Origin of the sequence: Synechococcus sp. MU1625 (assembly GCF_020514205.1) — a bacterium.
GTDB lineage: Bacteria > Cyanobacteriota > Cyanobacteriia > PCC-6307 > Cyanobiaceae > Parasynechococcus.
Genome location: NZ_VTLA01000001.1, coordinates 223413 through 278078, shown reverse-complemented (window position 1 = coordinate 278078; position 54666 = coordinate 223413). Strand labels below are relative to the sequence as shown.

Sequence of the window (54666 nt, the reverse complement as noted above, 5' to 3'; positions counted from 1 at the left end):
ATGGACATCGCAAATACGAGGCGGTCGGAGCCCTTGGAATCGCAGGTTTCATCCTGTTCACAGCCATCGAAATCCTCATGCGTTCAGGGGAGCGGCTCCTGGAGGGGCTGCCACCCATTCGTGTCACGGGCCAGGAGCTTGTGCTGCTCACCCTTGTGCTGGGGTTCAATCTCCTGCTTGCGGGGTATGAGCTGCGGGAAGGTCGGCGACTCAACAGCAACCTGCTCAAGGCGGATGCCCAGCATGCGGCGAGTGACGTCTGGACCACCGTGGTGGTGCTGGTTGGCATGGCAGGGGCGGTATGGCTGCAGGTGAGCTGGCTCGACGTTGCTTTGGCGATCCCCATGGCTCTGCTGCTGATCCGTGTCTGCTCGCAGGTGCTGCGCAGCACCTTGCCCTGGCTGGTGGACCACATGGCGATTGCCCCCGAGGCCATCTACGCCGAAGCGATGTCCACCGCCGGGGTGATGAATTGCCACGACATCGCCAGCCGCGGCGTGCTGGGTCAGCAGATCTTCATCGAAATGCATATGGTTGTCGATGCCGACGATCTCACCAAGGCGCACCAGATCACTGAGCAGGTGGAGGAGCGCTTGGAGGAAACCTTCGGCCCGGTGCGGTGCACCATCCATTTGGAACCAAAGGACTACGTGGAGGACTGGATCACCTACACCGGAGCCCATGGCTGAAGCCGACACCGAAGTGACGCCGCTCGCCGGGCTGACTGAGCGTCAGCAGAGGGGCCTGATCGACGTACTCGACGAAGTCGGCCGCGCCGATGGCTGGTCTTGGCAACTGCCAGTTTTGCTGCAGGAACGCTGCTGGCTGAGGCTGTCCAGAACTCCCCTCACGGAGCTGCATCGCCTACTTCCCCCGGATGGGCGTGATGAAGCCCCGGAACTGGTGCATTACAGGCGCCTGCTTCAGCAGGGGATGGATCCACTCTTGGCCCAGCAGAGCTGCTGGCATGACTTCGGCATGGAGGACTGCCAGAGAGCTCTCCGGGAGTATTGGAGCAGCCGGGACACGACCATCCACGGATGGACGGCCCAGCGTTACCGACAACTGGTGAGCAGCTACCGCGAGCGGATCGAACGGGGGATCACGGCTGTTCCGATGCTGGTGCTCGCTCGAAAGAACAGCGTTGAATGCCACCAGCTGCTCTGGATCACCGAAAACACCCCGGTGATGCGTCACACTTGCGCCTGATTCCAGGCCATGGGCCATGAGTGATTCCTACAGCGATCCCCAACATCAGGCGGGACAGGGAGACGGCAGCCGTGACGGCCAGCGCAGTCGTGGCAACCGTGCCGGCGGCCGCGAAGGCGGAGGCTTTCGGATTCGTCTGAGCGACAACGAAATGCGCTCGGCAAGGGCGCTACAAGAGGCCTTCAATCTCCGCTCCACCGTTGCGGTCCTTGGTTTCGCGGTCCGCAGCCTGGGCCAGATGTTGGAGGACGGCCAACTCGACGCTCTGATCGAGCAACAACGCAATCAGCCCGCCCGAAGTGGCCGCCGCGATGGCGGTGCTCGTGATGGAGGTGGTCGTGATGGAGGTGGCCGCGGTCGCCGGTTCGACGACGAGCGCAGCAGCAGGGGTTCCCGTCCGAACCCGTTTGCTCGCCCTGCCAAACCCCAACCCGAAGCACAGATTGAACCCGTAGCGGAATCGGCGGTGGAGCCGGTGGTGGAGTCGGTAGTGGAATCTGAAGCGGCCCCAATCGACGACACCAGTTCGGCCCCCGTTGCGGATGGATCGGCCTTAGAGGTGTCGACGGACGAGACCAAAACCGAAACGACAGAGGACTGATTGATGAGCCGGCCAAGGGTTCTTTCCGGGGTGCAACCGACAGGAGCGCTGCATCTCGGCAATTGGCTTGGTGCCATCCGCAACTGGGTTGACCTGCAGGAGAGCCACGACACCTTTGTCTGTGTGGTGGATCTCCACGCCATCACCGTTCCCCATGACCCCAGCCGTCTGGCTGAGGACACCCGCTCCACGGCTGCGCTGTACCTGGCCTGCGGCATGGACCCCAAGCGCTGCTCGGTGTTTGTGCAGAGCCAGGTGGCAGCCCACAGTGAACTCTGCTGGCTCCTGAATTGCGTCACACCGCTCAATTGGCTGGAACGGATGATCCAGTTCAAGGAAAAGGCGGTGAAGCAAGGGGACAACGTTTCCGTGGGTCTGCTGGACTACCCGGTGCTGATGGCCGCCGACATCCTTCTCTATGACGCTGACCTTGTGCCCGTCGGTGAAGACCAAAAGCAGCACTTAGAACTGGCGCGTGACATCGCTCAGCAGCGCATCAATGCCCGTTTCGGTGACAAGGAAACGCCCGTACTCAAGGTTCCGAAACCGCTGATCCTCAAGGAGGGCGCTCGGGTCATGAGCCTTACTGATGGTCGCAGCAAGATGAGCAAGAGCGATCCGAATGAGGGAAGTCGCATCACGCTGCTGGACCCTCCAGAGCTAATCACCAAAAAGATCAAACGCGCCAAAACCGACCCCCTGCGGGGACTTGAATTCGACAACCCGGATCGACCAGAAACTGACAACCTCTTGGGGCTTTACGCGATCCTCAGCGGCAAGGGAAGGGAGCAGGCCGCCAGCGAATGCGCCGAGATGGGATGGGGGCAGTTCAAACCGATGCTGGCCGAAGCCACAGTGAACGCCCTGGAGCCCATCCAGGTGCGCTATCGCGAGCTGATGAGCGACCCCGCGGAGCTCGACCAGGTGCTGAGCACGGGACGCGAAAAAGCCGAAACCGTGGCCAACGCCACGTTGGAGCGGGTTCGAGAGGCCCTGGGCTTTGCCCGACGAGCCTGATAACGACCAAAGACAACCATCAGCTGCTCTTATCAATACAAGGGACAAGGCCTCGCCCCATACCCCAAGAGATTTGACGGAAACAATCGCAGCGACAGCAATGAGTCCCGGAAGACTCTCAGGACGCTCTCACTTGCGTAGACACAGCGATACCACCATGTCAACCCCTCAGGAGCCGATCTCGCGCAGAGGCGTCGTGGGCCAGCACTGTGACCGTCCACCTGATTGTCCTGCGTGCGTCATCTTTTTGCTGCGTTCAACAAAACCTCTCGTTGGAGCCGACCTCTGGTCGGTGCAGCGCTGAGCGCAGGAATGGTTCTTTGCGCAGGAGCATCACAGCCCCCCCAAAGCCCCCAAGATCTCCTGACAGATATCGGCGACAGCGACAGCAGTCGCGCCTCCCTGTCGTCAGGTAACGAGGGAGGTCGCTACGAGTTGACGCCTGAGCGACGCGCACTGCTTAACACCATCCGCTACGCCGAAGGCACCTGGAAAGACGGTGAAGACAAGGGCTACCAAATCATGTACGGGGGAGGTCAGTTCCAGGACCTCTCCCGTCATCCAGAGCGGGTGATCGTGAAGCGATACACCAGCGCCGCTGCGGGTGCTTATCAGTTCCTGCCCAAGACCTGGAAAGGTGTCGCCCAGGAACTCAGGCTGTCCAGCTTCGAACCCAGGCACCAGGATCAGGCCGCACTGCATCTCGCGGAGCGAAGGGGTGCTCTCGATGAGATTGATCGGCAGGGTCTTACCAAGGACGCCATGGCAAAGCTGGCACCCGAATGGGCATCCTTCCCAACCAAAGCCGGTCACTCCGCCTACGGGCAACCGGTGAAGAGTCATCAGGAGCTGGCAAGTTTTTACAGCAGCAACCTGCGCCAGCTGAGAAGTCAGCTGGGTGCCTGAGGAGAACGGGAGGAACCCAGCTTCGCGGCCAGGGCCCACACCTCCGTGACCAAACCGTGCCACGGGTTCATGACCTCCATGGAAACGGCCATGGGCTGTGTTGAGGCAGCCACGAGGGAACGTGTGGCTGCAATCGCCTTCTTGCCGTCCCGCAGTCGCCGCTCCATGCCCTGACGCTCCTGGAGCGACATCACCTCATCCGGGCAGGCCTGAAGAAGCTCCTCCCCGCGCTGAAACCAGTGCTCGAAGTCATCGAGAAGGGAAGCCAGCAGTTCATCCAGCAGAGCACCAGCGTCCCGATTGGTTGACTCGCCCACGTGATGCCCTCGGGTCTCGCCCATAGGATGGCGGGCCTCGTACCTGAACCGGTGAGCAGCGCTGCAGCAACCACCCCAGCCCCTTCAGCACCAGTGGTTCTGCCCAAGACCAGCGAAAGCGATCAACTGCTCAAAATCCGCCACTCGATGAGCCACGTGATGGCCATGGCTGTGCAGCAGCTGTTTCCCAAGGCACGCGTCACCATCGGACCTTGGACCGAAACCGGGTTTTATTACGACTTCGACAATCCCGATCCCTTCACAGAGGCCGATCTGAAGGCCATCAAGAAAGGGATGATCAAGATCATCAACAAGAAACTGCCCCTTGAACGGGTTGAGGTGAGCCGCGGCGAGGCCGAAGCAAAAATCAAGGCCCAAAACGAGCCCTACAAGCTGGAGATCCTCGAAGGCCTTCAGGAGCCCATCACCCTCTACACCTTGGGTGAGGCCTGGTGGGACCTCTGCGCAGGACCTCACGTGGACCACACGGGGCAGCTCAACGCCAAGGCCTTTGAGCTGGAAAGCGTGGCAGGCGCCTACTGGCGTGGCGATGAAACCAAAGCGCAGCTGCAGCGCATCTACGGCACAGCCTGGGAAACCCCCGAACAACTGGCGGAGCACAAACGTCGCAAGGACGAAGCCCTGCGCCGGGATCACCGACGCATCGGCAAAGACCTCGACCTCTTCTCCATCGAGGATGAAGCCGGTGCAGGCCTGGTGTTCTGGCACCCCCGCGGCGCCCGCATGCGCCTGCTGATCGAGGAGTTCTGGCGTCAAGCCCACTTCGAGGGCGGATACGAGCTCCTCTACACACCCCACGTGGCCGACATCAGCCTCTGGAAGACATCAGGCCACCTCGACTTCTACGCCGAAAGCATGTTCGGTCCGATGGAGGTGGACGAACGGGAATACCAGCTCAAACCGATGAACTGCCCGTTCCACGTGCTCACCTACGCCAGCAAGCTGCGCAGCTATCGGGAACTGCCGATTCGCTGGGCCGAACTCGGGACTGTGTATCGCTACGAGCGACCGGGCGTGATGCACGGCCTGATGCGCGTGCGCGGCTTCACCCAAGACGATGCTCACGTGTTCTGCCTGCCGGAGCAGATCAGCGACGAGATTCTGAAAATCCTCGATCTCACCGAGCGCATCCTCTCCACCTTCGATTTCAGCAACTACGAGATCAACCTCTCCACCCGACCGGAGAAGTCGATCGGAGATGACGACGTCTGGGACCTCGCCACCAAAGGACTGATCGAGGCCCTGGAGCGCAAGGGCTGGGCGTACAAGATCGACGAAGGGGGCGGCGCCTTCTACGGCCCGAAGATCGATCTCAAAATCGAAGACGCCATCGGCCGGATGTGGCAGTGCTCGACCATCCAGCTGGATTTCAACCTGCCGGAACGCTTCAAGCTCGACTACATCGCCGCCGATGGAAGCAAGCAGCGTCCGATCATGATCCACCGCGCCATCTTCGGCTCGCTGGAACGCTTCTTCGGGATCATGACCGAAAACTATGCCGGCGATTACCCGTTCTGGCTGGCCCCTGAACAGGTGCGACTGCTGCCGGTCACCGACGAAGTGCAGCCCTACGCCGATCAGCTGCTGGACCAGCTCACCAAGGCCGGGGTACGCGCCACAGTCGACCGCAGCGGCGATCGCCTCGGGAAGTTGATCCGCACCGGCGAACAGATGAAGATCCCTGTTCTGGCCGTCATCGGTGCGAAAGAAGCGGAGCAGAGCGCTGTGAGCCTGCGCAGTCGCCGGGATGGTGATCTCGGGGTCACAGCAGTGGCCGACCTGCTCAGAGCTGCCCAGACGGCCAACAACCAACGCGCTGCAGGCCTGGAGCTGAACTGATGACGGAGTCACCTGTGAACAACCTGGCCGATCTCGCGCGTTTGCGTGGAGCACCAGAGCTGCTTCCTCAGACCAGAGATCAGCTCCGCCAAGAGCTCAACCAGGCGATGGCCACTGCCCATTGGTTCACCATTGGCGTCATGGCCCCCTCCATGGATCAGGCCCTCTCAGCGCTGCGCAATCTGGAGCAAAGCCAACAGTGGGAGTCCATGGAGCTTGTCGACAGCCCGGAGGGACCGGGTCCTGTTTTTCTGAAAGCCAACCAAAGGGGGGGGACAATCCGGATTCGGATCGAGCACGGCCTCGGCGAAGGAATTCTGATCACTGGGCACGGCGAGGACGAAACCACGCAAAGCACCACCTGGGGACCACTTCCACTGGACTTCTTCTCCTGACCTTCCCACGCTGGTAGGAGATACCGCGGGTTTGTATGGCCACCCCCACACTCCTTGCAGGGGACATGGGAGGCACCAAGACCCTGCTTGCTCTTTACGAGAGTGACGGGAGTCAGCTTCGCCTGCTGCATCAGCAGCGCTTCCGCTCCGGGGAATGGTCTTCTCTCGAGCCGATGCTCGGCAGCTTCCTCAACGATCGTCCAGCCGATCTTGCAGCTCCTGCTCATGCCTGCATCGCCGTCGCCGGTCCGGTACGTCACAGGGAGGCTCGGATTACCAATCTGCCCTGGCGGCTCCGGGAGGCCGACCTGGCTCATGCAGCGGGATTGGAACGTCTCGAGCTAGTCAACGACTTCGGCGTGCTGATTTACGGGCTGCCCCACTTCGATGACAGCCAGCAAGTGATCCTTCAAAACGGTGAACAGGATCATGGCCCCCTGGCGATTCTTGGTGCCGGCACCGGTCTTGGCATGGCACGGGGACTGCGGACCGAACAGGGCTTGGTTGCCTTGGCAAGCGAGGGAGGGCACCGCGAGTTCGCCCCGCGCAATGAAGCGGAATGGAACCTGGCCTGTTGGCTCAAACAGGATCTCGGCGTCAGCAGGCTGTCGATCGAGCGCATCGTGAGTGGCACCGGCCTGGGGCATGTGGCCCACTGGCTGCTTCAAAAACCCGATGCCGGAATGCACCCCCTGCGCAGCGTTGCCGAAGCCTGGCGACGCAACAGCCCCAACGATCTTCCGGCTCAGGTGAGCCTCGCGGCTGAAGAGGGAGACCCTTTGATGCAGCGCGCTTTGCAGTTATGGCTCGAGGCCTATGGATCAGCGGCAGGCGACCTTGCCCTGCAAGAACTCTGCACAGGAGGCCTCTGGGTCGGTGGTGGCACCGCATCAAAACAATTAAAAGGACTGCGATCCGAAAGCTTTCTCAACGCGATGCGCGATAAGGGACGCTTCCGCGAGCTGATTGAAGGGCTGCAGGTCACAGCCGTGATCGATCCCGATGCCGGACTGTTCAGTGCCGCCTGCCGCGCACAGATGCTGGCGGAGTCAGGTGGGACACTGGCCTGAGCAGAGGATCAGCGATGTCGCAGCCGCGCATCGGTCAGAAAGTGGTCGTTGACGTCCCGGCAACTACCGCCAATCTCGGACCAGGCTTTGACTGCCTCGGTGCTGCCCTCGATCTGAACAACCGTTTCGCGATGCGTCGGATCGAAGGCGGTGGTGAACGGTTTGAGCTGATTATTGAAGGTTCGGAGGGCAGCCACCTCCGCGGTGGGCCAGAGAATCTCGTTTACAGAGCGGCGCAACGGGTATGGAAGGCGGCTGGGCTCGAACCCGTTGCGCTGGAAGCACGGGTTCGGCTTGCGGTGCCACCTGCACGGGGACTGGGCAGCAGTGCCACGGCGATTGTGGCCGGATTAATGGGGGCCAATGCCCTCGTTGGTGAACCCCTCTCCAAGGAGAAGCTGCTGGAACTGGCCATTGATATTGAAGGGCACCCCGACAACGTTGTGCCTTCTCTTCTGGGGGGGCTCTGCATGACCGCCAAGGCTGCATCCCAGCGCTGGCGTGTGGTTCGTTGCGAATGGACGCCGAGTGTGAAGGCCGTTATTGCGATTCCATCGATTCGCCTCAGCACCAGCGAAGCCCGCCGCGCCATGCCCAAGGCCATCCCCGTTGGCGATGCGGTGGTGAACTTGGGCGCCCTGACCCTGCTGCTTCAAGGGCTCCGCACCGGCAATGGTGACCTGATCTCCGACGGCATGCATGATCGACTGCACGAGCCTTACCGCTGGCGGCTGATCAAAGGCGGTGACCAGGTCAAACAGGCGGCAATGGACGCTGGAGCCTGGGGTTGCGCGATCAGCGGTGCAGGGCCGAGCGTCCTGGCGCTCTGCTCGGAAGACAAAGGCCCAGGCGTCAGCCGCGCCATGGTCAAAGCGTGGGAAGCGGCGGGAGTCGCCAGCCGTGCACCGGTGCTGAATCTGCAGACCTCAGGCAGCCACTGGCAACCTGCGGAAGATGAGTAGATCCACCTAAATGGAGGGTTCAGCCCTGTTAGCTTTGTTAAAGATTGCAGACAGGGAATGGACGCTGGGTTAGCAGAGCTTGCTGTCTCGAGCAGTCCATTCCCCTGGTTATCCCTGATTGTGTTGCTGCCGGCGGCAGCAGCCCTGGTGCTGCCACTGGTACCAGCCAGCGAGGACAAGCCATCCCCGGCGCCCAGGATCATTACGCTCATCGTCCTTCTGGTCGATCTGCTGCTGATGATGGGGGTGTTTGCCACCCGCTTCGACCCCAGCGCTGAAGGCCTCCAGTTGGTGGAGCGTGTGAGCTGGCTCCCGGCCCTCGGCCTGGAGTGGTCCCTTGGTGTGGATGGTCTTTCCGCGCCTTTGGTCGTTCTCAGCGGCCTGGTGACCTTGCTCTCAGTAGCCGCCAGCTGGTCGGTTGAGCGCAAACCAAGGCTGTACTTCGCCCTGATGCTGGTTCAGGCCTCTGCCCAGGGCCTGGTCTTTCTCTCCCAAGACTTCCTGCTCTTCTTCCTCGCCTGGGAATTGGAGCTGGTTCCCGTTTACCTGTTGATCGCTATTTGGGGCGGACAGAACCGCCAATACGCCGCGACCAAATTCATCCTCTACACAGCGCTGGCCTCATTGCTGATCCTGATCAGTGGTTTAGCGCTGGCCTTTTCGGGCGATTCCTTTACGTTCAACCTCACTGAACTGGCCGCTCGCTCCCCCGGCGGCAGCTTTGGCCTGTTGTGTTACCTGGGCTTCCTGATCGGCTTCGGCGTCAAACTGCCGATGTTCCCTCTGCACACGTGGCTCCCGGATGCCCACGGTGAGGCGAATGCGCCGGTTTCGATGCTTCTGGCAGGTGTGCTCTTGAAAATGGGCGGATACGCGCTGCTCCGCTTCAACGTGCAGATGCTGCCGGATGCGCACTACACCCTCGCTCCTGCACTGGTGATCCTCGGGATCGTGAACATCGTCTACGGCGCCCTCAACGCCTTTGCCCAAGACAACGTGAAGCGCAGGATCGCTTGCAGCTCAGTCAGTCACATGGGATTTGTTCTTGTGGGGATCGGTGCCGTGGATGCACTGGGGATCAGCGGCGCGATGCTGCAAATGGTCAGCCACGGCCTGATCGCCGCCGCGATGTTCTTCGTGACAGGGGTGTTTTACGAGCGAACAAAAACTCTCTCAATTCCAAACATGGGGGGGTTGGCGAAAGCGTTGCCCATCACCTTCGCCTTCTTCCTGGCCAGCTCCCTGGCATCGCTGGCGCTGCCAGGTATGAGCGGCTTTATCAGTGAAATCACCGTGTTCCTTGGCATCACCAGCCAGGAAGCCTTCACCTCACTGTTCCGATCGATCACCGTGCTTCTGGCCGCCATCGGTCTTGTACTCACACCGATCTATCTGCTCTCCATGTGCAGGAGAGTGTTCTTTGGCCCAAGGATTCCTGCACTTGCCAGCGTGAATGACATGAGGCCTAGGGAATTGATCATTGGCCTCAGCCTGCTGGTACCAACCCTGGTGATCGGAATCTGGCCTCGCGTCGCAATGGATCTCTACGAGGCCTCCACCAATGCCCTCGCCCTGCAGTTCATCGCCAGCTGAAATGACAACCTCTATTTCCCCCCTCCTTCGCGGCAAAGGGCTGCCCGAGTTTCAGGCCATTTCGCCAGATCTGGTCAGCCAAGACATTCCTGTTCTCCTCGAACAGCTCGATCGAGCCTTCAGTGAGCTTGAGAAATCTCTGGAATCAGCCTTAGCGGGCCCGTCCCGACTCTCCTGGGACGCGGTCATGCAGCCGCTTCAGGCCATCGGCGAACGGCTGCGGTGGAGCTGGGGTGTGGTGTCTCACCTCAATGGCGTCTGCAATTCTCCCGAGCTACGCGATGCCCATGCCACCCAGCAGCCCGATGTTGTGCGTCTCAGCAACCGCCTGGGGCAAAGCCAGATTCTTCATCGGGCCCTGGAATCACTGCAAAGCAGTCCTGCCGATCCGCTAAACGCAACCCAACAGAGGATTCTGAAATCAGAGTTGCTGTCGATGCAGCAGCGCGGGGTTGGCCTCAGTGGCGATGAGAAAGCAGCTTTCAACCGCACCAGTGAGCGTCTGGCCGCACTCTCCACCCAGTTCGGAAATCACGTCCTCGATGCCACGCAGCAGTGGGCCCTGAAGCTCACCCAACCCAACGAGGTGGACGGCCTGCCGCAAAGGGCTTTGGAAGCACTGGCCGCAGCAGCGCGTGAAGCAGGGGACGCTGAGGCTTCCGCTGAATCAGGCCCCTGGCTGCTCGGGCTGGACATGCCCCGCTACCTGCCGTTCCTGACCCATGCCAAAAACCGTGCCCTGCGAGAACAGGCCTATCGCGCTCACGTGGGTCGAGCAAGCGAGGGAGAACTCGATAACTGTGCGTTGATTGAAGAAATCCTGACCCTAAGGAGAGAACAAGCCGCTCGCCTGGGGTATGCCCACTGGGCTGATCTCAGCCTCAGCGCCAAAATGGCCGATGACGTGCCGGCGGTCGAAGCACTCCTGGAAGAACTCCGCGCTGCGGCCTATCCAGCAGCTGAGCAGGAACTGCGGGATCTCCAAGCCATCGCCCTGGAACACCAAGCCCCGGAAGCCGATGACTTGGCCCCCTGGGATGTCGCGTACTGGTCAGAGCGACTGCGCCAATCCCGTTTCGACTTAGATCAAGAAGCTCTGCGCCCCTGGTTCCCACTGCCGAAGGTTCTAGACGGTCTGTTCAGCCTCTGCTCACGGCTGTTTGACGTGGAGATTGTCGCCGCCGATGGCGAGGCACCGATCTGGAACGACGATGTTCGCTTCTTCCGGGTGAAACGCTCGGATGGCATACCGATCGCTGGCTTCTACCTGGACCCCTACAGCCGGCCGGCGAGCAAACGCGGTGGGGCCTGGATGGATGAATGCCTCGGCCTGAAGAAGCAACCGGATGGATCGGTGGTGCTGCCGGTGGCCTATCTGATCTGCAACCAGACTCCACCTGTCGGAGACACCCCCAGCCTGATGAGCTTCGAGGAGGTGGAGACCCTCTTCCATGAATTCGGCCATGGGCTCCAGCACATGCTCACCACCGTTGAAGAACCGGAAGCCGCCGGCATCAGCAACGTGGAATGGGATGCCGTTGAACTCCCCAGCCAGTTCATGGAGAACTGGTGCCTCGATCACGCCACATTGATGGGCATGGCGCGCCACTGGAAGACCGGTGAACCTCTGCCTGAGGCTGAATTCAACAAGCTACGCAGCAGTCGCACCTTCAATGCGGGACTGGCCACCCTGCGGCAAGTTCACTTCGCCCTCAGTGACCTTCGCCTCCACAGCAAGTGGACTCCGGAGCTCGGCATTACGCCCGACGCGCTGCGCCGTGAGATCGCCGCGACCACCACAGTGATGGCTCCGATCCCGGAGGATCAATTCCTCTGTTCCTTCGGCCATATCTTTGCGGGCGGTTATTCAGCCGGGTACTACTCCTACAAATGGGCTGAAGTGCTGAGTGCGGATGCCTTCTCAGCATTTGAGGAGGTGGGTCTGGATCATGAGCATCGGGTTCGTGAAACCGGAGCTCGCTTCCGCGACACCGTGCTCAGCCTGGGTGGTAGCCGCTCCCCTTCGGAAGTCTTCGAAGCATTCCGCGGCCGCCCTGCAAGCACCGAGGCGCTGATTCGCCATTCCGGCCTGGTTGCCGCGGCCTGAGCTGAGTCAGCTTCAACCCAGGAAATAAGCAGCATTGGCTTGCCACCACTGGGCCACGCTGGTGGGGTTTCGCCCGGTGAGTTGGCGAAAATCAGTGGTAATGCGGCTGGCCTGGCCGGCGCGGAAGGCATCGAGGTGGCACATCACCTCAATGTCCAGCGTGGCCGGGTCATAACCAGCTTCGTTGAGCATCATGTCCACAAAGGCGCCGCGCGGCATGTCCTGGTAGCTGATCGGCCGGCCCAACGCCGCTGAGGCCGCTTCGGCCACGGCCGTGAAACTCACCGCCTGCGGGCCAGTGATGACATAGTCGCGGCCGTGGTGCTGCTCCACCGAAGCGGTGAGCACCGCCGCAAGGGCGGCACTTACATCCTCCAGCGCCACAAATCCCACCTGGGCCTCACCAACACAGGAGAGCAACAGGCTGTTGCCCACGATCAAATCGCGGAAGGGGTAGAAATTCGATTCCATCACCGTTTGCGGCCCCACGGTCGTCCAGGGCAGCTGGGAGTCGCTCATGGCCTGCTCCACAGCCCGGCCGGCATCACCTAGGGCGTCGTTGTGCTCCACCCCACCGGTGAGCAGCACCACCTGGGCCTGGGCACCAGCGCGCACCATCGCCTCAATCACATGGCACTCGCGCTGCTGCTTGCACGCATCCATGGGGGCATTCACCAGAACCCGATCAACCCCCTGCATCAATGGCTGAAGGGACGCCGGATCATCCATATCAGCAGCCATAAGCTCCACCCCGGGCGCCCGCAGCGGCTCAAGGCGAGCCAGTGAGCGTCCGGTGGCACGCACCGGCACCCCCTGCTGCGCCAGGACTTGCACCACCTGGCGGCCAAACATGCCCGTGGCAGACATCACCAGAATCATCGACCCAGCCCTCAGAGGTGCTCTCCAGACTTAGCCAGCAGCTGCGCGAGTGTCCTCTGCTCCTCGCCCACTTGGTCGGGGAAGCACCGCGACAGCACAGCGATGTCCGCTTCTTCCGCGGCCTGAACTCACTCGCGCAACTTGCTGCAAAGCCGTCGAAGGGCGGCGGGATGGCTAATCAACTGCTGATGGGTCCAAACGGGGAGGCCCTCGCGACGACCCATCGGCAGAACGGCCCTCCAGCCTGGACACACCATCAGATCCCAGCGGCAAAAGAAGCTGCAGCACTCGATACCAGCCAGGGCCTTGGGCTGTCCATTCAGTTGCCGTAACAGGCGACTGCCCACTTTCATGTCTGCAGCGCCGGCCAGTAGCGGGCGGGGCATCAGCTGGGCGGCAAGGGTGCCCTGCTGTGGACTGCCCACGCTGAAGAAGCGCCTGGTGCGCTGCACCCCCCCCAGCTCCTGCAACCAGATCCTCCCGATCACTCCCCCCATCGAGAACCCCAGAAGATCAACTTCGGTGTCTGAACCGAAGCGCTCCTGAATGTGCTGATCCAAGCGAGACGCCAACTGTCGTAAGGGGACCCACCCCAGACCATGGGGAAGGTGCGGCGCAAGCAACGGGCGAACCGGCTGGTCAAGCTCCTGAATCAGGCGGTGAAAGAGGCGGGGCGTGTCCCAGAGACCATGCACCAGCACGAGGGGAGTGGTCACAGCGCCGACGTCCCACCGTGACGCGAACGTTCCACGAACACCCGACCGTTGAACCCTGGAACCGGTGCAGCACATTTGGTCAGTCGCAGCCAGACCGGGATGGGCCCGTACAGCGTTTCCAGACGATCCAGAACCTGCTCGCTGAAGTGCTCGATCGTGAGGCAACGAACCTGCTGGGACAGAGCTTGCAGGGCCTGAATCGCCACGCTGTAGTCAAGGCTCCGGTTCAGGTCGTCGGCTCCTGCGGCGGCAGTCAGATCAAGCTGAACACTGAAATCAAGGCTGAACCACTGGCCATCCCGGCGTTCGTGCTCCAACACCCCGACATGGGCCCACAAGCGGAGCTCCCGCACCCCGATGCAATCCATCAGAGGGGCCGGTCGATGTGGGTGAAGGCACGGCTGCCGTTGGCGTAGTCCGCAGCGATGTGGCCCTCGCCGCGCAACCGGTAGCGGTACGTCACCAGCCCCTCCAGACCGACCGGTCCCCGGGGCGGCAGGGTCTGGGTGCTAATTCCCACCTCAGCGCCGAATCCGTAGCGGAAACCATCGGCAAACCGGCTCGAGCAGTTGTGATAAACCCCGGCGCTGTCCACCGCCGCAAGGAAGCGATCAGCAGCCTTGGAATCCTCGGTAAGGATCACTTCGGTGTGACGCGACCCGTAAGAGCGGATGTGGTCGGTGGCTGCCTCCAGATCATCCACCAGCTTCACTGCCAGGATCAAATCCAGATACTCGGTGCTCCAGTCCTCCTCCGTGGCCGCTTCAGCGACACCAAGGGCCATGCTCTCCGCATCGCCCCGCAGCTGAACCCCGGCAGCCGCGAATGCCGGCAGTGCTGCAGCCAGAAAAGGCTTGGCAATGGCCCGGTGCACCAGCAACGTTTCGATGGCATTGCAGGCTGCGGGGTACTGGCTCTTGCTGTCCACCGCCACCCGAACGGCTTTTTCGACGTTGGCCGCAGCATCCACAAAGAGATGGCAGACCCCATCTGCATGGCCGAGCACCGGGATGCGGGTGTTGTCCTGGATGAAGCGAACCAGTTCGTTGCTGCCCCTGGGGATGATCAGATCCACGAGGCCATCCAGACGCAACAACGCCAGGCTCTCCTGACGTGTGGTGAGCAGCGCGAGGGCATCGGCAGACACCGGACTTGCCGCCAGACCTGCCTGCAAGGCTTCCATCACGGCCTCGTTGGTGCAGCGCGCCTCACTGCCCCCCTTCAGCAGGGCACCATTCCCCGAACGAATCGCCAGGGACGCGATCTGCATGACCGCATCAGGCCTGGCTTCAAAGATCACACCCACCACCCCAAGCGGGACGGAGACCCGTTCCAGGACTAATCCATGATCCAGCTCCCTATGCAACTGGCGACAGCCCAGTGGATCGCTCAGGCTGGCCACCTTGCGGACGCCATCAATCGCTGCAGCCAACTTGGTTTCATCCAGCTTCAGCCTGGCCATCAGGGCCGGTGCCAGACCCTCGGTTGCTGAACGTTCAAGATCCTGACGATTGGCAGCAAGGATGCTCTCGGCGCGCTCGGTCAGAGCATCCGCCATCGCCTGGAGCGCCAGCGCCCGTTGGCCGTCATCAGTCTGCCCCAGATCAACAGCAGCACGACGGACAGCCGCTGCACGCTGCAACAGCGCGGCGGAAGGCTCTGGAACGCTGGACATCAACGCAATCAATCTGGAGCCATCATCCCGTTCAGCCGCTGCAGGGCGAGCCGCGCAGCCCCAAGGCGTCCGGCGCCATTACCAAGGCAGGCGGCTTCGATGCGCAACCCCTCCCGCGACACGGCCTGAACCCGCGACTCCACCTCGCGGCGTACTGACGGGAGAAAGTGATGCGCTGCACCCGCCAGCCCACCACCCAGCAACACCAACTGAGGGGTAAACACGTAAACCAAAGAGGCAACGCCACAGCCCAGACACTCGCCGTAACGGTTCCAGACCTCAACGGCAGCCGGATCACCGGCATCGGCCTCTGCACTGAGCTGGCGAGGATCGCGATCGCAGAGCCGCCGCAGGCCCGTGATGCTCGCGAACTGCTCCAGGGAGCCACGGTTGCCGCTGTTGCAGGCCGGACCATCGGGCTGCAACCCGATCAGCCCCGGTTCCGCCGCCGCACCGTTGTGGCCCGTGAACAACTCCCCCTGCAGGAGCACTCCCCCTCCCACACCGGTGCCGAGGGTGAGCAGAACCACATCCTCCACACCCTGGGCAGCACCGAGCCAGGCCTCACCCACCACGGCACAGTTGCCGTCATTGGCGAGGGTGACCCGGCGATTGAGCCGTGACTCCAACCAGTCCGCCAGCGGCACGTCCTCCCAGCCGGGCAAGTTGATGCAAACCCGCGCCACCCGGGCAGCCGCATCCATCGGACCAGGAAGCCCGATGCCAACCGCCTCGGCCTGGTGCTCCGGGTCGATCTTTGCGATGGCCTCACAAAGGGCCATGGTCACGGCGCCAGGAACGGCGGGCTGCGGTGTGGGCCATTGCGCCTCCGCTAGCACCGTGCCATCGGAAGAGATCCGAGCCAGCTTGATCGCCGTGCCCCCGAGATCCACACCGATCACCTGCGCAACAGGCATGACTCAGAACCGGAAGAACACCTGCAACTGGCTCTGCCAGGTGCCGTTGGCATCCACAGCCCCAGACACGGTGGTGTTCGGCGTCAGCCGATAGGAGAGGGTTGCCTGGGGAGGAACATCGGTCGTGTTCGGTGCAGCCAGAACGGAGAGGTCGAACTTGTCGGTCAACGCCACACCAAACTCCGTCACCACTGTGAGTGTTGGCGAAATCTGGCCGGAGGTGCGCTCCTTCTCTGATTTCACATCGGGGTTGACGTAGGTCGGAAAAATCGCCACCTGGAGCCGTTGCCCCATGGCATCGGTCAAGGTGCCCAGCACCGGTGAGAGCAGCGACTGACTCAGCATCGTGGCCAAAGCAGCACCACCGTTTCCGCCCAAAGAGGCCAGGGAATTACCACCGATCAGACCCAACAGCTGCTGCTCGCTCATAGGTGGTGTGCTGCGTAGAACAAGATTTTCTTTGTCAACCAGACGGTTGGCCGGCCCGGTGGCCTGGACCATGACCTTCACCAAGCGGAGCTGACCACCCTCGGCATAAGCGCTGCCCGTGCCATTGGAAGCAAATAGGTTGGCACTGGTGATCTGATCGCTGCTGCCCGCGCTGACGGTGTCGGAGACCCTGGCTTGCATGGCGATATCCACATAGGGCACCAGACCCAGCGAGGGAGTAAACACCGCTGCATTCGCCGCCTGCGGATCCAAACGCAGTGGAGCAAGGGGAGGAATCCAGATCCTGCCGGACTTGAGCCGGATCAAGCCTCGCGCCTCCAAGGAGGGATCCAAGGGGCCGTTCAACGTGACGGCGCCTCCCCCTTTGAAGCTGATCCAAGGGGGCATCAGCACCTCGATATCAGGGCCCAGGGCCAGTCGAAGATTTTCAAAGCGGATAGCCGACAGTTTCGGCATGAACCGTTGCAGCTGATCCGGACCTTGGATGGATCGGTTGGGGCCCATTAGGACCAGAGGTTCCTGGAAGTCCCACTTCTCCGCCAGGAGTTGCATCACCGATTCGGAACCGGGCTGTACCTCCTTTGAGGGGCCCTCAACACCGGTGGGAACGAGGGTTTGAAGTCCGCGCCGCCGCAGCCGTCCGAAGAATCCGGACTGCGGCCGAAGCGTGCCTCGAGACAGGGTCAGATCTCCAGAGATGATGGGTTGCAACAAAGCACCGGAGACCTGCAGTTCACCATCGGCCTGGAACTGCACGATCGGCTGACGAATCTGACCTTGGCTGAGTTGCAAGGTGAGGGGTGGAGCATCGCTCCGGGGAGCAAACAGGCCGAGCGTTCCTGATCCACTCAACTTGCCGCCGCGGCCCACCTCGGCCTCAAGGCGTTGCACCAACACCCGATCGAAATCGAAGAGAACCGAGGCGTTGATCCGGCTCAGCGCCTGTTCACCGATGCTGAGGTCACCGTTGGTGACGACAAGAAAGCCATTGGCTTGGGGTTGCTTCAGGGGCCCGCGCAACAGAAGTCGCAGATCCGTGCCCCCCTGCTTGACCGTCAGCGAATCGCCCGCCAGAAGCGTCAAAACGCCAAGGGCATCCCCATGGCTTTCGATCTTCAGGTTCAGATCGGCATCGGGGTCGAAGGGAACGACCCCCGAAACGATGATGGGTTCCTTACTGTCCCCCCCCCTCAGGGCGAGATCCAGGCGGATCAAATCACGGTCGACGACGACCGATCGCTGCTCCAACTGCAGGGGTTGGCCCGCCAGACTTGCGGACTCCAGCACCAAATCGGAGACCAGCAGGGGCGCATCTCCGCTGAGGTCGTAACGGCCGCGGATGCCAACGCTGCCGCGCAGCTGCGGCGGAACAGGTGCCAGCAACGCCAGCAGCGATAACGGAACCTGCAGCAGCGAGAGGTCACCAGATCCACCGAACAGCGGGCCACGCAATGTGGCGACCATGGGTTCGAGCTGGAGAGCCTTGGCCTGGTCGTCCCCTTCAATCCACAGATGGGCCTTGGCGATGAGATCGGCCTTCAGATGCTTTGGATCAGGACCCTGGATCGTTCCCGAAACATTGACCCGTCCTTCCAAGCGCTCCAGCTCTGGTCCTTTGCTGGGATGGGCCAGGGCATAAGCCTCGAGAGCACGTCGCGATTGCGCCAACGCTTGTAACTGCCCATCGAGGGAACCGCCGAAAGTATTGATGAACAGAGTTCCGAGATCCTCGGCACGCCCAGAGGCCAGACCGGGATGGGTGTCGTTCCCTCTTAATTGACGGGAAATGAGCGTCAGCCAGGTGACATCAAGACCTTCCGCCTCGATCTGGCTATGCATCCGCCCACCTAGATCTCCACGGCCCTTCAGCCGAATGCTGCCAACCAGGGGGATAAGCGTTGCATCTGCCTGAAAACGTCCATCCGTCAGGGATCCCTCCACATTGAGGCTCTCCATAGCGATTCCTGCCAAGGAGGGTTCTGCGATCGCAGCAGAACCACTGACCGCGAACGGGGCCATGGCCAGGCTCCCCTCACCCGTCAGCTGGCCAGCCACCGCTTTGGGCTGGTTGACCGGCGTAACGATGAATCGAAGACCATCGATGTTGAGGTCCGCTGCACTCCATCGGTAGCGGCGTTGCCCACCTCTGGGCGCCACACCATCCAGGCGCAACTGCCCCTCGCCACGGTCCAGACGCACGGCCTGAGGCCAACCATCTGCGGCGAGCTCGGCCACGAGCAAGCCGGGCACTGAGGGCTGCTGGGCCGCCATCTCAAGACGAGCGCCACGGCCGAGCACACCACTGAGGCGCCCTTGCCAACGCTCGGGAACCTGCAAGGCCCCGAACCGGGGTTGGTCCAGCATCAGCCTGATATCTGTCTGAAGGGCTGACAGTGCACCGTTCAGCCGCCCCCGCGCCGCCACCCGGCCGTTCAAAGGAGTGCCGACCAAGGGGCTGAAGCGGCTCATTTCCAGAGGTTTGAGTTCAAAGCCGCTCTGCAGTTCACCGGCTTGAAGCCGCCCCTGCTCCAGTTGCAGAGGCAGGCGCGCTTGCGCCCGCAGCATCGGGCTGGTGAAGCGATCCAGTACTAGAGCCGAATCAGCCGTGGACCATCGGGTCTGGAACGACCAGCGCTCCAGAAGAGGATTAATCGCCTGGCCAAGCTTCAGGGTCAGATCCGGTGAGGCCAAAGCACCACTGAAGTCAACGGCTCCAAGGATCGGAGCGGTTTGACCCAAGCCAGCCTGAAGCGACGGGACGGCAGACCAGAAGCGGGAATCAATCTGCAGCTCGGTGCTGCGCAGATCCAGGTTGGATCCAATCGTTCCAGCAAGCCCGAAGCGCAGTCCAGGGGCGCTGAGCCGGAGCCGGTCCACCAAAACAGCCGGTTGCTGAGGTTGAAGCCAAGGGGTGCGCCACTGACCATCCAACGTCAGAGCTGTGTTGAGGCCCATGGTCTCCGGCAGCTGGAGCTGACCATCGGCGCTCCACCGGGGCTCCTCCCAGGGGCCCTGGATCCGGAGCTTCAAGCGATCCTTGCTCGCGGGGCTGACATCTGAGCTGCGAACTTCAGCACGAAGATCAAAGCGTTTGTTCAAAGCCACGGAGCCTGAGGCCAGAGCCTCAAACGACCCGAAACGCAGTGTTGCGGGCTCCAACTTCAGTTGATCACCCTTGCAACCAATGCTGAGACGACGGCTCTGGACTAACGCAAGTTTGAGACGGTTCAGCCTGACTCCACCCCGGCAGTTCAAGGCGCCACCGGTCCAGCTGATCTGGACATCGCCCTGCAGTTGCCCTGAGGCATCCAGATCCTGCGTGGGGGCCATGACCGTCCCGAACGGTTGCAGATTGAGCCGATCCAGCCGACTGCGCAGCCTGAAGCTGGGCCGATCCCAGTGCCCTTGACCATCCAGGCGCAACGAACCTTCGGAGTCGACCCAGCGCAGTGAAGATTCAGTGCTGAAAAATGCCTCCCCCAGCAAAACCGAGCCCTGGCTGCTGAGTTCAAGGGTCTGCCGCTGGGGGCCGAAACGCAGCCACGCGGGATCAGCCAACTTGTACTGGAGCCCAAGCCGCGGCAGGTCGCCTTCGCCGCTCGCAGGTCCAAACGTCCAGTAATGACCTGCCTCATTGACCTCTAACTGGCCGCGCAGCTTGTGCAGGGTGATCTGCAGAACCGGCTGCAAACGCCGAAGACTGGCCAGGGGCGCAAGGCTGACCTCAAATCCCGCCAGGCTTAGTTCAGAACGATCCGCCTCTGACGGCAGGATCTGGCTGGGGCCAATAGCCATTCCCCAAGGGCGTAATCCCTTGTAGGGACCGAGTTTCAGCGGATGACCAAGAGGAGCCGAAAGAGCTCTTTCCAAGGTGGGACGGAAGCGGGCAACGGTGCGCTCCGCAACACGATCAAGGGCGATGAAACCCGCTGTTCCAGCACCGATCAGAACGAAACTGCCCGCTGCTAGCAAGGCTCTGCGCCGCGTTTTCCCCATCAGACGCGACGGACATCCCGGAATCTCGCGCAATATAAGGAGACTGTTTTCAGTCCACCAGACCCCATGTCCTTCGATCAGCTGCTGCTTACTGCCGCTCCCTGGCTGGGCTGGTCCGGTCTTGGGCTGGGAGTGCTGACAGGTGTTGCCTTCCTCGCCCGTTGGGGCATCCGTTTTCGCCTGGTCGGCGTCAGCAGCTTCACGCTGTTGCTGGCGGTCAGCTGCTGGGCATTCGGCGTGAGCTACACACCACCCGTGGTGGTGGAGGGCGCTGTACGGGCGCCAATCGTGTTCGACAACGGCAACGACCTGGTCGTGGCACAGGTTCCGACCGACCTAGCTCCTTCAACAGTCCAGGCCACCCTGGAGCAACTGGAAGGGAACCTGCGTGGCTCCGGCCGCAGCAGCAGCACTGTGCTGGTGCGGTTACGGGGAATCCAGACAGAAGGCGACGGCCAGGGCCGCCCCGTCATCCTTGGCGAGGTCAGCAAGACCTTTCGTTGATGCCGAACTTCAACGACACGATTCAGGAGCTTCCCCAGTCGTTTCGCAGGGAAAAAAAGGAGCTTGATCAGGCTGGCATCAACCACTGGTCGGCCATCCGTGACCTCACGGATCTGGAGTTGAGCCAACTGGCCCGCAGCGGTCAGGCATCGGCCCGCAATCTCAAACGGCTACGGGGCATGGCGAACTTGGTCTGCGGGTTGGATCTCCCCCCCCAGGACGCCGCGCTGCTGATGCATGCCGGCATTGCCACACCGGCCGCTTTAGCGGCGTGCAGCCCCGAGCGCCTCGTACGCCAGACCGGCAGGCTGGAGCGCAGCCTCGGGACAAAAAGGCCCGCCGTCGTGGATCTGAAGGTGGCCGGCGACTGGATCCGACGCGCCAAACAACTTGCGAACTGACCCCAAGAACCCTGACTTGCTGTCCAATCCTGCGTAAGAAGAATTGATGAGGTTGTCCCCCCTGCGCACAGCTCTGGTTGCTTTGGCTCTGATCGGGTCTCCCTCACTTGTGGGTGCTGCTGATTCAGATTTGCTCAACAGCGTCAAACGCAATCCTGAAAAAGCCAAGGCGATGTGTCGTTCATTCCGGGACATGAACGACAACGGACAATCGGCCTACTCCAAGAAAGCCACCCGCAAGGTCGCCACAAGTCAGAACCTGAACTTTCAGGATGCGGAAATCCTGGTGACCTACGTCGTGGGGATGCATTGCCCCAATGTCCGCTGAGACCAATGGAGTTCACTGCCGCCATGCGGCGCTGACGCTTCCTGATGGCGTCGTGCTGCAGTCGAGGCTTTGGCACCCCAGCCATGGCGGACCCTGGCCTGCCTTGCTGATGCGGCAACCCTATGGAAGCCGCATCGCCTCAACGGTCACCTACGCCCATCCAACGTGGTGGGCCTCCCATGGATTCCTAGTCGTCGTTCAAGATGTGCGAGGTCAAGGGGAATCTGAGGGCAGCTTCGGGGGATTTGGTCAGGAAGCGGCCGACACCACCGCCACCCACGCCTGGGTTCGCCAACTGCCGGAGTGCAATGGCCGCCTTGGGGCCTACGGGTTTTCGTATCAGGGATTAACCCAGCTCACCGCAGCTGAATCCACGCCGCCACCGGATTGCACAACACCGGCGATGACCGGACTGGACGAACGTCGCCACTGGAGTTGTGAAGGAGGTGCCCACTGGTGGCACCTTGGACTCGGCTGGGGGCTCCAGCTCGCCGCTCTTCAGGCACAGCGACGCGGTGATGCAACGGCCTGGCTGGAGATCCGCAGAAGCCTGGAAGACAACCGTTACCTGCGGGATGGGCCTGCACTGCTGGAACGCCATGACCCCGACGGCATGGCTTGGAGATGGTTGCAAAGCGACCCGGCCCAGGAGCAGCAATGGACGGTTCATCACCCCCCCGTGACCTGGCTCCAACGCCCGATGCTGTTAATCGGCGGATGGTGGGACCCGCATTTGGTAGGCCTTCTCGACCTCTGGTGTCGCAGCCAGGCCGCCGGAGGTCAGCCATCACTCCATATCGGACCGGCCTCCCACCTGCAGTGGTGGCCGGAAACCCAGCAGCTCTTGCTGCAGTTCTTCCAGGAGCATCTACAGGATCGACCACCACTGGAGCCAGCGCCAACCAGCCAGCTCTGGAACATCACGGACCATCACTGGGACTCCATCCCCGCACCAGACGCGGTGGGAGAGATGTCATGGGGACTGCGAAGCCAGGGACTGGCCTGCATCGATCCACACGACGGTGCGCTCGTGATGGATGGAGAGGGAGAGGGCGGGGTAAGCATTGTTCATGACCCCTGGCGACCGGTTCCAGCCATTGGTGGACACCTCGGAACAACCCCTGGCCCCGTGGACCGCTTTGCGGTTGATCAACGCAGCGATGTCGCAACATTCACCTCTGCACCTTTGGGGGCTGAACTGCTGCTGTCGGGTCAGCCGTTGCTGCTGCTGAACGCCCAAGCAGACCAGCCAGGGTTTGATCTCTGCATCAGCCTGTCGCGCCTGCCTGCTGACGCCAACACAGTTGTGCAACTGAGTACGGGCGTCCTGCGAGTACGAGGGGAAGAGGCGCTGACATCAGCGATCCGCAACGTGACCCTTCAACCCCTTCAGGCCGCACTGGCTCAGGGAGATCGCTTGCGGATCTCAATCGCAGCAGCAGCGTGGCCTGCCATTGGCGTCAACCCTGGGCACGACGGCGTGCCCTGCGGAGCACCAAGCCAGGAGCATCGTGTGGTGACGCTGACACTCGAGCTTGCTGACTCCACCCTGCAGCTGAACCCCTTTACCTCCGGCAGACTGAAGCTCGACTGATGTTTGTGCTTTGAAGCTCTCTGCTGCCCTGCTGGCCATCGCTCTGTCAGCCCCGATGGGGTTGATCAGTCCCGCAGCAGCGGAGGAGCTAACCAGGACTGAACTCACACCAGCCCAGGCAACAGCGGCCGCCGAAGTCCTGCTGGAGGCTCTGAAGGAACGCCAAGGGAACGTGATGCATGGCGCCCTAGCCGCTCCAGTCCAGACCAGTGTTGATGTCAGAACCGTCCAGGCTCGCCTTGACCAACGCGTAGCCATCGAAGCGAGCCGCATTGTCAGCGTGATTCCCGGCTACAACACGACCACGATTGACGCTGTCGTGACCACCGCATCCGGTGACGAAGGGATGCTGATGGTGCTGGACGAGGACGGCAAGCTACTCGCCTGGAAGTGGACCGATCAGATCCAACCCATCGAAACAACAGCGCTGGAATTCACCCGGGACCTTGCGGCAGGCCGTTGGATTGCCGCAAGGTCCAAGATGTCCTTGCAACTTCAGGAAGAGCTGGCTCCTGGAGACCTGGAACGCAAGTGGACCAAGCTCAGCCGAGTCGCTGGTGGTTACCGCAAGGTCAAGGACGCTGTAATCGCCCACCAGGGGGGGGATCAGCAACTCGTCCTCGTGGCTGTTGCCTTCGGCAAGGCCACATCCAACTTGTTTGTGATCTTCGACGAACGTGGTCGGATCATCAACGTCGACATTTCCAGGGACTTCGTCTGAAGATCAGCGGATTTGTTTCGTAAATCAGGCTTAACATCGCGCCCAATTCTTAGGTCTCCCATGGGTGTCGCCGCAGTCCTCGACTGGATGGTGCAGGACGGCGAACGGTTGGCGAATTGTCGCCATGACCACCCGTTCGCGGTGCTCGGTCCCCAGCCCTCAGATCAGGGTTGGACCGTGCGGATGTGGATGCCAGAGGCCCAAAGCGTGACCCTGCTGGTGGCTGGCGAACAAATCGCCATGACCACGCCGAACCACCCCTGGGTGTTTGAGGCAGAGATCGGCAAGGACCCTGGCCTGGACTACCGGGTCCGAGTCGAACGAGGCGGCATCGTTCACGAACAGCACGATCCCTGGGCCTTCCGAGGTGAATGGATGGGCGAAATGGATCGCCACCTGTTTGCTGAGGGCAACCATCACCACATCTGGCAAAAGATGGGTGCCCACCTCACCGAGCGAGAAGGCATCACGGGTGTGATGTTCTGCCTTTGGGCTCCCAACGCTCTGAGCGTCTCAGTCATCGGAGATCTGAACTCCTGGGACGGACGCCACCACCCCATGCAACAGCGTCTCGGGGGCATCTGGGAATTGTTCATTCCCGGCCTCAATGAAGGCCATCTCTACAAATACGAAATCCGCACCCAGGACGGCCACTGCTACCAAAAGGCTGATCCCTACGGTTTCCAGCACGAAGTTCGCCCGGACAACAGCTCCGTGGTGGCCCGCCTGAACGGATACAGCTGGGACGACCAGGAGTGGATGCAGAAGCGGGACAGCAGCAACGCGCTGGATCAACCCATCTCGGTGTATGAAATGCACCTGGGCAGCTGGATCCACGCCTCAGCGGAGGAGCCGTGGATTCAACCTGACGGGACCCCCCGCAAACCGGTCCCTGCGGCGGACATGAAGCCCGGTGCTCGCCTCCTCACCTATGCCGAGCTCGCCGATCGCCTGATCCCCTACGTCAAGGAGAGGGGATTCACCCACATCGAGGTGATGCCGATCACCGAGCACCCCTTCGATGGGTCGTGGGGCTATCAGGTGACGGGTTGGTACGCCCCCACCAGCCGCTACGGAACGCCTGATGAATTCCGGGCCTTCGTGGATCGGTGCCACGCCGAAGGGATCGGGGTGATCATCGATTGGGTTCCCGGCCATTTCCCGAAGGATGCCCATGGCCTTGCTTTCTTCGATGGTGCACACCTTTACGAACACAGCGATCCACGGATCGGGGAACACAAGGAATGGGGCACCCTGATCTTCAACTACAGCCGCAATGAGGTTCGCAATTTCCTTGTTGCCAATCTGATCTTCTGGTTCGAGCAATTCCACATCGATGGCATTCGTGTGGATGCGGTGGCCTCGATGCTGTATCGCGACTACCTGCGTCCCGATGGGGAATGGCTCCCGAATGAGAACGGCGGGCGGGAAAACACCGAGGCGGTCCGCTTCCTCCAGCAAGCCAACCACGTGCTGTTCCAGCACTACCCCGGAGCCCTCTCCATTGCGGAGGAATCAACAACCTGGCCGATGGTGACGCAGCCAACGGACATCGGAGGGCTCGGATTCAACCTCAAATGGAACATGGGTTGGATGCACGACATGCTCGATTACTTCGAGCTGGACCCGTGGTTCCGCCAGTTCCATCAGAACAACATCACCTTCTCGATCTGGTACACCTACACCGAGAACTTCATGTTGGCGCTGAGCCACGATGAAGTGGTGCACGGCAAAAGCCATCTCCTGCACAAAATGCCAGGAGATGACTGGCAGAAGTACGCCAACACAAGGGCTTTGCTGGCCTACATGTGGACGCACCCCGGCAAGAAGACGATCTTTATGGGGATGGAATTCGGCCAGCGGGCCGAATGGAACGTTTGGGGGGATCTGGAGTGGGATCTGCTCAACTACGAACCTCACAAAGGCATCCAGCGACTGGTGGATGACCTCAACGTTCTCTACAAGGCGGAACCGGCCCTGTGGCGTGACGACTTCGACCAGTTCGGCTTCCAGTGGATCGACTGCAATGACAACCGCCATTCCGTCATCAGCTTCATGCGTCGGGAGAGCAGCAGCGGCACCTGGCTCGTAGTGGTGGCGAACTTCACTCCCCAAAGCCACTCCAACTACCGCGTGGGCGTTCCGCTCGCGGGCTTCTACGAGGAGATCTTCAACTCCGATGCGGCCAAATACGGCGGCAGCAACCTCGGCAACATGGGCGGCAAACCGACGGAAGAGTGGGGCATCCATGGCTATGAGAACTCCCTGGATCTCTGCCTGCCACCGCTGAGCCTGGTGGTGTTCAAGCACGACCCGAAACGCAGCCTGAGCAGCAGCGACCCCGACAACATCCTGTGACGAAGGTGATGACTATTAGGGGGTGAAGCGCTAGTGGAGCCTTTGATTCAGGTAAGTTTTCGGCTGACCTGACCGGGCTTGATGAGCGACTCTTTACCCCTGCTCCTGCGTGCTGCGCGAGGTGAATCGGTGGAGCGTCCTCCGGTTTGGATGATGCGCCAAGCCGGGCGCTACATGAAGATCTACCGGGACCTACGTGACAAGTACCCCAGCTTCCGTGAGCGGTCCGAAAACCCTGATCTCTCCTATGAGATCTCGATGCAGCCGTTTCATGCCTTCAAGCCTGACGGCGTGATCCTGTTCTCCGACATCCTCACGCCCCTACCGGGGATGGGGATTGACTTCGACATCATTGAGAGCAAAGGCCCCCAAATTGGCGACCCAATCCGAAGCATGGCCCAGGTGGATGCCCTGCACCCGCTGAACCCAGCAGAGTCGATGCCCTTCGTGGGCGAAGTTCTGGGACGTCTCCGCCAAAGCGTTGGAAACGAGGCGGCTGTTCTTGGTTTCGTTGGTGCCCCCTGGACCCTCGCCGCTTACGTGGTGGAGGGCAAGAGCAGCAAGAACTACGCGGTGATCAAGGCCATGGCCTTCCGCGAGCCCGACATGCTTCACAAGCTGCTCGACCACTTCGCTGAGTCGATCGCCAATTACCTGCGCTACCAGATTGATTCCGGCGCCCAGGTGGTGCAGATGTTTGATTCTTGGGCTGGCCAGCTGAGCCCTGCTGACTACGACACCTTTGCTGCGCCTTATCAGAAAAAAGTGGTGGATCTGGTCAAACAGACGCACCCTGATACCCCCTTCATCCTCTACATCTCCGGTAGCGCAGGTGTTCTCGAGCGGATGGCCAACACCGGCGTCGACATCATTTCGCTGGATTGGACGGTGGACATGGCGGAAGCCCTGGCGCGCTTGCCGGAGCACATCGGTGTTCAGGGCAATGTGGACCCCGGCCTGCTGTTCGGCACCCCAGAGGCGATCGAGGCTCGCATCGATGACTGCGTCCGCAAGGCCCGCGGTCGCAAGCACATCCTCAATCTGGGCCATGGAATCCTGCCGGGAACTCCCGAGGAGAACGGTGAAGCCTTCTTCCGCTCCGGCAAGAGCGTGATGGACCGTCTCGGGGCTGCCGTTTGACCCGCATCCTGGTGACCGGCGCCAGCGGCTGCGTCGGTCAGTACGTCTCCCGCTGGCTGCTGGAGAATTCCGAGGCAGAGTTGCTTCTCTGGCTGAGGGACCCCGCCAAGCTCAATGCTGTTCCTGCAGACCACCCCCGCATCCGCCTTCTGGTGGGGGATCTTCGGGACACAGACCGGTTTGCCCATGAGCTGGCAACAATCAACCGGGTGATCCACACCGCCACAGCCTGGGGTGATCCCGAGCGGGCCGAACAGGTGAATGTGGTGGCCGTGAAGCGGATGCTTGAGCTTCTGGATCCAGCCAAGCTGGAACAGGTCATCTATTTCTCAACGGCCAGCGTGCTCGACCGGCACCTACGTCCACTGCCGGAAGCTCTGGCCTACGGCACGGAATACATCCAAACCAAGGCCCGCTGCCTCAGGGATCTGGAAGAGCACCCCCTGGCCAGCAAAATCATCGCCGTGTTTCCCACCTTGGTGTTTGGCGGACGGGTCGATGGCACCAGCCCCTTCCCCACCAGCTATCTCACCGAAGGCTTGGTTGAAGTGAGCCGTTGGCTGTGGCTGGCCCGTTGGCTGCGGGTGGATGCGAGCTTCCACTTCATCCATGCGGAAGACATCGCCCGCATCTGCGGCCTGTTGGCAACACATCCCCATGAGCCAAACCGTGAGCCCGGTCAAGGGGCGCTGCGCCGCGTGGTCATGGGTCAACCAGCCATTTCAGTGAACGACACCGTGGCAACCCTCTGCCGCTGGCGCGGTGTTGCTCGCACGCCAGGCATTCCGCTCTGGCCATGGCTGATTGAAACGCTAATCCGCGTTCTCCCCATTGAAGTGAACGCTTGGGACCGATTCAGCATTCGCCAGCGACACTTCATTCATGACCCGGTGACGCAGCCGGAACGCTTCGGTGGCAGCAGCCATGCTCCCGACTTAGCAACAGTTCTTTGTGATTCCGGATTGCCCAACCGCGGAACCCCCAGAGCAGAGCGTAAAATTGCTCGATAGACATAGCTCTTTCATGCGCTCCGTCATCCGCACCGTTGCAGCTGCTTGCTGCGCATTCCTGATGCTGATCGGCCTCAACGTCGGCACAGCTCAAGCCGCCACCGTTGAAGTGAAGCTAGGCACCGACGCCGGCATGCTCGCTTTCGAGCCTGCAACCGTAAACATCAAGGCAGGCGACACCGTCAAGTTCGTCAACAACAAATTGGCACCTCACAACGCTGTCTTCGAAGGCAACGATGAGTACAGCCACTCCGATCTCGCCTTCAACCCCGGCGAATCCTGGGAAGAAACCTTCGCTACCGCTGGCACCTTTGACTTCTACTGCGAGCCCCACCGTGGCGCTGGCATGGTCGGCAAGGTGATCGTCGAGTGATTCCAAAATTTCTCTAGAAATCAAGGTTTCATCCCAATTGAACTGATAAACCCTGAGCTGTGTGTCAATCACAGCTCAGGGTTCTTTTTTTTGCCAGAAACGATGGATACCTTGGAGTATTGGAAGGATTTTGATGGCACGCGCTGCAGGCCTGATCCTGACGCTCTTGATGATCGTCGGTTCGACTGATCTGCTGTCATCCCCGGCGATGGCGATGGACACATCAGCCTTTGAGCAAGGCGAGCAGATTTTCAACAGCAACTGCGCGGCCTGTCACATGGGAGGCGGCAATGTGATCAGCGCCAAACGCACGCTGAAGATCAGCGACTTGAGCAACCACGTCGAGGCCTACACGAGCGCCCCTTTGGAGGCTCTTGAGCACGAAATCGAGGATGGCCTCAATGCAATGCCCGGCTATGCCGACAAACTGAGTGAAGAGGAGATCATTGCGGTGGCCACCTATGTCGAACAACGGGCTGAATTGGGCTGGTAAGTGCGATGAGTCGTGAAGCTCTTCAAGATTTTCTGCGGGCGATCGAGCATCACCAGGGATTGCGACGCGATGCTGCGCGTTGCAGCGATGACATCGAATTACTGGCCCTGGCCCAGCGCCATGGCTTCGACGTTATCCAGCGAGATCTCAGCGACGATGCTCAGGAATCAGCCATCACTCGCTGGTTTGAAACCAGCAGGATCCAACGCTCCTTTCAATCACCACCCTCTCAATCAACACCGTCTCAATCAACACCGTCTCAATCAACACCGTCCTGATGGCCGTTATCACCCTGCTCAGTGATTTCATTGATGGCACCAGCATGGCTCTGGCCGAAGACACCGATGCCGCCGATCTGAACGCCTTCATGACCGCCAATCAAGGCCGACTCTGGGCGAGCGTGCAACAACGCCGAAGGCAGCGACGTCAAACCGTCGTGCGCCGCGGCCCGGGAACGGTGTACTTCGCAGCGGATGCCACCGGCGCAGCCACTGTGGAGCGCTACCTCAGCAGCGAAACAGGATCAGTAGAGGAAGCAGACGCCATGCAGGCCATGCAGGCCGCAGGGGTGGAAGTTGCACCCCATGTGGGGGCTGACCGCGAGCGCGATGCACTGCTCAACGGTCAATTGCAGGGGCTGACCGACCAAGCCAAGGCCGAGGGTTTCGGCTGAACCAACCGACCACGACCCAATGACGCTTCCCAGCAACCCCCTGGGCCTAGAGAGTTTTAAGGAACTGGTCGACTGGACCGTCTCCTACCTCCACTTCAAACACGCACTGGAGGTCATTGCCTTCACCCCAGAGATCGCGACGGCCTACTTGAACAACTTCAGCGACTTCAAAAGTCGCTACGCCACGGAGATGAAAAAGCAGGAAATCCTGGAAGCCCGTCTTCCCAAGGAGATGCGAGAGACGATTGAGGCTGAAAACGCTCACCGTGCACTCCTAAGGCAGCTCCTCAACGGTTGACCAGGTACCAGCTTCGATTCAAAAATTTTTGGTTGTCGTGATGGGATGCACGGGGTCAGGTCCAGCACAACATCCAAAATCTTCCCAGTTGAGCTTAAAAGTTGAGCTCAGCCCCCATCAACTTGGCAACCGACAAGGGCACCACCAACAGCGCCAGCAGGAATCGACCATATCCAATTGTCCTTTTTGGCAAGGGCACCACCCAAAGCCCCACCCAGAACACCACCGGTCAAGGTTCCTTCTAGACAAGAGTTGTTGTCTTCTTTGCCAGGTTTCACGACAACAGGACGCGCATCAGTCGTGGTTGTGGAATGTGAATGATGATCATGCGCGACGTATCCCTCCCGATGCTTATGACTCTTCTTCCCATGAAAATGCATGTTGTTCGGGCATGGTCGTTCGACTTTGACCTCACGACTGCTCACATAGCCGGGGTTTTCTCGTGTACCAGGGTGGTATTTCTCAACATATTCATTCTCATAGCAATTTTTTGCTTGGGCATAAGACTTGTGAGCAAGAGCCGGCTGCTGCAAAGAGGGAATAAAAAGCATCCCTGGAAGAAGGGCAGTCAAAACTTTTTTCATCAATACAACATTCACATTCACCTAGTCATCATATAACCGCTTTTCATTGCATGCATGCATTCGCCATCCTGAAGTGCGACAGAATGTGTCCAGCCAACATCGAAAATAATTTCTCAACCTTGAGTTTTGTTATGCGAATTCCAACCAACAAACTGAGCATTCAATATCTTTTAAGCAGATTGCAATATTTTCATCCCTCGATGAGGGATCTTTGAAATGCCTCCATCCCCTAATCGAGGAACTGGATTAATCCAACTTGAGCTGGTCCAATCAATCCATTCTCAAAGACTTTTAAATCGCAGACGACACAGTCATTGCAGCCGCAAAGTACTTAAGACGACTTTTTTGCTGCATTAAGTACTGCCAGATAGAGATCCTCATCGATTTCACGAATGTCGTACTCCGTCGGCTTCACACCGTGATGGTGCTCATGGACGACCATCCAACAGCTGCGCTCCAGCTCTCCGCCAGCTGTCGACGACAGCGCCAAACTCTTCTGGACGAGAGACTCCACCAGCTGTGGATCAGACATCGGCCCTTCTCAGTTCGGCGAACTCTAAAAACCCATTCCGGTTTGCCGCCCCCTGGTGAGAGCACCCAACCGAATCCTTCGGTTTGCCCCCTCGGGCTTCGCATCAATCGCCATACGGTGAACGGAGTTTGAAGCGCATCAGAGATGCAACCCACGGCGGAACAGTTCACTGAAAAAGCCTGGGCCGCCATCGTCGCCGCCCAGCAACTGGCGCAAACCAGCAAACATCAGCACCTTGAAACGGAGCATCTGCTGCTGGCTCTTCTGCAGCAGAACGGTCTGGCTGGCCGAATTCTGACCAAAGCAGGTGTCGACGTCGCCAATTTCCAAGCGTCGGTCGACACCCATCTCAAGCAGCAACCCAGCCTTGGATCTGCACCGGAATCAGTCTTTCTGGGACGTTCCCTGAACAGCTGCCTGGATCGAGCAGAAACAGCCCGTGATGGATTCAGCGACAGCTACATCGCTATTGAACACCTGTTGCTGGCCTTGGCAGACGATGAGCGCTGCGGAAGGCAACTGCTCAGCCAAGCAGGCGTCGATACCACCAAACTCAAAGAAGCCATTACTGCTGTGCGAGGCAACCAGACGGTGACCGATCAGAACCCAGAGGGAACCTATGAATCCCTCGAAAAGTATGGGAGGGACCTGACTGCAGCTGCCCGTGACGGCAAGCTGGACCCGGTGATCGGTCGCGACGAGGAAATCCGGCGCACCATCCAGATCCTCAGCCGACGCACCAAGAACAACCCCGTGCTGATCGGCGAACCGGGGGTTGGAAAAACCGCCATTGTTGAAGGGCTAGCGCAGCGGATCGTCAACGGCGATGTGCCCCAGGCCTTGCAAAACCGTCAGCTCATTGCCCTCGACATGGGTGCCCTGATCGCCGGCGCGAAATACCGCGGTGAGTTCGAGGAACGCCTCAAAGCTGTGCTCAAGGAGGTCACCGCTTCCGAAGGCCAGATCGTGCTGTTCATCGATGAAATCCACACGGTGGTGGGCGCTGGAGCCACCGGCGGGGCCATGGATGCCAGCAATCTGCTCAAGCCAATGCTGGCCCGGGGGGAACTGCGCTGCATTGGCGCCACCACCCTTGACGAGCACCGCCAGCACATCGAAAAAGACCCTGCCCTGGAGCGTCGCTTCCAGCAGGTGCTAGTGGATCAACCCACGGTGGAAGACACCATCTCCATCCTGCGCGGTCTGAAAGAGCGCTATGAGGTGCACCACGGCGTCCGCATTGCCGACAGTGCCCTGGTGGCTGCTGCTGTCTTGAGCAGCCGCTACATCGCTGACCGCTTTTTGCCCGACAAAGCGATCGATCTGGTGGATGAATCCGCCGCGCGCCTGAAGATGGAGATCACCTCCAAACCGGAGGAGATCGATGAAATCGATCGCAAGATCCTGCAGCTGGAGATGGAAAAGCTCTCTCTCGGCCGTGAATCCGACAGTGCCAGCCAGGAACGGCTGCAACGGATCGAACGGGAACTGGCGGAACTGGGCGAACATCAAAGTTCGCTGAATGCCCAGTGGCAGCAGGAGAAAGGCGCCATCGACGAGCTTTCGTCACTTAAGGAAGAGATCGAACGGGTGCAGCTGCAGGTGGAACAAGCCAAGCGAAGCTACGACCTCAACAAAGCGGCGGAACTGGAATACGGCACCCTGGCCTCGCTGCAGAAGCAGTTGCTCGAGCAGGAAGCCCAGATCGCCTCGGAGGAGCCTGGTGAGAAAGGCTTGCTGCGGGAGGAGGTGAGTGAAGACGACATTGCCGAGGTGATCGCCAAGTGGACCGGGATTCCCGTGGCGCGGCTGGTGCAAAGCGAAATGGAGAAGCTGCTGCAGCTGGAGGATGACCTGCATCAGCGGGTGATCGGCCAGAACCAGGCCGTCACCGCGGTGGCGGATGCGATCCAACGCTCCAGGGCAGGCCTGAGCGACCCGAACCGCCCCATCGCCAGCTTCCTCTTTCTCGGCCCCACCGGTGTTGGCAAGACCGAACTCTCCAAAGCACTCGCCAACCGGCTGTTCGACAGCGATGACGCGATGGTGCGCATCGACATGTCGGAGTACATGGAGAAGCACACCGTCAGTCGTTTGATCGGTGCTCCCCCAGGCTATGTGGGTTATGAAGCAGGGGGCCAGCTCACCGAAGCGGTGCGTCGTCGGCCCTACGCCGTGATCCTGTTCGACGAGGTGGAAAAAGCCCACCCCGATGTCTTCAACGTGATGCTGCAAATCCTCGATGACGGCCGCGTCACCGATGGGCAAGGCCGCACCGTGGACTTCACCAACACGGTGCTGATTCTCACCAGCAACATCGGCAGCCAATCGATCCTGGAGCTGGCCGCTGATCCCGAGCAGCATGAAGCGATGGAAGCCAGGGTGAATGAAGCTCTCCGGGCCCATTTCCGGCCGGAATTTCTCAATCGACTGGACGATCAGATCATCTTCCACAGCCTCAGGCGGGAGGAACTGCGCCAGATCGTCACCCTCCAGGTGGAACGCCTGCGCAAGCGGCTGGCTGACCGCAAGCTGGAGCTCAGCCTGAGTGACGGGGCTGCCGACTGGCTCGCCAGTGCCGGATATGACCCTGTGTACGGGGCACGACCGCTGAAACGGGCTGTTCAACGGGAACTTGAGACACCCATTGCCAAGGCGATCCTGGCGGGTCGTTACGGCGAGGGGCAGGCGATCAGCGTGGAGCTGGAGGCTGACCAGTTAGCTCTGCGCTGAGAACCATGGGGGAACCGCGCTGTAATTGGCTGCATTGCTGCTGTTCTCCCGCGCCTCCACGGCATAGCAACAGGTGCGACCGCTATCGCGCTCTTGCAGCAGCTCGTTGGCCCAGGTCCAGATCAAAGCCGCCGTCGCCTCCATTCCCACGTTCTCCATCACGCGGAGATCCAGGGCCCCGAGGTCGTGCAGCCGCTGCCATTCAGCCAGCAGAGGATCATCGGCATTAACCAGAAAGGTGTGGTCAAACTGCTGCCGCAACTGTTGTTCGAAAGGGCGCAGGCTGGAGAAATCAACGACAAAACCGCAGGAATCCAGCTCCGTTGCGGCGAACCAGAGGATGAAACTGCGGCTGTACCCATGCACGAAGCGGCAATGTCCTTCGTGACGCCACTGCCGATGACAGCAGGGATATCCGCTGAAGGCTTTGCTGCAGCTGTAAGGGGTCGGAGAAACGAGCAAGGGGGGGAAACGCGGAATGGAGCACGCTGCGGGAAGATTCAGGCGTTGCCCGAATGTCCGAGGCCTGATGCAGCCCCTCAGCCCCGCCTTCATTGACCAACTCCGTTTTAACGAAGCGGGGCTGATTCCAGCTGTGGCGCAGGACTGGCTGGACGGGGCTGTGCTGATGGTGGCCTGGATGAACCGAGAAGCGATCGAAGCGACCTTGCGCAGCGGTGAAGTGCATTACTGGAGCCGCTCACGCCAGGAGCTCTGGCACAAGGGTGCCACCAGCGGTCACATCCAGACAATGCGTGAGATCCGCTACGACTGCGATGCCGACGTGCTGTTGGTAACGATCGAGCAGACCGGGGATGTGGCATGCCACACCGGTGCCCGCAGCTGTTTCTTCGAGAACAGTGACGAAAGAACTCCTGGTGGAACAGCAGCTCTGCTGCCGCCAACGGATGCCTGCACCGAACTGTTCCGAGTGATCGAGGGAAGACGTGACCAACCGGAGCAGGGCAGTTACACCAACAAGCTGCTGGCGGGGGGAGACAACAGCATCCTCAAGAAGATTGGCGAGGAAAGCGCTGAGTTCGTGATGGCCTGCAAAGACGACAATGCCGACGAGATCGCGGGTGAGGCCGCTGACATCGTCTTCCACATGCAGGTCGCCCTGGCCCATCACGGTGTCAGCTGGAGGAAAGTTCAGGAAGTACTGGCGGCGCGACGGGGTGCCCCGCGCCGGCATTAAGGCAAGCAGGGGCTGTCGCTGCTGATCACCACTTCATCGCCGAGCTCCACCGTGTCCAAGAGCACCCCCATGGTGAGCTGACCGGTGTTGATGCAACCTCCAGTCACCGCCTTGCCGATCCTGGTCTCGTCGTTGGTGCCGTGAATGGCAAAGCTGTACCAGCGAAAGACGCCGTCGTAGGTGTTGAAGCGAAAGGGCTGCTCGGTTGCCGGAACAGGAGCCAGGCTGATGTAGCCGATGCCGTATTCACCGGTTTCCCCATCACCTTTGAAGTCGATGGAATTCATGTTGGTGAAGAGGGTCTCGCGCAGCTCCTCCTCCGTTTTTCCTGATTGCTCCACCAATGAGGGGTCCATCTCGAAGCGGTCGTTGCTGAGGATGGCGTTGACCTGAAACGTTCCGAGCGGAGTGACACCCTCTTCAAAGGTGGTGCCTTCACAGCCAATGCCATGGCGCCCATGGCCGACGGTGAAACGCAAAGGGCCCTCAGCACGATCCAACACACCTTCACTGGCGATGGGATTGCTGCCATTCAGCTGGATCCGAATCGGCTCACGAATCTGTGGATCCTGCAGAGACGAACTGGTGTCAGAACGGCAACCCACAAGGCTGACGAGCACGCCAGCCATCACCAAAGAACGGATCAGATCCATGCATTGACCTCGAATGCGAGCAGCATGCCGCGCCCGGATGTCGACGTCACTCAGGCAAAGCAGATTCGGACGGTTCAATCGACTGTTGAATCGGCTGTTGAATCGTCGACCCGAAGCGGGTCGCCTGCTGCATCACCCACGCAAGGGTGAGGCGATCCCGTTCCGATGGCACCAATACAGGACTCTCCCCCTGGTTTATCGCCAGGGCATCGGTAGGAACAGAACTGTGACCCCAGAGCCCGAAGGCGTGGCCAAGTTCGTGCAGAGCTGTGGCTTGCAAGGCTTCGGCCCGAAGCTCCGGGGAGACCATCACCTTCACCTGGGGCTCCAATCGCCGGCTGCCAAGACGCTGCACGTCAACGATCTGCAGCTGCGTTCGTCCGTTGCTCGCCCGCCATACCCCAGCGACCTGACGCCGCGCCGGACGCTCACGTCGAATCAGCACATTGGCCTGGTCTGGGCTGTCCACCCTCGTGATGGGAACCAGTGCCTTCCAGGTGGTCAACGCCGATGACACCGCCTTCAGCCAGCGTTGGTCCCAACGGTTGGCAGGGGTTGCGTCAGCAGGCTGAATCCAGACGCACCAGTGCTTGAGCACGGGAGGGCCCAGAGGTGTGGTGGCGAGGGAGGAGGCATACCCCGGACGCTGACCAGGAGCCTGGCGTTCCAAGGCAACCTTCAGCGTTCGAATCTGCTCTTGCGGAGGACAGAGGTCGGGTTGCATCAGGCGGCGGGGAGACCAACGCCGCGGGCCATGAGTGTCGCCATCAGAGGAATGCTGGCGAAGCCGACCAATTCAATGTTGATGATCCAGGCCAGACGACCTGCGAGAGCTTCGCTTACTTTCGGCAGCTCGCCCTTGCGCAGTGGAATCGCCCAAAGGATGTAGGTGATCGTGGGATACAGCGACAGCCCCCCCACGGAGAGGTAAAGGCCGACCTTCCACCAGAACAAGGGGTTCTGGGTATAGAACTCGGCACCCTGGCCGAAGTGAATCACCCGCAGAATTCCACTCACCAGCAAAGCCAGGGCAGCGATGCCATAGACGATGTCGGTGATCACCATCGCCGTTGCTTCCTGGCGATTCGGATCGGCTTTGATCAGCTTCCGCTCCAGCACGAGTGCGCCGAAACAGAGCATGAAGCTGAGGTAGTGAACGTAGGCAACGCCAGCGTTTTTGGCGATGTCGGATGTCAGAGCGACGGCCAGGGGCATTGGCGTAGCAACAGAAGGTGCGGCGACCTTAGCCACCCAATTGAATTAACAATGAAAGATTCACTTCATCAACAGGAAGAAAGAGTGTAATAACGCAAAAAGTGTTAATTCGGGAGTCTTTATTATGACCGCCAGAAAAAAACACTTTGGTTCTAGGTTCAATTCAGCCGTATCGTCATGATGACGAGTTCTCTGAGTGCTTTTCTCGGCGAAATTGGTCGCCATCAGCTGCTCACCCCAGAGCAAGAACTGATGATGGGGAGGAAGGTTCAGGCGATGGTTGCCATCACCGAACGCTGTCATCTTGCTGGCGGGAGTGGCCCAGCATGTGAGTACAACGATAAAGAAAAAGGAGTGATTCGCCGTGGAGAACGGGCCAAGAATCAGATGATCACCTCAAACCTTCGCCTGGTTGTCAATCTGGCGAAGCGCTATCAGGGCAAGGGCTTGGATCTTCTTGATCTCATTCAGGAGGGAACACTCGGTCTGACCCGTGCTGTGGAGAAATACGACCCCACCCGCGGCCATCGCTTTTCGACCTATGCCTATTGGTGGATCCGTCAGGGCCTGAACAGGGCGCTCTCCACCCAAAGCCGCACCATTCGCATTCCCGTGAATGTGAACGAAAAGCTCACCAAGCTGCGGGCGGCCAAGGCGCGCTTGATGCAGAGGAATGGCCTGAGCCCTACCGGGGAACAATTGGCGGAGTTCATGGAGATCCCCATCGCTGAAGTGGAAGACCTCCTGGCCTGTGAACTTCGCAGCGTCACCGTCAGCCTGCAGGGGGTTGTGAAATCGAAATCCGATCCCTCAGAGCTGGTGGACGTGCTGCCCAGCGAGGAGCTGCCTCCGATGGAACGGGCCGAAATCGCTGAGCGCACAGCCTCGGTTTGGTCGTTGCTGGCCAAAGCCAATCTCACCCCGAAAGAGCACACCGTCGTGACCTTGCGCTTCGGGCTGGATGGCACCAACGAATGGCGCACCCTTGCAGAAGTGGCTCGCCACATGAACTGTTCACGGGAATATTGCCGTCAGGTGGTGCAGCGGGCCCTGCGCAAACTGCGCAAGACCGGAATTCAGAACGGACTCGTGGAATCCACACTCTGAACATCGGCTCACACAGCTAGCGCTTTGCAGCTGATGTGGTGAGAGTGAAGCAATCTGGCTCCCTCCGCATGACCAACCATGCAGCTCGAACCACCGTTGAAGCCGACGTGCTTGAACGGGAAGTCATCGACGAGAGCCTGCTGCGCCGGCTACTGCAGCGGGCTGGCAGGGGTCTTGCCGCCCCAGCCCTGGAAGCCCTGGAGTTGATGCTTGACCCAGAGACTCCCTCAGCAGCTCGACTGACGATGCTCGCAGCCCTGAGTTATCTGTTGATGCCAGCTGATCTCATTCCCGACCTGCTTCCTGTGGCAGGTTTTAGTGATGATTTGGTCGCGCTCTCAGCGATGGTGGGACTTTGGAGCAATCACGTCACCCCGTCGATCCGGATGCGAGCTCGCCGCAAACTGGATCGATGGTTTCCCCTTGCGCAATGAATCGCTGAACTGAATCGCTGAACTGAGTTGCTGATTGATGACTGGCTGGACCCCTGAATTTGAAGCGGATCTCACCCTGCTGCTGAAGGATTGGTTGAAACACCAGGGGCGTTCGCAGGCCGACCTGCGGCGAAACCTACGCGCCGTGTCGACCCGAATGCCCGCACTGCTGGAGGTGCTGGAACGAGAACACAAACTACGCGGACTGGCCGGACTGGCTGATCGGCTCTGCAGCGTCGAAGCCGAATGGCATGGCCAGCCATCAGCAGACAACAACGGCGTCGCAGCAGCAGAGGTGGATCCTTTCGGTCAACTTGATCTGCTTTTGCAGGAAATTCGAGACGACTGCTCCGATTAACGGACATCACGGGCAAAGTGGTGGCTCAGACATCGCTCCGATGACGCCCACACAACTCCTTAGTGCCTCCTTCTGTTTGACCATGTCGGTGTGCGGCGCATCGTCTGCCCTGGCCCAGACAGAAGGCTGGCTGAGGGGACCTGGCAGCGCAACTGGCAAAGACAGCAAGATCGAGGCCACGAATTGCGTCACTGCAGAAGACGGCTCGATGACCTGTGACACCAAAGTCGTTAACCCGGCCAGCAACACCAAAGCACGGCCCTACTACAACCCCTTCAACGACTGAGACCCGTGAGCGGACCCACCCGATCGAAGAGAACGTTTCTAGGTTTTGTTGATGCTGGTGAGCGCGAGGTCGCCCGACTTCTGACCCTGATCACTTCTGTTGTGATCGCTGCAGCGATCATCCAGCTGATGATTTCTCTGGGCTCCAAGCTGCTGACTGGATCAGCGGCAACGTGGTTAGGCGACGATCTCATCAAGATCCTCGGTGATCTGCTCACCGTTTTGATCGCCCTGGAGGTGCTGCAAAACATCACCAGTTACCTACGCCGCCATGTGGTGCAGATCGAACTGGTCCTGGTGACTGCTCTCACCGCAGTGGCCAGGAAAGTGATCGTGCTGCCTTCCGGTGCTGAAAACAAACCCCAACTTTTGGTTGGTCTAGGGATCGCGGTCGTCTCTCTCTCCGCCGCTTACTGGTTGGTCAAACGTGCCAATGCAACTCCCACCAAAACAAGACTCGGGCGTGGGTCTGCCAGCAAACTTGAGCACCAAGACTGACAACTGAGGGATGTCGGCCAAAGAGGAAGGCCGCCCTTCCCGCTGGAAAGACGGCCTAACTCGCTCGTTTGCGCATTGCAATCGACCTCATATTCAGTGTCTGATGCCTTGGGAAATCTCCTCCAGCAATGGAACTGAGACAGGAAAGGTCGAAGCGTCTGGCTCAAGGCACCCTGGGGCCATGGGGTCCAGGTGTGAAGCAACTCTCCTGCGGGGCACCTCCGAACGATGCAGAGGAGAGTCGACTGGCTTGACGCTCTTCATTGTCGCGCCAGACGAATTGCTTACGAATGGGTGGAAACTGTTGGAGCAGGGGCCAGAAAGTCAGTCTGCTTCTGCGATTTGCTCAGGTGGAGTGTCGGCCGTCATGGGCACCTCCGATCTCGATACACACACTCTCGTCAGCGATGACGGCAACGGCAATCAGCTGTCGTGCTCATTGCCTTTTGGGGCCGGAACACCCCATCGTGGGAATGGCGTGCCTGAACAGACTTAAGGGGCATCCCAGTGCAGGGCCAGCCAGAGCGTTCCAGGATCAGGGTCCGTGCGCTCGACCCGGTGGCGTTGATGGGGCGGGAGTGAAAGATGATCTCCAGGGCTGAGATCCACAATCCGATCGGGGTTCTCCAGCGCAACACAAGCGCTACCCCGCAGGACAAGCACCCATTCGTGTTCGGACTGATCCATCCATTCGTCGCTGGGGGATCGGTAGTCATTCGATGCGATCAGCATCAATCTCCAAGTCTCGGCGGACGCCAGCACCCGCATTGATTCCTCCCCGGGAGGTGGGCAAGGGGTCGCCAGCAGATTGGCGTCCCCCCCCTGCCCATGGTCACGCTCTCCCCAGCGCCGACCAATGTCGAATCCCCAGGATTGGGCCAACTGCACAACCTGATTGTGGTCAGCACAGTCCGCCAGCTTTTGACGACTGCTGGAGTCCTGCTGCACACGCTCCGCAAGGGACTGAAGTTGGGAGATCTTGCTGAGGAAACGGATCAGATCCTGTTCCGCCATGGGGGGACCACACAGCTTCAATAGTGATCCTGACAACAGACCAATTCAGGGATGGGCGCAAAAGTCAGAAGATCCTGACGATCTATTTCATGCCTTCTGCAACCAAGGCTCTCACCATCAGCGATCTGGAAGCAGGCTTCTCCAACTACTGCTTGGCCCTGAGACGCCTTGTCGCGGATGGACGCGACCTAGACGCCATTCGCCGGACTGTCTGCTGGGATTATCTGCACAGACTGCACAGCTCCCTTCCTCAGGATTACCGCTCTCCAGACGAACTGATTCAGCGGTACCTAAGGGAGGCATCACCTGCTCAAGCAGACTGATCGAAGCCACAACATCCCTGTGCTGAGCCATGTCCTGCGCTACTGCATTGGTGCATGTCTGCTGCTGCTGCTGAACCTCGGAACAGCTGAAGCCACTGTCGCTGCCGTTCCAGATGCCCAGCAAGGAGCCGTGTTGTTCGAACAACACTGCGCGGGATGCCACATCAACGGCGGCAACATCATTCGCCGTGGAAAAAACCTGAAGCTGAAGACCCTCGAGCGTGATGACATCGCAACGGTGGACGCCATCGCAGCCATCGCCCGTGAAGGGCGAGGCCAGATGAGCGGATACGCAGACGTTCTCGGGACGGATGGTGATCAGCTTGTGGCGGAATGGATCCTGATGCAGGCTCAGAACGCCTGGACCCAGGGATAAACCTCGAGAGCCGTCCAGATTCCCTGCTTCCAATAAATGTCGTCCTCAACGAGCTTGCGCACGACGGAGATGTCGTCTGCCTCGAAGATTCCGAAAACGTGGGTGCTTCCTTCAGTGGGCCCAAGAGTGACAAGCGTCCCCTGCTCTTTAAGACCCTGAAGGCGAGCGAGGTGTTCATCTCGATAGGGAGCACGCTTCACAAGAGCATCCGTGCAGTAAGTGCCCCACAAGACGAAACGTGCCATAGCAAAAGATGAAATACCGAAGAACTTTTCAGTAGAAAGGATGGCATAACGGATTGAGCAAACGCTATGTTGTGAAGGTTGATTTCTCACGAAAGCGATGCTCACTGGGAGCGACCTTCTCAATAAAGTCAAAGACCTGGGTGATGTCAGTAAGTCTGATCTGGTTCGTGTCTGTGGCTATGTTTCCCACAAAAAGGATGGTGGCGAACGTCTGAATTTCACCGCTTTCTACGAAGCCCTCTTGGATGCCAAAGGCGTCAGTCTTGGTAGCGGCGGTGTTGGCGGTGTCGGCAAAGGTGGCCGCAAGCTCAGCTATGTGGCCACAGTGCAAGGCAACGGCAACTTGCTGATTGGCAAGGCGTATACGGCTCTTCTTGACCTCACGCCTGGAGATGAATTTGAAATCAAACTAGGCCGCAAGCAAATTCGTTTGACGCCTGTTGGTGGGAGTGACGAAGACGAAGAGTGATGCAGCCACAGGTGCTGTGAGCACAAGTGGTCTCTCTGGTCGAGACCTTTTCAACCCCGACCATCGTCGGGGTTTTTTCATGCCATCAGCGTGATGGATGCAACTAAGGCTGATCAGCAGCGACGCGCAATTCAGCGCAAAAACGACCAGCCTCCTGAGCGATTTCGCCAGGAGATGCTGCAGCCATCCTTTTCACAAGCGCACTTCCCACAATCGCTCCGTCGGCACCCCAGCCACGAACCTGGCGCACCTGCTCAGAGCCTGAAATTCCAAAACCAACGGCGACGGGAACGGGTGAGGTTTGTTTCAGTTGCTGGACCAACCCTTCAACTCTGCTTTCCATTTGGGCCCGCTCACCGGTGACACCGGTGACGCTCACCAGATAAGTGAAACCTCGGCTGCATGTCGCAATCCGACCCATTCGATCTTTGGGTGTGGTGGGTGCAACAAGAAGCACGAGATCCAATCCGTATCGCTCTGCAATTGTCGACAACCGCTCCGCCTCTTCGAGAGGTAAATCAGGCACCACAAGCCCCGCCGCACCGGCCTCTGCTGCGGACTGGCAGAACGCCTCCATTCCCACATTCAGCAGCGGATTGGAGTAAGTAAACAGAATAACGGGAATCTGCAATTTCCCTTTTAAGGACCGCAGCATGTCCAGAACCGACTTGGGCGTGGTTCCAGCGGCAAGGGCCCGGGAAGCGGCGGCCTGAATGACCGGTCCATCAGCGAGAGGGTCGCTGTAGGGCATCCCGAGTTCCACCATGTCGGCCCCGGCACTTTGCAGGCTGAGGAGCACTTCAGCGGTCATAGAGAGATCAGGGTCGCCAGCCATCAGGAACGGCATCAGAGCGAGGCGACCGTCCTGCTTCAGCTTCTCAAAGCGCTGGGCGATGGAAGAGGACTGCTGATTGGGCATCTCGGTCAACCGACCAGGAACAAACCTCGAAAGCCTATGAGTCGGCGGGGGCGTCACCGTCCGAAGCAACCGAGGCATCCGCTCCGATCTTGCGCAACAGCGCCTGCTGCTCCTCCTCTGGGAGAGCGTCAAAACGAGCCTGAAGCGCGTCAGCCTCCTGCTTGTCGTACACCTCGCGGTAGCGACGCCGCTGATTCATGTAGGTCATTTGGCCGGTCACAACCCGAAACAGGTAGGAACTCGTCCAGACCACAACGATCACCACCAACAGTGTCTGGGCAGCAATCCCTGCCGAGAAACCTTCAAAGCCCGCAGCTTGAAAGCCCACTTGCCCAACCCCTCCCAGCAGGAGGACGGCGAGTCCGATCAGAAGAACCTTTCCACGCGTCAATTCAGACGTCTCCCTGCCCGCTGAGACGGAAATTGAGGAACGGAGCGAACAGAATCATCCCCGGGAAAAAGAAGAAGACCATCCCATAAATCCCCAGACGCTCCAGCTTGCCCATCTGATGCCAGCGCTGATTCATCCAGGCAAAAAGGGCCAGCGGAATGACCACGAGGTACAGACCGCCCAGCACGACATAGGCCAAAAGAACCAGCAGTGTGTCCTGTGGGACTTGATGGAGCAGGGACGAAAGGTCCAAGGCCTGAGGACAGCTGAGGGAAATCTAAGATGTCTGGGCGGGGGCATGGCGGAATCGGTAGACGCACGCGACTTAAAATCGTTTGGGCCGAAAGGCCTGTGGGGGTTCAAGTCCCCCTGCCCCCACCACCCGCGTTCAAGACGGCAATAACTCGGCGAGCTTGGTGCGGAAATCTCCCTTGGGCATACCGCCCTTCAATTCCCCCTCGATCGAGAAATCGCCATCGGGATCGCTCACCAGCAGGTAGGTCGGCCACCCCATACCCTCCTTGTTGGGGTACTGCTTGAGCAGGATCTTCCTGTATTTGCGGTACATCTCGGTGTCCTGCAGCATCACTGAGATAAAGCTGCAGCCGAGTTCCTCCGCCACTTTTCCGTCGTAATGACTCATGCGGTGACAGGTTCCGCAGTCTTCAGAGCTGAACTTGATCAGGTGCATCGGCGACGGCCCAAGAGAGGATCTCTCCAGCATGGAAAGGAACCAGTCCATTCACAAGTTCCGGCACAAGATGATCACGCCGTTGCAACGTGATGCGGCTGCTGTTGGCTGGCAGGTTGTAGAAAGCTGGCCCGTTCAAGCTGGCGAATGCTTCTAAATGGGCAAGGGCACCCTCTTCATTGAAGACTTGGGCGTAGCTCTCCAAAGCGAAGGGCGCATTAAAAATGCCGGCGCAACCGCAGGAACTCTCTTTTGAGGCCCGCTCGTGAGGTGCCGTATCAGTGCCAAGAAAGAAGCGGGGGTCACCGCTGGTGGCAGCCCGGCGTAGGGCCTGACGGTGACATTCCCGCTTGGCGACGGGAAGGCAGTAGAAGTCACTGCGCAACCCTCCGGCAAACATCGCGTTGCGGTTGATATGCAGATGGTGGGGGGTGATCGTGGCCGCGAGATGGTGATCCGCGGAGCTGACGTACTGCACAGCCTGCTCGGTGGTGATGTGCTCGAACACAACCTTCAGCTCGGGATGACGAACCCTCAGGGGTGCCAAATGGCGTTCAATGAAAACCGCCTCACGGTCAAAAATATCGATATCGGCATCCGTGACCTCTCCATGGATCAGCAACGGCATGCCGATCCGGGCCATCGTCTCCAGCACTGGATCGATCTGCAGCAGATCCGTTACTCCAGCTGCTGAATTGGTGGTTGCGTTGGCGGGATAAAGCTTGGCCGCGGCAAACACTCCCTCTCTAAAGCCAGTCTCGAGCTCGGAGGGATCGATCGAGTCGGTGAGGTAGGCCGTCATCAACGGCGTGAACTCCAGATCAGCGGGACATGCCGCCTGAATACGCGCGCGGTATGCCCGCGCCGAAGCAACGGTTGTCACCGGAGGGCGCAGATTGGGCATCACGATCGCCCGACGAAAACGACGGGCTGTATGGGCCACAACATGCGTGAGCATCTCGCCGTCACGGAGATGCACGTGCCAATCATCCGGAGCGATGATCGAAATCTGATCAGTCATTCAGCGCCAAACCATTGACGGCAAGACGCAAGGCCACGAGGCGATCGGCGCTGATGTGGCTCTTGGGAACACGATCAAGCAGCTTGAGCTTCTGAAGCCGATTTTCTGTACTTCCCGTCGCAACGACCAGGTAAACCCTGCGCCCTTCTTCAATCGCTTCCTTGACCGCATTCTCGAGAGCGATCGCAGCGGTGACCCCGAGGTGGGATACCTCTGAGAGGTCGAAGACGACCGCCTGACAATTGCCGATGGCGTTGTGCTCGCGAGCGATCGCTTTAGCCACACCGAAGATCATTGGGCCGGCGAGCTGAAACAACAGGACCTTGCCGGAGGCCTGATCCAGCAACACCTGCTCCTCTTCAGTCAGCTCCACATCGTCATCTGCTGTGCTGATCGTTTTCACTTTTCTGGACTGCAAAGCGCTCATCCGATCAATGGTGAGGACGTTGGCCACGAAGACGCCAATCCCCACCGCAGTAATCAGATCCACCAACACCGTGAGCGCAATGACGCCGTAGGTGATCACCGCAGCTTTAACCGAAAGGTGATGGGCCCGTTGAAGGAAATCCCAGTCGATGATGTCGATACCCACCTTCAGGGCGATCCCCGCCAGAACAGCAAGGGGGATCGTGGAGGCGAGGGGAGCGGCGGCCAGAACAACCACCACCAAAATCCCCGCTCGGACAATTCCAGAGAGGGCCGAACGTCCGCCAGCCTGAATGTTGACCACGGTGCCCATGGTGGCTCCCGCCCCAGGGAGACCTCCGAAGACACCCGAGGCGATGTTCGCCAGTCCCTGGCCCACCAGTTCCTTGTTCGAGTTGTGCTCGGTGCGGGTGAGGCTGTCGGCCACCACGGAGGTGAGCAGCGCATCGATGCACCCGAGCATGCCCAACACAGCCGCATCAACGAACATCAAGCGCAGCTGCCCTCCAGAGAAGGTGGGCACATGCAGGCTGGGGAGCTCGGCATTGAAGGGCGGAATGGTCTTGAGGCCAGCGTCTTGAAACAAGGTCATCGACAGAACCGTTCCCAAGACCAGAGCCAGTAATTGCGGCGGACAGAAACGCTTGACGTTCGCTGGGGTGAACCAGAGGATCGCGACGGTGATCAAGGCCAGAGCCAGCTCCATCGGCTGCACGCCAGTGATCAACCCGGGCAAATTGGACAAGGTCCCCATGACACCGCCCGATGCGGTCTGACCGAGGAAGGCAGGCAGCTGGAGAATCACCAGGATGGCTCCGATCCCCGACATGAAGCCGGAGATCACCGTGTAGGGCATCTGGGTGACATATCGACCCAGACGGAACACGCCGAAGAGGATCTGAAACAGGCCCGCCAGGATGACCACCGTGAAGGCCATGGCCATGGCGGTTTCCTTGTCCGGAGCCGTGGCGGTGAAGCTCAGGATTACAGATGTAAACACCACGGTCATCGGACCAGTGGGTTCAGAGATCAAGGTGGGTGTGCCGCCGAAGACGGCGGCCACCAAGCCGATGATCACAGCTCCCCAAAGTCCCGGTGCTGGGTCGCCCGTTGCGGCGACCCCGAAGGCCAGGGCCATCGGAAGGGCAATCACCGCGGCGGTGACGCCACCGAAGGCGTCACCGCGCAGATTGCTTGTGGAAATCCGATTCAACATAAGTTCTGGCACTGAACCGCAGCGCCTGACATTAAGTGGAGTCACGACAAAGCAGAATCCCCACACACAACTGATCCCTCCCCATGCCTGAATTTGTCCAGGCCACGATCGAAGTGCTGCTGGGGATCGGGCTGCTGTTCGGTGGCGGAGAGCTGTTCGTTCAGGGGGCCGTCGCCATGGCGGTGATCTTCGGCATTCCCCAGCTCGTGATCGGGCTCACAGTGGTTTCACTGGGCACCAGCGCGCCAGAACTGTTCGTCAGCCTCAGTTCAGTGCTGCAAGGGGCTGACGCTCTCGCCGTCAGCAATGTGGTGGGCAGCAACATCTTCAACGTGATGGTGGTGCTGGGCAGCAGCGCCCTTGTTCTGCCGTTGCGTGTCGAAAGCCGACTGGTGCGGCGGGACGTCCCCCTGATGATTGCGATCTCAGCGGCGGTTTGGGGCATGGCCTCCGCAGGACGGGTCACCTGGCAAGCGGGCCTGGCGTTGCTGTTGGGACTCTTAATCAACACCATCTGGGAGATCCGCACCGCCCGTGAACAACCGGACGACAGCGGTAGCGCTGAACCCGACATCGAAGAGGACGCGGCGAGCGGCGGTTGGACCCTGGCCGTCCTGCGACTGCTCGGGGGCATTGGCATCCTCACCATCGGATCACGGGTGCTGGTAAGCGGAGCCACGTCAGCCGCCACTTACCTGGGAGTCAGTGAGGCGGTGATCGGTCTGACGATCGTTTCAGCCGGAACCTCGATGCCGGAATTGATCACCTCCCTCGTTGCCGCCCTGCGGGGGCGCACCGATCTAGCGATCGGCAATGTGGTGGGCAGCTGCTTGCTGAACCTGCTGCTGGTGCTGGGAGGAGGAGCATTGGCCGCCGCTGGCCGTGGGCTGGAGGTCAGCCCCGAATTGATTCAGGACGACCTGCCAGTGATGTTGCTAACGAGCCTGGCCTGCATGCCGATCTTCTGGACGCGCGGACGGATCAGCCGACTGGAAGGAGGGCTGTTGCTGGGTTTGTACATTCTCTACATCGTTGACAACGTTCTACCGAGAACAACTCTTGCCAGTTGGTCGGATGAATTTCGGCTGTTGATGCTCTGTCTTGTGCTGCCGGTTGTGATGATCGTGATCATGACCCAGGCCTTGGTGTTCTGGAGAACGAGGACTTAGCGGCATCCGAGTGCTCCCCGTGATGAGACGGATGGAGTTGTATTTCCTCATCCAGGGATGACCGCCTGATTAGCCGTGTTCATCCTTGAGGCAGATGATGCTCGGCTTGCCGATGCTTGAGCTGCTTCCCCCGCTCAACGACAAGAATCTTCCCTGGATCGACGTCATCCATCCCATCGTTGTTCACTTCGTGATCGCGATGGCATTGATCACGGTCGTGTTCGACGTCATTGGTGTGATCAGCGGCAAGAAGAACCTGTTTGAGGTGAGCTTCTGGAACTTGATCGTCGCCACCGTTGCGATCTTCGTGGCCATCATCTTCGGCCAGGTGGAAGCCGGTCTCGCCAATCCCTATGGCGCGTCACGGGACATCCTCAACATCCACAGCACCATCGGCTGGTCCCTCGCGGGTGTGCTCGCCCTGCTTACAAGCTGGCGCTACGTCGCCCGGCAAAAAGACCCAGCGATCTTGCCCAGGGGCTTTCTCATCTTTGACGTCGTGCTGGCGGGTCTCGTGATCACGCAGGTGTACCTCGGAGACAAGCTGGTCTGGGTTTACGGGCTGCATACGGTCCCCGTGGTTGAAGCCATCCGTCAGGGAGTGGTCTCGTGACGCTCTTCGCCGCGATCGCATCGCCGATCAACGACATTGCCGACTCCCTCGGCGCCAACAACCTTCCCTACGCGATTCCGCTGCACCCCAACCTGGTGCATCTGACCATCGGGTTGTTTGCGATCGCCATCGCCTTCGACTTCGCCGGTGCGTTCTACCCGTTGGAAAAACGGGTGTTCCGCTTTCTGGCTCTACCAGTCACCCGCAGCGGCTTCCACGACGTGGGCTGGTACAACCTCGTGGCCTGCAGCGGCATCAGCTTCTTCACCGTGGCAGCAGGGTTCTACGAAATGCTGTTGGCGGTTCCATTACCGGGCATTCGCAGCATCCTCGGCCAGACCGCCATCGACACGATGCTCTGGCATGCCATCGGTGGCGTCGCGATTCTGCTGGTGATCGTGGCCATGACCATCTGGCGGGGTTACCAACGTTTTGTTTGGCGCAAGGACTTGGGCCGTCAGGTGACCTGGCTGTATCTGCTTTGCGGCACCGCCATGCTGCTGGTCATGGGCCTGCACGGAAGCCTTGGCGCCTGGTTGGCCAGTGACTTCGGGGTGCACATCACCGCAGACCAGTTACTGGCCTCCGGTGCCGATCTGCAGGAGGCATTGCCATGACCACCACCGCCCCCAAAAACGGCCCGAACATCGGCGCCATCGTGATCATCAGCATCGCTGTTGCGATCAATCTTGTGATCGCCAAACTGATGGCGACATGGTCCTACAGCTGGTTCCCACCGCAGGCCTCCAGCGCAGCGTCCTACGTCGACGATCTATTCGCCCTGGAGACCGGCATCGGCTCCTTCATTTTCTTTGGCTGCACCGGTGTCATGGGCTGGGTTCTGTTGTTCAACAGAGCCGGCAAATACGACGAGAGCGACGGGGCGCCGATTGAGGGCAATACCAAACTCGAGATCATCTGGACGATCATTCCGCTGGTGACGGTCTTCGTGATCGCCACCTACACGATGAACGTGAACATGAAGCTTCAGACCCTTGGTCCGAAGCAGAAGTACGCCATCGGCACCGATCCCACCGCCCTCATTGCAGTCGATCCCACCGCGGACATCGGACCAATCGATGTGATTGCCCGCCAGTGGAGCTGGGAGTTCGTCTACCCCAGCGGCGTGCGCAGTTCGGAACTGCACATCCCAGTGGATCAACGGGTGAATCTCCGGCTGATCTCAGAAGACGTGCTGCACAGTTTCTTTGTGCCGGCCTTTCGACTGAAGCAAGACATCATCCCCGGCAGCATCATTTCCTACAGCCTCACGCCTACCAAGGAGGGGAGGTTCCGGTTGAGGGACGCCATGTTCAGCGGCGCCTACTTCTCCCAGAACCAGACAGACGTGATCGTCGAATCCGAGCAGGCCTACGACGGCTGGCTGAAAGCCACAGCCCAAAAGCCACTACAACCCGGCCTCGATCCAGGGCGACCGCTGTACGACCGACGTCTCAGTCGAGGAGACAAGGGCTGGGCAACGGTACCCCCCGCTCCCGCCCCGATGGTGAACGACCCCGGCGATCCCTCCATCCCCCACGACGCCTGAGACGCGCCATGACATCCACGAACTACGACCCGCGCATCCTCAAGGCTCCCCACCCCGTCCCGGGGGCCCCGGATAACTGGAAGCGCTTCTTCAGCTTCAACACCGATGCCAAGGTGATCGGCATCCAATACATCGCCACGTCGTTGTTCTTCCTCTTGGTGGGAGGACTGCTGGCGATGATCGTGCGGGGTGAACTGATCACACCGCCAGCGGATCTGGTGGATCCGAGCGTTTACAACGGCCTGTACACCATGCACGGAACAGTGATGCTGTTCCTGTTCCTTTTTCCGATCCTCAATGGCTTCAACAACCTGTTGATCCCCACGATGATCGGCGCGCCAGACATGGCGTTCCCGAAGCTCAATGCTGCCGCGTTCTGGTTGGTGCCCGTGTTCGCCGCGGTGTTGATGGGCAGCTTCTTCGCACCCGGTGGGCCGGCGTCATCGGGATGGTGGTCATACCCACCGATGAGTCTGCAGAACCCTCTGGGGCACTTCATCAATGGTGAATTCCTCTGGATCCTTGCTGTGGCCCTATCGGGCATCTCCTCGATCATGGGTGCCGTCAATTTCGTGACGACGATCATCCGGATGCGGGCTCCAGGCATGGGCTTTTTCAAGATGCCGGTGTTTGTTTGGACCGCTTGGGCCGCCCAGACCATCCAACTGGTGGGGCTGCCGGCGCTCACCGGAGGTGCGGTGATGCTGCTGTTCGACCTCAGCTTCGGCACCAGCTTTTTCCGGCCTGAAGGCGGCGGTGATCCGGTGTTGTTTCAACACTTCTTCTGGTTCTATTCCCACCCAGCCGTGTACGTGCTGGTGTTGCCAGTGTTCGGCATCTTCTCCGAACTCTTCCCGGTGTATGCCCGCAAGCCACTGTTCGGCTATCGATTCGTGGCGATCGCCTCCTTCGGCATCACCTTCCTCAGCCTGATCGTGTGGGCCCACCACATGTTCTATACCGGCACGCCGAACTGGATGCGCCATATCTTCATGTTCACCACGATGCTGATCGCCGTTCCCACAGGGGTAAAGGTGTTCGCCTGGCTGGGAACGCTCTGGCAGGGCAATCTGCGCCTGAACACGCCGATGCTGTTCTGCCTGGGTGGCTTGTTTAATTTCATCTTCGCCGGGATCACCGGCGTGATGCTGGCCACCGTGCCGATCGACATTCACGTGGGGAACACCTACTTCGTGGTGGCCCACTTCCATTATGTGATCTTCAACACGATCGGCTTCGGTGTGTTCGCCGGGATTTACCACTGGTTCCCCAAATTCACGGGCCGGATGTATTACGAGGGGCTCGGCAAAGTTCACTTCGTACTCACCTTCATCGGTGCCACGCTCAACTGGCTGCCCCTGCACTGGGCTGGGTTGCTGGGGATGCCGCGCCGGGTCGCCTCCTATGACCCTGAATTCGCCATCTGGAATGTGATCGCCAGCATCGGTGCCTTCATGCTCGGCGTCGCCTCGATCCCCTTCATTCTCAACATGGTGAGCTCCTGGGCCCGGGGGCCGCAGGCTCCCCCCAACCCCTGGCGGGCCATCGGCCTGGAGTGGCTGCTGCCCTCGCCGCCACCGGCTGAAAACTTCGAGGACGACATCCCCACCGTGATCAGCGAGCCCTACGGCTATGGCCTGGGCCACCCCCTCGTAGAAGACGAGGAGTTCTACGTGCGCCGTTCCCAGGAGGCCTGAACCGATGACCAGCGTCAATCCCGACCTGCAGCTCAATCACACACCCGGGCATGTGAAGCACGACGGCCACAACATGACCGGCTTTGTGATTTTCCTCTGCTCTGAGAGCGTCATCTTCCTCGCCTTCTTCGCCGGCTACGCGGTGCTGAAGCTCACAGCTCCGCAGTGGCTACCGGACGGCGTCGAGGGGCTGGAGGTGCGCATGCCCCTGATCAACAGCGTGGTCTTGGTGAGCTCAAGTTTCGTGGCCTATGCCGCCGAGCGATATCTGCACAAGGGCAACCTCTGGGGCTTCCGCGCGGTCTGGCTGCTCACCATGGCCATGGGCTCCTACTTCGTTTACGGCCAATACCTCGAATGGTCGGAGCTCAGCTTCAGCCTCAGCACCGGTGTGTTCGGAGGATTGTTCTATTTGCTGACGGGCTTTCACGGTCTGCACGTGATCACTGGGATCCTGCTGATGGGACTGATGTTGGCGCGTTCTTTCGTCCCAGGGAACTACGACAAAGGCGAGATGGGCGTGGCTGCAGTGAGCCTGTTCTGGCACTTCGTTGATGTGATCTGGATCCTTCTTTTCCTTCTGATCTACGTCTGGCAGTAATTCCATGATCATCGACGACCGCCACTACGACGTCATCGTTATCGGCAGCGGTGCCGGAGGAGGCACCCTGGCCGGAGCCCTGAGCCGACGCGGCAAGAACGTGCTCGTGCTGGAGCGCGGCGGGGCAATGGCCCTCGAAGACCAGAACGTCGCCGACGTGGATTTATTCCGCAAGGATCGATATCACCCCAAGAGTGAGCGCTGGTTCGGACCCGACGGCGATCCCTTTGCACCGCAAACCACCTATGCACGGGGAGGAAACACCAAGATCTGGGGCGCGGTGCTGGAACGCATGCGCGAACAAGATTTCGGTGAGGTGGCGCTCCAGGACGGAGTATCGCCGGCGTGGCCCCTGGATTACTCCGAACTGGAGCCGTACTACGAGCAGGCCGAGACCCTGTACAGGGTTCACGGCAAAGCAGGCATTGACCCCTGCGAGCCCCAGCGAAGCACGGGCTATGAACGTGCGCCGAAGCCGGTGGAACCCTTTCTGGAACCCCTTCGTTCCTCTCTCCAACGCCAAGGCTGTCAGCCCTACGACATGCCGATCAGCTGGTCAGACGACCGGGACGATCCCAGCGGCGATTCCCAGTTGTTTGGTCTGCAGGTGGGTGATCCCGAACGGCTCACCGTGCGTGACAACGCCCGGGTACTGCGCCTGCATGTGAATCCAGGTGGCAGAGCCATCCGAGGCGTGGAAGCTGAGGTCAACGGCGATTCATGGCTGTTCAGTGCCGATGTCGTGGTCATTGCCGCCGGTGCCATCAACACGCCGGCCATCCTGATGCGCTCGGACAATGCTCACCATCCCAAGGGCATCAGCAACGGATCGGATCAGGTGGGGCGGAATCTGATGAATCTGCAGCTCACCTCGATCCTGCAGCTAGCCACAGAACCCAACAGCGGCCGCTACGGGCGCTCGCTGGGGATCAACGACTACTACTGGGGAGACAAGAACGTCAGTTTTCCGCTAGGGCACATTCAGGCCGCCGGTGGCGTTCTGCAGGACGCGTTGTTCGCCGAGTCACCACCGGTGCTGTCCCTGGTGACCAAACTGATCCCAGACTTCGGGCTCGAGCGGCTGGCCTCCCGCTCTGTGGCCTGGTGGGCCATGACGGAGGTGCGTCCGGATCCCCACAACAAGGTGTGGCTCAACAACGAACAGATCCGGATCAACTACATCCCCAACAACCGGGAAGCCCATGATCGCCTCGTTTACCGCTGGATCGACACGCTGAAAGCCGTAGAGAACGATCCGGTGACCAAAGTCGTTTTAAAGGCACCCACCCATGCGCGAGGAGAAGCCCCCTTGAGTGTCGTGGGCTACAGCTGCGGCACGTGTCGCATGGGCGAGGACCCATCCAACTCGGTGGTGGATCCCAACGGCAAATGCCATGAACTGGAGAACCTCTACATCGCCGACAGCAGCATTTTTCCTAGTTGCCCAAGCATTGGTCCCGGGCTCACGGTGCTCGCGCTGGCTCTGCGGCTGGCCAATCACCTGGCCTGATTAGGGCACTGTTGTTAAGGCACTGTTGCCTACATCGTCACGAACTCCTCTGAGACGGAGGGGTGCAACGCCATGGTGCGATCGAAATCAGCTTTGGTGGCGCCCATCCCAACGGCAATGGCGGCCATCTGAATGATCTCCGCCGCATGCTCGCCCACCATGTGGCAGCCAAGCACCCGATCGGTTTGCTTCTCCACTACCAACTTCAGTAGGCAGCGGGGGCCGGAGGCGGGCAGTGCCCGCGCCATCGAACGGAAGCGGGCCCGATGCACGACG

At 60.1% G+C, this 54666-nt stretch carries 63 protein-coding genes and 1 tRNA gene (2 of these 64 running past the window's edge); 42 read left to right on the top strand and 22 right to left on the bottom strand.

Annotated features, from left to right (window positions below; genetic code table 11):
* The 5 genes from FZX13_RS01595 to FZX13_RS01575 all read left to right on the top strand — a co-directional run.
* Window positions 1-689, top strand: the 3' portion of a protein-coding gene (locus FZX13_RS01595; protein WP_226406681.1) for a cation diffusion facilitator family transporter. The gene continues 238 nt to the left of window position 1, outside the view; only the last 689 of its 927 coding nucleotides appear in the window; its start codon lies beyond the left edge, outside the window; it ends in the stop codon at window positions 687-689.
* Window positions 682-1209 (top strand): hypothetical protein, encoded by a 528-nt coding sequence (locus tag FZX13_RS01590; RefSeq protein ID WP_226406679.1) that lies wholly within the window; start codon window positions 682-684, stop codon window positions 1207-1209. Before FZX13_RS01595 ends, FZX13_RS01590 begins: the two co-directional genes overlap by 8 nt.
* Before the next feature lie 16 nt (window positions 1210-1225).
* Entirely contained in the window at window positions 1226-1810 is a 585-nt protein-coding gene (locus tag FZX13_RS01585) for a hypothetical protein (protein WP_226406668.1), read from the top strand.
* A gap of 3 nt (window positions 1811-1813) precedes the next feature.
* The gene (gene trpS / locus FZX13_RS01580) at window positions 1814-2827 is read left to right on the top strand and encodes a tryptophan--tRNA ligase (RefSeq protein ID WP_226398463.1); all 1014 of its coding nucleotides are present in this window, start codon (window positions 1814-1816) and stop codon (window positions 2825-2827) included.
* Between the two features lie 312 nt (window positions 2828-3139).
* On the top strand, window positions 3140-3733 hold the full coding sequence (locus FZX13_RS01575) for a glycoside hydrolase family 104 protein (protein WP_226408208.1): 594 nt from the start codon (window positions 3140-3142) through the stop codon (window positions 3731-3733).
* Here the strand turns inward: FZX13_RS01575 and FZX13_RS01570 are convergent.
* Entirely contained in the window at window positions 3718-4074 is a 357-nt protein-coding gene (locus FZX13_RS01570; RefSeq protein ID WP_226406666.1) for a DUF2605 family protein, read from the bottom strand. The two genes, FZX13_RS01575 and FZX13_RS01570, sit on opposite strands and share 16 nt — an antisense overlap.
* A 3-nt stretch (window positions 4075-4077) precedes the next feature.
* Between FZX13_RS01570 and thrS the strand changes: the two genes are divergently transcribed.
* Genes thrS through FZX13_RS01540 form a run of 6 tightly spaced genes read left to right on the top strand, consistent with a single transcriptional unit; the run spans window position 4078 to window position 12037 of the window.
* Window positions 4078-5910, top strand: coding sequence for a threonine--tRNA ligase (gene thrS / locus FZX13_RS01565; RefSeq protein ID WP_226406655.1), 1833 nt, complete (start codon window positions 4078-4080; stop codon window positions 5908-5910).
* Entirely contained in the window at window positions 5910-6305 is a 396-nt protein-coding gene (locus FZX13_RS01560) for a DUF1824 family protein (RefSeq protein ID WP_226398460.1), read from the top strand. Before thrS ends, FZX13_RS01560 begins: the two co-directional genes overlap by 1 nt.
* A gap of 35 nt (window positions 6306-6340) precedes the next feature.
* The gene (locus FZX13_RS01555; RefSeq protein WP_226406653.1) at window positions 6341-7375 is read left to right on the top strand and encodes a glucokinase; all 1035 of its coding nucleotides are present in this window, start codon (window positions 6341-6343) and stop codon (window positions 7373-7375) included.
* Window positions 7376-7389: 14 nt separating this feature from the next.
* Window positions 7390-8337, top strand: coding sequence for a homoserine kinase (gene thrB / locus FZX13_RS01550; protein ID WP_226398458.1), 948 nt, complete (start codon window positions 7390-7392; stop codon window positions 8335-8337).
* Window positions 8338-8394: 57 nt separating this feature from the next.
* A complete protein-coding gene (locus FZX13_RS01545) occupies window positions 8395-9930 on the top strand; it encodes an NAD(P)H-quinone oxidoreductase subunit 4 (protein WP_226406651.1) in 1536 nt (511 codons plus the stop codon).
* A 1-nt stretch (window position 9931) separates the two neighbouring features.
* Window positions 9932-12037, top strand: coding sequence for a M3 family metallopeptidase (locus FZX13_RS01540; protein WP_226406640.1), 2106 nt, complete (start codon window positions 9932-9934; stop codon window positions 12035-12037).
* Window positions 12038-12049: 12 nt separating this feature from the next.
* Here the strand turns inward: FZX13_RS01540 and FZX13_RS01535 are convergent, their stop codons facing one another.
* From FZX13_RS01535 to FZX13_RS01510, 6 genes are all read right to left on the bottom strand, one after another.
* Window positions 12050-12904 (bottom strand): NAD(P)H-binding protein, encoded by an 855-nt coding sequence (locus tag FZX13_RS01535; RefSeq protein ID WP_226406638.1) that lies wholly within the window; start codon window positions 12902-12904, stop codon window positions 12050-12052.
* A gap of 140 nt (window positions 12905-13044) precedes the next feature.
* The gene (locus FZX13_RS01530; protein ID WP_226406637.1) at window positions 13045-13632 is read right to left on the bottom strand and encodes an alpha/beta fold hydrolase; all 588 of its coding nucleotides are present in this window, start codon (window positions 13630-13632) and stop codon (window positions 13045-13047) included.
* The gene (locus FZX13_RS01525; protein WP_226406635.1) at window positions 13629-14000 is read right to left on the bottom strand and encodes a dihydroneopterin aldolase; all 372 of its coding nucleotides are present in this window, start codon (window positions 13998-14000) and stop codon (window positions 13629-13631) included. Before FZX13_RS01525 ends, FZX13_RS01530 begins: the two co-directional genes overlap by 4 nt.
* A complete protein-coding gene (locus FZX13_RS01520; RefSeq protein ID WP_226406633.1) occupies window positions 14000-15307 on the bottom strand; it encodes a glutamate-5-semialdehyde dehydrogenase in 1308 nt (435 codons plus the stop codon). The genes FZX13_RS01525 and FZX13_RS01520 overlap by 1 nt, the downstream gene beginning before the upstream one ends.
* 8 nt (window positions 15308-15315) lie before the next feature.
* The gene (locus FZX13_RS01515) at window positions 15316-16224 is read right to left on the bottom strand and encodes an ROK family protein (protein WP_226398453.1); all 909 of its coding nucleotides are present in this window, start codon (window positions 16222-16224) and stop codon (window positions 15316-15318) included.
* Between the two features lie 3 nt (window positions 16225-16227).
* Entirely contained in the window at window positions 16228-20670 is a 4443-nt protein-coding gene (locus FZX13_RS01510) for a translocation/assembly module TamB domain-containing protein (protein ID WP_226406631.1), read from the bottom strand.
* A gap of 66 nt (window positions 20671-20736) precedes the next feature.
* Between FZX13_RS01510 and FZX13_RS01505 the strand changes: the two genes are divergently transcribed.
* The 13 genes from FZX13_RS01505 (at window position 20737) to FZX13_RS01445 (ending at window position 30563) form a co-directional block, all read left to right on the top strand.
* Window positions 20737-21174 carry a Ycf51 family protein gene (locus FZX13_RS01505; RefSeq protein ID WP_166016685.1) on the top strand — a complete coding sequence of 146 codons (438 nt, stop codon included), beginning with the start codon at window positions 20737-20739 and terminating at the stop codon, window positions 21172-21174.
* A complete protein-coding gene (locus FZX13_RS01500; RefSeq protein ID WP_226398451.1) occupies window positions 21174-21575 on the top strand; it encodes a DUF4332 domain-containing protein in 402 nt (133 codons plus the stop codon). The genes FZX13_RS01505 and FZX13_RS01500 overlap by 1 nt, the downstream gene beginning before the upstream one ends.
* Window positions 21576-21621: 46 nt before the next feature.
* Window positions 21622-21903, top strand: coding sequence for a hypothetical protein (locus tag FZX13_RS01495; protein WP_226406629.1), 282 nt, complete (start codon window positions 21622-21624; stop codon window positions 21901-21903).
* Entirely contained in the window at window positions 21893-23497 is a 1605-nt protein-coding gene (locus FZX13_RS01490) for a CocE/NonD family hydrolase (protein ID WP_226406627.1), read from the top strand. The genes FZX13_RS01495 and FZX13_RS01490 overlap by 11 nt, the downstream gene beginning before the upstream one ends.
* Window positions 23498-23507: 10 nt before the next feature.
* Window positions 23508-24218, top strand: coding sequence for a DUF3887 domain-containing protein (locus FZX13_RS01485; protein ID WP_226406625.1), 711 nt, complete (start codon window positions 23508-23510; stop codon window positions 24216-24218).
* 60 nt (window positions 24219-24278) lie between these two features.
* Entirely contained in the window at window positions 24279-26576 is a 2298-nt protein-coding gene (gene glgB / locus FZX13_RS01480) for a 1,4-alpha-glucan branching protein GlgB (protein WP_226406623.1), read from the top strand.
* 81 nt (window positions 26577-26657) lie between these two features.
* Window positions 26658-27716, top strand: a complete 1059-nt coding sequence (gene hemE, locus FZX13_RS01475) for a uroporphyrinogen decarboxylase (protein ID WP_226406621.1) — start codon at window positions 26658-26660, stop codon at window positions 27714-27716.
* Window positions 27713-28726 carry an NAD(P)-dependent oxidoreductase gene (locus FZX13_RS01470; RefSeq protein ID WP_226406619.1) on the top strand — a complete coding sequence of 338 codons (1014 nt, stop codon included), beginning with the start codon at window positions 27713-27715 and terminating at the stop codon, window positions 28724-28726. The genes hemE and FZX13_RS01470 overlap by 4 nt, the downstream gene beginning before the upstream one ends.
* A 13-nt stretch (window positions 28727-28739) precedes the next feature.
* On the top strand, window positions 28740-29099 hold the full coding sequence (gene petE / locus FZX13_RS01465; protein WP_226406617.1) for a plastocyanin: 360 nt from the start codon (window positions 28740-28742) through the stop codon (window positions 29097-29099).
* 133 nt (window positions 29100-29232) lie between these two features.
* The gene (locus FZX13_RS01460; RefSeq protein ID WP_226406616.1) at window positions 29233-29592 is read left to right on the top strand and encodes a c-type cytochrome; all 360 of its coding nucleotides are present in this window, start codon (window positions 29233-29235) and stop codon (window positions 29590-29592) included.
* 5 nt (window positions 29593-29597) lie between these two features.
* On the top strand, window positions 29598-29870 hold the full coding sequence (locus FZX13_RS01455) for a Nif11-like leader peptide family natural product precursor (RefSeq protein WP_226406614.1): 273 nt from the start codon (window positions 29598-29600) through the stop codon (window positions 29868-29870).
* On the top strand, window positions 29870-30265 hold the full coding sequence (locus tag FZX13_RS01450; protein WP_226406613.1) for a hypothetical protein: 396 nt from the start codon (window positions 29870-29872) through the stop codon (window positions 30263-30265). Before FZX13_RS01455 ends, FZX13_RS01450 begins: the two co-directional genes overlap by 1 nt.
* Before the next feature lie 19 nt (window positions 30266-30284).
* Window positions 30285-30563, top strand: a complete 279-nt coding sequence (locus FZX13_RS01445) for a hypothetical protein (RefSeq protein ID WP_226406611.1) — start codon at window positions 30285-30287, stop codon at window positions 30561-30563.
* Window positions 30564-30670: 107 nt separating this feature from the next.
* On the opposite strand, the gene FZX13_RS01440 is transcribed toward FZX13_RS01445, so the two are convergent.
* Together FZX13_RS01440 and FZX13_RS01435 are read right to left on the bottom strand one after the other, a co-directional pair.
* Window positions 30671-31147, bottom strand: coding sequence for a glycine zipper 2TM domain-containing protein (locus FZX13_RS01440; RefSeq protein ID WP_226406609.1), 477 nt, complete (start codon window positions 31145-31147; stop codon window positions 30671-30673).
* A 331-nt stretch (window positions 31148-31478) separates the two neighbouring features.
* The gene (locus tag FZX13_RS01435) at window positions 31479-31679 is read right to left on the bottom strand and encodes a hypothetical protein (RefSeq protein ID WP_226406607.1); all 201 of its coding nucleotides are present in this window, start codon (window positions 31677-31679) and stop codon (window positions 31479-31481) included.
* A gap of 144 nt (window positions 31680-31823) precedes the next feature.
* Here FZX13_RS01435 and clpB point away from each other — a divergent pair, with 144 nt between their 5' ends.
* Window positions 31824-34412, top strand: a complete 2589-nt coding sequence (gene clpB / locus FZX13_RS01430; protein WP_226406605.1) for an ATP-dependent chaperone ClpB — start codon at window positions 31824-31826, stop codon at window positions 34410-34412.
* Here clpB and FZX13_RS01425 read toward each other — a convergent pair.
* Window positions 34398-34874, bottom strand: a complete 477-nt coding sequence (locus FZX13_RS01425) for a 6-carboxytetrahydropterin synthase (protein WP_226406603.1) — start codon at window positions 34872-34874, stop codon at window positions 34398-34400. The two genes, clpB and FZX13_RS01425, sit on opposite strands and share 15 nt — an antisense overlap.
* Window positions 34875-34941: 67 nt before the next feature.
* On the opposite strand from FZX13_RS01425, the gene hisIE reads away from it, so the two are divergent.
* Window positions 34942-35610, top strand: coding sequence for a bifunctional phosphoribosyl-AMP cyclohydrolase/phosphoribosyl-ATP diphosphatase HisIE (gene hisIE, locus FZX13_RS01420; protein WP_226406601.1), 669 nt, complete (start codon window positions 34942-34944; stop codon window positions 35608-35610).
* On the opposite strand, the gene FZX13_RS01415 is transcribed toward hisIE, so the two are convergent.
* From FZX13_RS01415 to FZX13_RS01405, 3 genes are read right to left on the bottom strand one after another with little or no spacing between them, the layout of a single operon-like run.
* Window positions 35607-36263 carry a L,D-transpeptidase gene (locus FZX13_RS01415; RefSeq protein WP_226406599.1) on the bottom strand — a complete coding sequence of 219 codons (657 nt, stop codon included), beginning with the start codon at window positions 36261-36263 and terminating at the stop codon, window positions 35607-35609. The two genes, hisIE and FZX13_RS01415, sit on opposite strands and share 4 nt — an antisense overlap.
* Window positions 36264-36309: 46 nt before the next feature.
* Window positions 36310-36987 (bottom strand): peptidase, encoded by a 678-nt coding sequence (locus FZX13_RS01410; RefSeq protein ID WP_226406597.1) that lies wholly within the window; start codon window positions 36985-36987, stop codon window positions 36310-36312.
* Window positions 36987-37478, bottom strand: coding sequence for a DUF2214 family protein (locus tag FZX13_RS01405; RefSeq protein ID WP_115093628.1), 492 nt, complete (start codon window positions 37476-37478; stop codon window positions 36987-36989). Before FZX13_RS01405 ends, FZX13_RS01410 begins: the two co-directional genes overlap by 1 nt.
* 180 nt (window positions 37479-37658) lie before the next feature.
* Here FZX13_RS01405 and FZX13_RS01400 point away from each other — a divergent pair, with 180 nt between their 5' ends.
* From FZX13_RS01400 to FZX13_RS01380, 5 genes are all read left to right on the top strand, one after another.
* On the top strand, window positions 37659-38585 hold the full coding sequence (locus FZX13_RS01400; RefSeq protein ID WP_226406595.1) for a sigma-70 family RNA polymerase sigma factor: 927 nt from the start codon (window positions 37659-37661) through the stop codon (window positions 38583-38585).
* 68 nt (window positions 38586-38653) lie between these two features.
* On the top strand, window positions 38654-39019 hold the full coding sequence (locus tag FZX13_RS01395) for a YkvA family protein (RefSeq protein ID WP_226406593.1): 366 nt from the start codon (window positions 38654-38656) through the stop codon (window positions 39017-39019).
* Window positions 39020-39056: 37 nt separating this feature from the next.
* Window positions 39057-39377: a hypothetical protein gene (locus tag FZX13_RS01390; protein WP_226406591.1), complete on the top strand. Its 321-nt coding sequence runs from the start codon at window positions 39057-39059 to the stop codon at window positions 39375-39377.
* A gap of 40 nt (window positions 39378-39417) precedes the next feature.
* Window positions 39418-39663 carry a hypothetical protein gene (locus FZX13_RS01385; RefSeq protein ID WP_115023549.1) on the top strand — a complete coding sequence of 82 codons (246 nt, stop codon included), beginning with the start codon at window positions 39418-39420 and terminating at the stop codon, window positions 39661-39663.
* A 5-nt stretch (window positions 39664-39668) separates the two neighbouring features.
* Window positions 39669-40160, top strand: coding sequence for a phosphate-starvation-inducible PsiE family protein (locus tag FZX13_RS01380; protein WP_115023551.1), 492 nt, complete (start codon window positions 39669-39671; stop codon window positions 40158-40160).
* A 492-nt stretch (window positions 40161-40652) separates the two neighbouring features.
* On the opposite strand, the gene FZX13_RS01375 is transcribed toward FZX13_RS01380, so the two are convergent.
* Complete coding sequence (locus tag FZX13_RS01375; protein WP_226398432.1) at window positions 40653-41174, bottom strand: Nif11 domain/cupin domain-containing protein; 522 nt, start codon at window positions 41172-41174, stop codon at window positions 40653-40655.
* 89 nt (window positions 41175-41263) lie between these two features.
* Between FZX13_RS01375 and FZX13_RS01370 the strand changes: the two genes are divergently transcribed.
* The gene (locus FZX13_RS01370) at window positions 41264-41497 is read left to right on the top strand and encodes a DUF3136 domain-containing protein (RefSeq protein ID WP_226406589.1); all 234 of its coding nucleotides are present in this window, start codon (window positions 41264-41266) and stop codon (window positions 41495-41497) included.
* Between the two features lie 19 nt (window positions 41498-41516).
* The gene (locus tag FZX13_RS01365; protein WP_226406587.1) at window positions 41517-41873 is read left to right on the top strand and encodes a c-type cytochrome; all 357 of its coding nucleotides are present in this window, start codon (window positions 41517-41519) and stop codon (window positions 41871-41873) included.
* Here FZX13_RS01365 and FZX13_RS01360 read toward each other — a convergent pair.
* On the bottom strand, window positions 41849-42118 hold the full coding sequence (locus tag FZX13_RS01360; protein ID WP_226406585.1) for a YciI family protein: 270 nt from the start codon (window positions 42116-42118) through the stop codon (window positions 41849-41851). The two genes, FZX13_RS01365 and FZX13_RS01360, sit on opposite strands and share 25 nt — an antisense overlap.
* 97 nt (window positions 42119-42215) lie before the next feature.
* Here FZX13_RS01360 and FZX13_RS01355 point away from each other — a divergent pair, with 97 nt between their 5' ends.
* Complete coding sequence (locus tag FZX13_RS01355; protein WP_226406583.1) at window positions 42216-42587, top strand: AbrB family transcriptional regulator; 372 nt, start codon at window positions 42216-42218, stop codon at window positions 42585-42587.
* Between the two features lie 103 nt (window positions 42588-42690).
* On the opposite strand, the gene trpA is transcribed toward FZX13_RS01355, so the two are convergent.
* Genes trpA through FZX13_RS01340 form a run of 3 tightly spaced genes read right to left on the bottom strand, consistent with a single transcriptional unit; the run spans window position 42691 to window position 44150 of the window.
* Window positions 42691-43506 (bottom strand): tryptophan synthase subunit alpha, encoded by an 816-nt coding sequence (gene trpA / locus FZX13_RS01350; RefSeq protein WP_226406581.1) that lies wholly within the window; start codon window positions 43504-43506, stop codon window positions 42691-42693.
* A gap of 34 nt (window positions 43507-43540) precedes the next feature.
* Entirely contained in the window at window positions 43541-43897 is a 357-nt protein-coding gene (locus FZX13_RS01345) for a DUF3007 family protein (RefSeq protein WP_115023559.1), read from the bottom strand.
* A 1-nt stretch (window position 43898) separates the two neighbouring features.
* Window positions 43899-44150, bottom strand: a complete 252-nt coding sequence (locus tag FZX13_RS01340) for an NAD(P)H-quinone oxidoreductase subunit L (RefSeq protein ID WP_115023561.1) — start codon at window positions 44148-44150, stop codon at window positions 43899-43901.
* A gap of 39 nt (window positions 44151-44189) precedes the next feature.
* On the opposite strand from FZX13_RS01340, the gene FZX13_RS01335 reads away from it, so the two are divergent.
* A tRNA-Leu gene (locus FZX13_RS01335) sits at window positions 44190-44278 on the top strand.
* Between the two features lie 7 nt (window positions 44279-44285).
* On the opposite strand, the gene FZX13_RS01330 is transcribed toward FZX13_RS01335, so the two are convergent.
* The 3 genes from FZX13_RS01330 to FZX13_RS01320 are packed head-to-tail and all read right to left on the bottom strand — an operon-like array spanning window position 44286 to window position 47251.
* Entirely contained in the window at window positions 44286-44588 is a 303-nt protein-coding gene (locus tag FZX13_RS01330; RefSeq protein WP_166016721.1) for a thioredoxin family protein, read from the bottom strand.
* Window positions 44563-45609: a dihydroorotase gene (gene pyrC / locus FZX13_RS01325; RefSeq protein ID WP_226398425.1), complete on the bottom strand. Its 1047-nt coding sequence runs from the start codon at window positions 45607-45609 to the stop codon at window positions 44563-44565. Before pyrC ends, FZX13_RS01330 begins: the two co-directional genes overlap by 26 nt.
* On the bottom strand, window positions 45602-47251 hold the full coding sequence (locus tag FZX13_RS01320; RefSeq protein ID WP_226406579.1) for a SulP family inorganic anion transporter: 1650 nt from the start codon (window positions 47249-47251) through the stop codon (window positions 45602-45604). The genes pyrC and FZX13_RS01320 overlap by 8 nt, the downstream gene beginning before the upstream one ends.
* Before the next feature lie 83 nt (window positions 47252-47334).
* On the opposite strand from FZX13_RS01320, the gene FZX13_RS01315 reads away from it, so the two are divergent.
* The 7 genes from FZX13_RS01315 to FZX13_RS01285 all read left to right on the top strand — a co-directional run bounded on the left by FZX13_RS01315 (window position 47335) and on the right by FZX13_RS01285 (window position 54390).
* Window positions 47335-48420 (top strand): calcium/sodium antiporter, encoded by a 1086-nt coding sequence (locus FZX13_RS01315; protein ID WP_226406577.1) that lies wholly within the window; start codon window positions 47335-47337, stop codon window positions 48418-48420.
* A 112-nt stretch (window positions 48421-48532) separates the two neighbouring features.
* Window positions 48533-49033, top strand: coding sequence for a DUF2231 domain-containing protein (locus FZX13_RS01310; RefSeq protein WP_115024278.1), 501 nt, complete (start codon window positions 48533-48535; stop codon window positions 49031-49033).
* Window positions 49030-49650 carry a DUF2231 domain-containing protein gene (locus FZX13_RS01305; RefSeq protein WP_166016724.1) on the top strand — a complete coding sequence of 207 codons (621 nt, stop codon included), beginning with the start codon at window positions 49030-49032 and terminating at the stop codon, window positions 49648-49650. The genes FZX13_RS01310 and FZX13_RS01305 overlap by 4 nt, the downstream gene beginning before the upstream one ends.
* Window positions 49647-50582, top strand: a complete 936-nt coding sequence (locus FZX13_RS01300; RefSeq protein WP_115023573.1) for a cytochrome c oxidase subunit II — start codon at window positions 49647-49649, stop codon at window positions 50580-50582. Before FZX13_RS01305 ends, FZX13_RS01300 begins: the two co-directional genes overlap by 4 nt.
* Before the next feature lie 8 nt (window positions 50583-50590).
* A complete protein-coding gene (locus tag FZX13_RS01295) occupies window positions 50591-52279 on the top strand; it encodes a cbb3-type cytochrome c oxidase subunit I (RefSeq protein WP_226397915.1) in 1689 nt (562 codons plus the stop codon).
* A 4-nt stretch (window positions 52280-52283) separates the two neighbouring features.
* The gene (locus FZX13_RS01290; RefSeq protein ID WP_226397780.1) at window positions 52284-52880 is read left to right on the top strand and encodes a heme-copper oxidase subunit III; all 597 of its coding nucleotides are present in this window, start codon (window positions 52284-52286) and stop codon (window positions 52878-52880) included.
* 4 nt (window positions 52881-52884) lie between these two features.
* The gene (locus FZX13_RS01285; RefSeq protein WP_226406575.1) at window positions 52885-54390 is read left to right on the top strand and encodes a GMC oxidoreductase; all 1506 of its coding nucleotides are present in this window, start codon (window positions 52885-52887) and stop codon (window positions 54388-54390) included.
* Between the two features lie 29 nt (window positions 54391-54419).
* On the opposite strand, the gene gorA is transcribed toward FZX13_RS01285, so the two are convergent.
* Window positions 54420-54666, bottom strand: partial view of a glutathione-disulfide reductase gene (gorA, locus tag FZX13_RS01280; protein WP_226406573.1) — the 3' portion only. 1112 nt of this gene lie beyond the right edge of the window; only the last 247 of its 1359 coding nucleotides appear in the window; its start codon lies off the right edge, out of view — the gene reads right to left on this strand; its stop codon occupies window positions 54420-54422.

Bases quoted from the DNA above. Each gene is read 5' to 3' on its own strand.
- FZX13_RS01590 (WP_226406679.1), top strand. From the start codon at position 682: ATGGCTGAAGCCGACACCGAAGTGACGCCGCTCGCCGGGCTGACTGAG.
- FZX13_RS01585 (WP_226406668.1), top strand. From the start codon at position 1,226: ATGAGTGATTCCTACAGCGATCCCCAACATCAGGCGGGACAGGGAGAC.
- trpS (WP_226398463.1), top strand. From the start codon at position 1,814: ATGAGCCGGCCAAGGGTTCTTTCCGGGGTGCAACCGACAGGAGCGCTG.
- FZX13_RS01575 (WP_226408208.1), top strand. From the start codon at position 3,140: ATGGTTCTTTGCGCAGGAGCATCACAGCCCCCCCAAAGCCCCCAAGAT.
- FZX13_RS01570 (WP_226406666.1), bottom strand. From the start codon at position 4,074: ATGGGCGAGACCCGAGGGCATCACGTGGGCGAGTCAACCAATCGGGAC.
- thrS (WP_226406655.1), top strand. From the start codon at position 4,078: ATGGCGGGCCTCGTACCTGAACCGGTGAGCAGCGCTGCAGCAACCACC.
- FZX13_RS01560 (WP_226398460.1), top strand. From the start codon at position 5,910: ATGACGGAGTCACCTGTGAACAACCTGGCCGATCTCGCGCGTTTGCGT.
- FZX13_RS01555 (WP_226406653.1), top strand. From the start codon at position 6,341: ATGGCCACCCCCACACTCCTTGCAGGGGACATGGGAGGCACCAAGACC.
- thrB (WP_226398458.1), top strand. From the start codon at position 7,390: ATGTCGCAGCCGCGCATCGGTCAGAAAGTGGTCGTTGACGTCCCGGCA.
- FZX13_RS01545 (WP_226406651.1), top strand. From the start codon at position 8,395: ATGGACGCTGGGTTAGCAGAGCTTGCTGTCTCGAGCAGTCCATTCCCC.
- FZX13_RS01540 (WP_226406640.1), top strand. From the start codon at position 9,932: ATGACAACCTCTATTTCCCCCCTCCTTCGCGGCAAAGGGCTGCCCGAG.
- FZX13_RS01535 (WP_226406638.1), bottom strand. From the start codon at position 12,904: ATGTCTGCCACGGGCATGTTTGGCCGCCAGGTGGTGCAAGTCCTGGCG.
- FZX13_RS01525 (WP_226406635.1), bottom strand. From the start codon at position 14,000: ATGGATTGCATCGGGGTGCGGGAGCTCCGCTTGTGGGCCCATGTCGGG.
- FZX13_RS01520 (WP_226406633.1), bottom strand. From the start codon at position 15,307: ATGTCCAGCGTTCCAGAGCCTTCCGCCGCGCTGTTGCAGCGTGCAGCG.
- FZX13_RS01515 (WP_226398453.1), bottom strand. From the start codon at position 16,224: ATGCCTGTTGCGCAGGTGATCGGTGTGGATCTCGGGGGCACGGCGATC.
- FZX13_RS01510 (WP_226406631.1), bottom strand. From the start codon at position 20,670: ATGGGGAAAACGCGGCGCAGAGCCTTGCTAGCAGCGGGCAGTTTCGTT.
- FZX13_RS01505 (WP_166016685.1), top strand. From the start codon at position 20,737: ATGTCCTTCGATCAGCTGCTGCTTACTGCCGCTCCCTGGCTGGGCTGG.
- FZX13_RS01500 (WP_226398451.1), top strand. From the start codon at position 21,174: ATGCCGAACTTCAACGACACGATTCAGGAGCTTCCCCAGTCGTTTCGC.
- FZX13_RS01495 (WP_226406629.1), top strand. From the start codon at position 21,622: ATGAGGTTGTCCCCCCTGCGCACAGCTCTGGTTGCTTTGGCTCTGATC.
- FZX13_RS01490 (WP_226406627.1), top strand. From the start codon at position 21,893: ATGTCCGCTGAGACCAATGGAGTTCACTGCCGCCATGCGGCGCTGACG.
- glgB (WP_226406623.1), top strand. From the start codon at position 24,279: ATGGGTGTCGCCGCAGTCCTCGACTGGATGGTGCAGGACGGCGAACGG.
- hemE (WP_226406621.1), top strand. From the start codon at position 26,658: ATGAGCGACTCTTTACCCCTGCTCCTGCGTGCTGCGCGAGGTGAATCG.
- petE (WP_226406617.1), top strand. From the start codon at position 28,740: ATGCGCTCCGTCATCCGCACCGTTGCAGCTGCTTGCTGCGCATTCCTG.
- FZX13_RS01460 (WP_226406616.1), top strand. From the start codon at position 29,233: ATGGCACGCGCTGCAGGCCTGATCCTGACGCTCTTGATGATCGTCGGT.
- FZX13_RS01455 (WP_226406614.1), top strand. From the start codon at position 29,598: ATGAGTCGTGAAGCTCTTCAAGATTTTCTGCGGGCGATCGAGCATCAC.
- FZX13_RS01450 (WP_226406613.1), top strand. From the start codon at position 29,870: ATGGCCGTTATCACCCTGCTCAGTGATTTCATTGATGGCACCAGCATG.
- FZX13_RS01445 (WP_226406611.1), top strand. From the start codon at position 30,285: ATGACGCTTCCCAGCAACCCCCTGGGCCTAGAGAGTTTTAAGGAACTG.
- FZX13_RS01440 (WP_226406609.1), bottom strand. From the start codon at position 31,147: ATGAAAAAAGTTTTGACTGCCCTTCTTCCAGGGATGCTTTTTATTCCC.
- FZX13_RS01435 (WP_226406607.1), bottom strand. From the start codon at position 31,679: ATGTCTGATCCACAGCTGGTGGAGTCTCTCGTCCAGAAGAGTTTGGCG.
- clpB (WP_226406605.1), top strand. From the start codon at position 31,824: ATGCAACCCACGGCGGAACAGTTCACTGAAAAAGCCTGGGCCGCCATC.
- hisIE (WP_226406601.1), top strand. From the start codon at position 34,942: ATGCAGCCCCTCAGCCCCGCCTTCATTGACCAACTCCGTTTTAACGAA.
- FZX13_RS01415 (WP_226406599.1), bottom strand. From the start codon at position 36,263: ATGGATCTGATCCGTTCTTTGGTGATGGCTGGCGTGCTCGTCAGCCTT.
- FZX13_RS01410 (WP_226406597.1), bottom strand. From the start codon at position 36,987: ATGCAACCCGACCTCTGTCCTCCGCAAGAGCAGATTCGAACGCTGAAG.
- FZX13_RS01405 (WP_115093628.1), bottom strand. From the start codon at position 37,478: ATGCCCCTGGCCGTCGCTCTGACATCCGACATCGCCAAAAACGCTGGC.
- FZX13_RS01400 (WP_226406595.1), top strand. From the start codon at position 37,659: ATGACGAGTTCTCTGAGTGCTTTTCTCGGCGAAATTGGTCGCCATCAG.
- FZX13_RS01395 (WP_226406593.1), top strand. From the start codon at position 38,654: ATGACCAACCATGCAGCTCGAACCACCGTTGAAGCCGACGTGCTTGAA.
- FZX13_RS01390 (WP_226406591.1), top strand. From the start codon at position 39,057: ATGACTGGCTGGACCCCTGAATTTGAAGCGGATCTCACCCTGCTGCTG.
- FZX13_RS01385 (WP_115023549.1), top strand. From the start codon at position 39,418: ATGACGCCCACACAACTCCTTAGTGCCTCCTTCTGTTTGACCATGTCG.
- FZX13_RS01375 (WP_226398432.1), bottom strand. From the start codon at position 41,174: ATGGCGGAACAGGATCTGATCCGTTTCCTCAGCAAGATCTCCCAACTT.
- FZX13_RS01370 (WP_226406589.1), top strand. From the start codon at position 41,264: ATGCCTTCTGCAACCAAGGCTCTCACCATCAGCGATCTGGAAGCAGGC.
- FZX13_RS01360 (WP_226406585.1), bottom strand. From the start codon at position 42,118: ATGGCACGTTTCGTCTTGTGGGGCACTTACTGCACGGATGCTCTTGTG.
- FZX13_RS01355 (WP_226406583.1), top strand. From the start codon at position 42,216: ATGCTCACTGGGAGCGACCTTCTCAATAAAGTCAAAGACCTGGGTGAT.
- trpA (WP_226406581.1), bottom strand. From the start codon at position 43,506: ATGCCCAATCAGCAGTCCTCTTCCATCGCCCAGCGCTTTGAGAAGCTG.
- FZX13_RS01330 (WP_166016721.1), bottom strand. From the start codon at position 44,588: ATGCACCTGATCAAGTTCAGCTCTGAAGACTGCGGAACCTGTCACCGC.
- pyrC (WP_226398425.1), bottom strand. From the start codon at position 45,609: ATGACTGATCAGATTTCGATCATCGCTCCGGATGATTGGCACGTGCAT.
- FZX13_RS01320 (WP_226406579.1), bottom strand. From the start codon at position 47,251: ATGTTGAATCGGATTTCCACAAGCAATCTGCGCGGTGACGCCTTCGGT.
- FZX13_RS01315 (WP_226406577.1), top strand. From the start codon at position 47,335: ATGCCTGAATTTGTCCAGGCCACGATCGAAGTGCTGCTGGGGATCGGG.
- FZX13_RS01310 (WP_115024278.1), top strand. From the start codon at position 48,533: ATGCTTGAGCTGCTTCCCCCGCTCAACGACAAGAATCTTCCCTGGATC.
- FZX13_RS01300 (WP_115023573.1), top strand. From the start codon at position 49,647: ATGACCACCACCGCCCCCAAAAACGGCCCGAACATCGGCGCCATCGTG.
- FZX13_RS01295 (WP_226397915.1), top strand. From the start codon at position 50,591: ATGACATCCACGAACTACGACCCGCGCATCCTCAAGGCTCCCCACCCC.
- FZX13_RS01290 (WP_226397780.1), top strand. From the start codon at position 52,284: ATGACCAGCGTCAATCCCGACCTGCAGCTCAATCACACACCCGGGCAT.
- FZX13_RS01285 (WP_226406575.1), top strand. From the start codon at position 52,885: ATGATCATCGACGACCGCCACTACGACGTCATCGTTATCGGCAGCGGT.